This is a genomic window from Alkalihalobacterium sp. APHAB7, from assembly GCF_048323755.1.
Classification (GTDB): domain Bacteria; phylum Bacillota; class Bacilli; order Bacillales; family Bacillaceae_F; genus Alkalihalobacterium.
Genome location: NZ_JBLWFS010000001.1, coordinates 173,015 through 230,685, shown reverse-complemented (window position 1 = coordinate 230,685; position 57,671 = coordinate 173,015). Strand labels below are relative to the sequence as shown.

General features: G+C 39.3%; 55 protein-coding genes (2 of these 55 running past the window's edge). 1 reads left to right on the top strand and 54 read right to left on the bottom strand.

Annotated elements, in window-relative coordinates; all coding sequences use genetic code 11:
- From ACNSTQ_RS01055 to ACNSTQ_RS00850, 42 genes are all read right to left on the bottom strand, one after another.
- On the bottom strand, positions 1-103 hold the 5' end (the start) of the coding sequence (locus ACNSTQ_RS01055) for a heparinase II/III domain-containing protein (protein WP_418197999.1). It extends 1,889 nt beyond the left edge of the window; 103 of the gene's 1,992 nt are visible here — the first part of the coding sequence; it begins with the start codon at positions 101-103; the stop codon falls past the left edge of the window.
- Positions 93-2,936, bottom strand: a complete 2,844-nt coding sequence (locus ACNSTQ_RS01050) for a glycosyltransferase family 4 protein (RefSeq protein ID WP_418197998.1) — start codon at positions 2,934-2,936, stop codon at positions 93-95. Before ACNSTQ_RS01050 ends, ACNSTQ_RS01055 begins: the two co-directional genes overlap by 11 nt.
- Positions 2,937-2,969: 33 nt before the next feature.
- The gene (locus ACNSTQ_RS01045; RefSeq protein WP_418197997.1) at positions 2,970-4,232 is read right to left on the bottom strand and encodes a nucleotide sugar dehydrogenase; all 1,263 of its coding nucleotides are present in this window, start codon (positions 4,230-4,232) and stop codon (positions 2,970-2,972) included.
- A gap of 21 nt (positions 4,233-4,253) precedes the next feature.
- Positions 4,254-5,540: a glycosyltransferase family 4 protein gene (locus tag ACNSTQ_RS01040; protein ID WP_418197996.1), complete on the bottom strand. Its 1,287-nt coding sequence runs from the start codon at positions 5,538-5,540 to the stop codon at positions 4,254-4,256.
- A 14-nt stretch (positions 5,541-5,554) separates the two neighbouring features.
- Positions 5,555-6,772, bottom strand: coding sequence for a glycosyltransferase (locus ACNSTQ_RS01035; RefSeq protein ID WP_418197995.1), 1,218 nt, complete (start codon positions 6,770-6,772; stop codon positions 5,555-5,557).
- Entirely contained in the window at positions 6,769-7,497 is a 729-nt protein-coding gene (locus ACNSTQ_RS01030) for an ABC transporter ATP-binding protein (protein WP_418197994.1), read from the bottom strand. Before ACNSTQ_RS01030 ends, ACNSTQ_RS01035 begins: the two co-directional genes overlap by 4 nt.
- A complete protein-coding gene (locus tag ACNSTQ_RS01025) occupies positions 7,498-8,286 on the bottom strand; it encodes an ABC transporter permease (RefSeq protein ID WP_418197993.1) in 789 nt (262 codons plus the stop codon).
- Between the two features lie 311 nt (positions 8,287-8,597).
- Positions 8,598-10,076: a peptidoglycan-binding protein gene (locus ACNSTQ_RS01020; RefSeq protein ID WP_418197992.1), complete on the bottom strand. Its 1,479-nt coding sequence runs from the start codon at positions 10,074-10,076 to the stop codon at positions 8,598-8,600.
- A gap of 627 nt (positions 10,077-10,703) precedes the next feature.
- Positions 10,704-11,231: a hypothetical protein gene (locus tag ACNSTQ_RS01015; RefSeq protein WP_418197991.1), complete on the bottom strand. Its 528-nt coding sequence runs from the start codon at positions 11,229-11,231 to the stop codon at positions 10,704-10,706.
- 225 nt (positions 11,232-11,456) lie between these two features.
- Complete coding sequence (locus ACNSTQ_RS01010; RefSeq protein WP_418197990.1) at positions 11,457-11,702, bottom strand: hypothetical protein; 246 nt, start codon at positions 11,700-11,702, stop codon at positions 11,457-11,459.
- Between the two features lie 333 nt (positions 11,703-12,035).
- The gene (locus tag ACNSTQ_RS01005; protein ID WP_418197989.1) at positions 12,036-13,751 is read right to left on the bottom strand and encodes an EAL domain-containing protein; all 1,716 of its coding nucleotides are present in this window, start codon (positions 13,749-13,751) and stop codon (positions 12,036-12,038) included.
- Positions 13,752-14,024: 273 nt separating this feature from the next.
- On the bottom strand, positions 14,025-14,447 hold the full coding sequence (gene fabZ / locus ACNSTQ_RS01000; protein WP_418197988.1) for a 3-hydroxyacyl-ACP dehydratase FabZ: 423 nt from the start codon (positions 14,445-14,447) through the stop codon (positions 14,025-14,027).
- Positions 14,448-14,551: 104 nt separating this feature from the next.
- Positions 14,552-15,151, bottom strand: coding sequence for a transposase (locus ACNSTQ_RS00995; RefSeq protein WP_418197987.1), 600 nt, complete (start codon positions 15,149-15,151; stop codon positions 14,552-14,554).
- Between the two features lie 182 nt (positions 15,152-15,333).
- Positions 15,334-16,080, bottom strand: coding sequence for a DNA-directed RNA polymerase subunit beta (locus ACNSTQ_RS00990; protein ID WP_418197986.1), 747 nt, complete (start codon positions 16,078-16,080; stop codon positions 15,334-15,336).
- 145 nt (positions 16,081-16,225) lie between these two features.
- Positions 16,226-17,071 carry a flagellar hook-basal body protein gene (locus tag ACNSTQ_RS00985; protein WP_418197985.1) on the bottom strand — a complete coding sequence of 282 codons (846 nt, stop codon included), beginning with the start codon at positions 17,069-17,071 and terminating at the stop codon, positions 16,226-16,228.
- A gap of 13 nt (positions 17,072-17,084) precedes the next feature.
- A complete protein-coding gene (locus tag ACNSTQ_RS00980) occupies positions 17,085-17,903 on the bottom strand; it encodes a flagellar hook-basal body protein (RefSeq protein ID WP_418197984.1) in 819 nt (272 codons plus the stop codon).
- Between the two features lie 333 nt (positions 17,904-18,236).
- Positions 18,237-19,238, bottom strand: a complete 1,002-nt coding sequence (locus ACNSTQ_RS00975) for a rod shape-determining protein (protein ID WP_418197983.1) — start codon at positions 19,236-19,238, stop codon at positions 18,237-18,239.
- 107 nt (positions 19,239-19,345) lie between these two features.
- The gene (spoIIID, locus tag ACNSTQ_RS00970; RefSeq protein WP_209121801.1) at positions 19,346-19,630 is read right to left on the bottom strand and encodes a sporulation transcriptional regulator SpoIIID; all 285 of its coding nucleotides are present in this window, start codon (positions 19,628-19,630) and stop codon (positions 19,346-19,348) included.
- Positions 19,631-20,293: 663 nt separating this feature from the next.
- Positions 20,294-20,959 (bottom strand): PolC-type DNA polymerase III, encoded by a 666-nt coding sequence (locus tag ACNSTQ_RS00965; protein WP_418197982.1) that lies wholly within the window; start codon positions 20,957-20,959, stop codon positions 20,294-20,296.
- A gap of 499 nt (positions 20,960-21,458) precedes the next feature.
- Complete coding sequence (locus tag ACNSTQ_RS00960; RefSeq protein WP_418197981.1) at positions 21,459-22,124, bottom strand: class D sortase; 666 nt, start codon at positions 22,122-22,124, stop codon at positions 21,459-21,461.
- Between the two features lie 4 nt (positions 22,125-22,128).
- On the bottom strand, positions 22,129-23,139 hold the full coding sequence (locus ACNSTQ_RS00955; RefSeq protein ID WP_418197980.1) for a processed acidic surface protein: 1,011 nt from the start codon (positions 23,137-23,139) through the stop codon (positions 22,129-22,131).
- Between the two features lie 362 nt (positions 23,140-23,501).
- A complete protein-coding gene (locus tag ACNSTQ_RS00950; protein ID WP_418197979.1) occupies positions 23,502-25,433 on the bottom strand; it encodes a DUF294 nucleotidyltransferase-like domain-containing protein in 1,932 nt (643 codons plus the stop codon).
- Entirely contained in the window at positions 25,414-27,075 is a 1,662-nt protein-coding gene (locus ACNSTQ_RS00945) for a sodium:solute symporter family protein (protein ID WP_418197978.1), read from the bottom strand. Before ACNSTQ_RS00945 ends, ACNSTQ_RS00950 begins: the two co-directional genes overlap by 20 nt.
- Before the next feature lie 225 nt (positions 27,076-27,300).
- Positions 27,301-27,603 (bottom strand): DUF4212 domain-containing protein, encoded by a 303-nt coding sequence (locus tag ACNSTQ_RS00940; protein ID WP_418197977.1) that lies wholly within the window; start codon positions 27,601-27,603, stop codon positions 27,301-27,303.
- Positions 27,604-27,731: 128 nt separating this feature from the next.
- A complete protein-coding gene (locus ACNSTQ_RS00935; protein ID WP_418197976.1) occupies positions 27,732-27,992 on the bottom strand; it encodes a hypothetical protein in 261 nt (86 codons plus the stop codon).
- A 4-nt stretch (positions 27,993-27,996) separates the two neighbouring features.
- Entirely contained in the window at positions 27,997-28,173 is a 177-nt protein-coding gene (locus ACNSTQ_RS00930) for a hypothetical protein (protein WP_418197975.1), read from the bottom strand.
- A 570-nt stretch (positions 28,174-28,743) separates the two neighbouring features.
- Entirely contained in the window at positions 28,744-29,592 is an 849-nt protein-coding gene (locus tag ACNSTQ_RS00925; RefSeq protein ID WP_418197974.1) for a peptidoglycan DD-metalloendopeptidase family protein, read from the bottom strand.
- 767 nt (positions 29,593-30,359) lie between these two features.
- Positions 30,360-31,403 (bottom strand): stage II sporulation protein D, encoded by a 1,044-nt coding sequence (spoIID, locus tag ACNSTQ_RS00920; RefSeq protein WP_418197973.1) that lies wholly within the window; start codon positions 31,401-31,403, stop codon positions 30,360-30,362.
- A 534-nt stretch (positions 31,404-31,937) separates the two neighbouring features.
- On the bottom strand, positions 31,938-33,263 hold the full coding sequence (gene murA / locus ACNSTQ_RS00915; RefSeq protein WP_418198235.1) for a UDP-N-acetylglucosamine 1-carboxyvinyltransferase: 1,326 nt from the start codon (positions 33,261-33,263) through the stop codon (positions 31,938-31,940).
- A 41-nt stretch (positions 33,264-33,304) separates the two neighbouring features.
- A complete protein-coding gene (locus ACNSTQ_RS00910; RefSeq protein ID WP_418197972.1) occupies positions 33,305-34,030 on the bottom strand; it encodes a YwmB family TATA-box binding protein in 726 nt (241 codons plus the stop codon).
- Between the two features lie 123 nt (positions 34,031-34,153).
- On the bottom strand, positions 34,154-34,384 hold the full coding sequence (locus ACNSTQ_RS00905; RefSeq protein WP_308447228.1) for a DUF1146 family protein: 231 nt from the start codon (positions 34,382-34,384) through the stop codon (positions 34,154-34,156).
- 532 nt (positions 34,385-34,916) lie between these two features.
- Positions 34,917-36,419, bottom strand: coding sequence for an NADH-quinone oxidoreductase subunit NuoN (gene nuoN / locus ACNSTQ_RS00900; protein ID WP_418197971.1), 1,503 nt, complete (start codon positions 36,417-36,419; stop codon positions 34,917-34,919).
- A gap of 5 nt (positions 36,420-36,424) precedes the next feature.
- Positions 36,425-37,936, bottom strand: a complete 1,512-nt coding sequence (locus tag ACNSTQ_RS00895) for a complex I subunit 4 family protein (protein WP_418197970.1) — start codon at positions 37,934-37,936, stop codon at positions 36,425-36,427.
- The gene (gene nuoL, locus ACNSTQ_RS00890; protein ID WP_418197969.1) at positions 37,933-39,804 is read right to left on the bottom strand and encodes an NADH-quinone oxidoreductase subunit L; all 1,872 of its coding nucleotides are present in this window, start codon (positions 39,802-39,804) and stop codon (positions 37,933-37,935) included. Before nuoL ends, ACNSTQ_RS00895 begins: the two co-directional genes overlap by 4 nt.
- Positions 39,805-39,823: 19 nt before the next feature.
- Positions 39,824-40,138, bottom strand: a complete 315-nt coding sequence (gene nuoK / locus ACNSTQ_RS00885) for an NADH-quinone oxidoreductase subunit NuoK (protein WP_275119318.1) — start codon at positions 40,136-40,138, stop codon at positions 39,824-39,826.
- Entirely contained in the window at positions 40,135-40,647 is a 513-nt protein-coding gene (locus ACNSTQ_RS00880; RefSeq protein WP_418197968.1) for an NADH-quinone oxidoreductase subunit J, read from the bottom strand. Before ACNSTQ_RS00880 ends, nuoK begins: the two co-directional genes overlap by 4 nt.
- Positions 40,644-41,069, bottom strand: coding sequence for an NADH-quinone oxidoreductase subunit NuoI (nuoI, locus tag ACNSTQ_RS00875; protein ID WP_209123351.1), 426 nt, complete (start codon positions 41,067-41,069; stop codon positions 40,644-40,646). The genes ACNSTQ_RS00880 and nuoI overlap by 4 nt, the downstream gene beginning before the upstream one ends.
- A 344-nt stretch (positions 41,070-41,413) precedes the next feature.
- On the bottom strand, positions 41,414-42,415 hold the full coding sequence (nuoH, locus tag ACNSTQ_RS00870) for an NADH-quinone oxidoreductase subunit NuoH (RefSeq protein ID WP_418197967.1): 1,002 nt from the start codon (positions 42,413-42,415) through the stop codon (positions 41,414-41,416).
- Entirely contained in the window at positions 42,415-43,515 is a 1,101-nt protein-coding gene (locus tag ACNSTQ_RS00865) for an NADH-quinone oxidoreductase subunit D (protein ID WP_418197966.1), read from the bottom strand. Before ACNSTQ_RS00865 ends, nuoH begins: the two co-directional genes overlap by 1 nt.
- A 2-nt stretch (positions 43,516-43,517) precedes the next feature.
- A complete protein-coding gene (locus tag ACNSTQ_RS00860; RefSeq protein ID WP_418197965.1) occupies positions 43,518-44,819 on the bottom strand; it encodes an NADH-quinone oxidoreductase subunit C in 1,302 nt (433 codons plus the stop codon).
- Positions 44,816-45,334 (bottom strand): NuoB/complex I 20 kDa subunit family protein, encoded by a 519-nt coding sequence (locus ACNSTQ_RS00855; protein WP_418197964.1) that lies wholly within the window; start codon positions 45,332-45,334, stop codon positions 44,816-44,818. Before ACNSTQ_RS00855 ends, ACNSTQ_RS00860 begins: the two co-directional genes overlap by 4 nt.
- On the bottom strand, positions 45,325-45,702 hold the full coding sequence (locus tag ACNSTQ_RS00850; protein ID WP_418197963.1) for an NADH-quinone oxidoreductase subunit A: 378 nt from the start codon (positions 45,700-45,702) through the stop codon (positions 45,325-45,327). Before ACNSTQ_RS00850 ends, ACNSTQ_RS00855 begins: the two co-directional genes overlap by 10 nt.
- A gap of 523 nt (positions 45,703-46,225) precedes the next feature.
- On the opposite strand from ACNSTQ_RS00850, the gene ACNSTQ_RS00845 reads away from it, so the two are divergent.
- Complete coding sequence (locus ACNSTQ_RS00845) at positions 46,226-46,732, top strand: DUF1722 domain-containing protein (protein ID WP_418197962.1); 507 nt, start codon at positions 46,226-46,228, stop codon at positions 46,730-46,732.
- A 364-nt stretch (positions 46,733-47,096) separates the two neighbouring features.
- On the opposite strand, the gene ACNSTQ_RS00840 is transcribed toward ACNSTQ_RS00845, so the two are convergent.
- The 12 genes from ACNSTQ_RS00840 to wecB all read right to left on the bottom strand — a co-directional run.
- Positions 47,097-47,498 (bottom strand): F0F1 ATP synthase subunit epsilon, encoded by a 402-nt coding sequence (locus ACNSTQ_RS00840; protein WP_418197961.1) that lies wholly within the window; start codon positions 47,496-47,498, stop codon positions 47,097-47,099.
- Positions 47,499-47,595: 97 nt separating this feature from the next.
- On the bottom strand, positions 47,596-49,008 hold the full coding sequence (gene atpD, locus ACNSTQ_RS00835) for a F0F1 ATP synthase subunit beta (protein ID WP_418197960.1): 1,413 nt from the start codon (positions 49,006-49,008) through the stop codon (positions 47,596-47,598).
- Positions 49,009-49,190: 182 nt separating this feature from the next.
- Complete coding sequence (locus ACNSTQ_RS00830) at positions 49,191-50,048, bottom strand: F0F1 ATP synthase subunit gamma (protein ID WP_418197959.1); 858 nt, start codon at positions 50,046-50,048, stop codon at positions 49,191-49,193.
- Between the two features lie 59 nt (positions 50,049-50,107).
- Positions 50,108-51,619, bottom strand: coding sequence for a F0F1 ATP synthase subunit alpha (atpA, locus tag ACNSTQ_RS00825; RefSeq protein ID WP_216829947.1), 1,512 nt, complete (start codon positions 51,617-51,619; stop codon positions 50,108-50,110).
- A gap of 21 nt (positions 51,620-51,640) precedes the next feature.
- Positions 51,641-52,189, bottom strand: coding sequence for a F0F1 ATP synthase subunit delta (locus tag ACNSTQ_RS00820; RefSeq protein ID WP_418197958.1), 549 nt, complete (start codon positions 52,187-52,189; stop codon positions 51,641-51,643).
- A complete protein-coding gene (atpF, locus tag ACNSTQ_RS00815; RefSeq protein ID WP_418197957.1) occupies positions 52,171-52,677 on the bottom strand; it encodes a F0F1 ATP synthase subunit B in 507 nt (168 codons plus the stop codon). Before atpF ends, ACNSTQ_RS00820 begins: the two co-directional genes overlap by 19 nt.
- Positions 52,678-52,769: 92 nt before the next feature.
- Entirely contained in the window at positions 52,770-52,982 is a 213-nt protein-coding gene (gene atpE / locus ACNSTQ_RS00810; protein WP_075385277.1) for a F0F1 ATP synthase subunit C, read from the bottom strand.
- A 95-nt stretch (positions 52,983-53,077) separates the two neighbouring features.
- Positions 53,078-53,809 carry a F0F1 ATP synthase subunit A gene (atpB, locus tag ACNSTQ_RS00805; protein ID WP_275119306.1) on the bottom strand — a complete coding sequence of 244 codons (732 nt, stop codon included), beginning with the start codon at positions 53,807-53,809 and terminating at the stop codon, positions 53,078-53,080.
- A 6-nt stretch (positions 53,810-53,815) separates the two neighbouring features.
- Positions 53,816-54,202 carry an ATP synthase subunit I gene (locus tag ACNSTQ_RS00800; RefSeq protein WP_418197956.1) on the bottom strand — a complete coding sequence of 129 codons (387 nt, stop codon included), beginning with the start codon at positions 54,200-54,202 and terminating at the stop codon, positions 53,816-53,818.
- Positions 54,199-54,429 carry an AtpZ/AtpI family protein gene (locus tag ACNSTQ_RS00795; protein WP_216829952.1) on the bottom strand — a complete coding sequence of 77 codons (231 nt, stop codon included), beginning with the start codon at positions 54,427-54,429 and terminating at the stop codon, positions 54,199-54,201. The genes ACNSTQ_RS00800 and ACNSTQ_RS00795 overlap by 4 nt, the downstream gene beginning before the upstream one ends.
- A 383-nt stretch (positions 54,430-54,812) precedes the next feature.
- On the bottom strand, positions 54,813-57,092 hold the full coding sequence (locus ACNSTQ_RS00790; RefSeq protein WP_418197955.1) for a S8 family serine peptidase: 2,280 nt from the start codon (positions 57,090-57,092) through the stop codon (positions 54,813-54,815).
- Between the two features lie 208 nt (positions 57,093-57,300).
- On the bottom strand, positions 57,301-57,671 hold the end of the coding sequence (wecB, locus tag ACNSTQ_RS00785) for a non-hydrolyzing UDP-N-acetylglucosamine 2-epimerase (protein WP_418197954.1). 775 nt of this gene lie beyond the right edge of the window; 371 of the gene's 1,146 nt are visible here — the last part of the coding sequence; its start codon lies beyond the right edge, outside the window; its stop codon occupies positions 57,301-57,303.

The window sequence follows — 57,671 nt, the reverse complement described above, 5'->3', positions numbered from 1 at the left end:
CATTTGCTAATTCTTCACAAATACGCTCTATTTCTTCATCGTTTTCAAAGTTTGTAATGGTGAAGACCTCTAAATACTCACGCTTGTCTGTACTATTCAACAACTTTTACTCCTCCCGCTTCAGAGTATACACCTTTATAACGATAAGAGAGGTCACCCCAGTCTCTATTCTTAACAACCCACTGTCTACCGTTTTCTGCTAGATGACTGTCCTCTTCTACTTGTTCTAAACTTGTTAAAAGAGAATCAACAGACTCAGCTTCAAATATCATTCCGGTTTCCTTTTCCGTTACCATCTCTTTTAAGGCAGGAATATCGCTGACTAATACAAGTTTCCCCATGGCCATTGCTTCGTATGGCTTCAACGGGGTTACTAGTTCACATACTTTTGCTTTTGTTCGAGGGAATGGAAATACATCAACTACTGAGTAATAGTCATTGACTTTTTCATGCGGAACTCTTCCTGTAAAAATGACCGAATTTGTCAACTTTAACTCTTTCGTTAAGGCCTTTAAATCATTTAAGGCCGGACCGTCTCCAACTAAGAGAAATTTGACGTCTGATCTCTTCTCTCTTAATTTCGCAAATGCTCTTAGGAGAAAATCTAACCCCTCATATTCGGTTACAGATCCAATAAACCCAAATACAAGCTGATCTTTTAAATTATATTGTTTTTGAATTTCTTCATTGACAGGGATCGGTACAAAGTGTTTTGTATCGACACCATTAGGAACAATTGAAATTTTACTCTCAGGGACACCTAATTCAATTAAATGTTCTTTAAGACTAATACCGATCGCCACTACATGGGTTGCGATCTCGCAGCATCTCAATTCGTACTTTTCATGAAGCTTAAATCGCTCAGAGTTCTCAAACCCTTCTGTTTTCGAGCTTTGAGTGTAATGCCAGAGTCCTCTTACTTCATAAACGGAAGGAATTTCATAGGCTTTAGCTACCTCTAATGCTGGTAACGCATTTTGAAAGTTCGATGCTGCATGAATCAACCTTGGCTTTACTTGTTGCACAAGTTCAGAAAAATAATGTGCATATTGGTCAAAGTAGTCACTCATCGGTACTTTATTTAACTGCAAACCAGGGTCTTTCCCATTTAACCGATAGTAAGAAACATCGTCGATGGTTTCCATTTCAATTTCCTTAGGGTTCTCCTTACCTAATGGCCAACCTAGTTTAGTTACAACAACAGGTTGAAGTCCGATGTTTTTCTGGTGGTTTACAATCTCTTTACTTCGGATCGTATATCCGTTGACGGTAGGCAGTGATTTGTTTAGGACATGAAGGATTTTATCCTCTTGCCTAACCTCTGTTTTTTCTCCATTCCAACTCCAGAATTCTTCAAACAAATTCTTCTCATCTAACGCTAAATCATATTCTCTACCGAACAACTTTCCTGAGAGCCCACGAAGCTCTTCTAGAAATTGATAGCGCTTTGAAATGTTCCCCATACGATGATGAACAGCTATAAGCCTTCTTAGAACCATAACGTTTTTAGGGGCTAAGGCATGTGCTTTTTCGGTTAATTCAAGAGAGTCTTTTAACTTCTGCTCTTCATAGCAAGACCTTGAAAGAAACAATAATAATTTCACTTGTTTGTCCTCAGGAAAATGAGATAGCGACTCAAAGATCTCATCCATTTGGCCTTGTTCTGCACACCAACGTAAATGGGCAAACTCCCATTTATTGTGGCCTTTAAAATATGTAGAGAATGTATCAACAAGCTCTTCATCTAGTTTTAGATCTTTCGATTGATCTACAATGTATTCTAATAGGTAACTTAAAGCTTCCTTATTTTTTGGTTCAGGTAGTTTCTTCATCGCTCTTACGATTCTTTTTAATATGTTGACGGTTTTAATGTCAAGATCTGCTCCATTATATAAATGATAAAACCCTTCAACTTCTAACATTAATTTACAGGCTTCTTGACTAACTAAACTAATAAATCCATCATCCACAAGCCGCTGGATCATAACGACTTCTCTTTGTTTGATTTTTGTATTTGGAATAATACTCATCAGTACTTGTTTAATATAAGGTGATCTTTCGCCTTCTTTATATGCTTTAATAATTAAATTAAGTGCCAGTCTGTATTTTTTTCTTTTAAGTGCATAGTCACTTAAAGCAATTAGTTTCCACGTATGTTGGGATAGTTCTAGCTGAATTTCGCCTTTTTGATACTCGTTATATAACTCTTCAATAATCATGGAATAAATATCTGGCTGCGCTTCGTATTCTTGCATCAACAATATAATACCTAGCTCTCGTTGATCCGGTGAAAGGCTTCGTAACCATTGAATAGCCTTTTCCATATCCTGTCTACTTTTTAAGCGGATATCATTGAAAAGATGCTTTTCGGTGAACTCTTCCCAGTTCAGCGGCTCTCCCTCAAGCTTTTTATACCTGTCTATACATTCAATAAAAAATTCCTCGAAATTTCCTTGTGCAAAGAGTTCACTTAACTGCCTTGCCATTCTAGGACCTTGTTTTAGAAAGGTGAACTTCACTAATATTTTCTTTTGATGGTAGTTATAAAGTTCATTTAAATTTAATGTTTCGGATAACTTTAGAACCCCATCAATATCACGAAGGTTATAAAGAATGCTCCCCTTCAATTTATCCGTAACATTATCATCCCCAATTGGTACATCCTTAATGGCATCCCAAGCTTTCTCATAAATCTTTAAATTACTATAAGCCATTGCTATTAAGAAGTTCTTTTGATTTTCATGTAGAAGATTCGTTTTTTCTACTTGTTTAATAAATACTTTTTGTTTTTTTAAATGACACACGATTCGTAATAGCAGGAGCGCTCTATGATATGAATCTTTATTAAGGTAGCGACGAAAAAAAGCATCCTTAAATCTTTGTGTCATAAAAAAAAGTGAGAAGATATAACCCAATAAATATATAACGCTTTTCATGTTGAATAGCCCGAGGGCCTACACCACCTTAACTTATCTTTTCAGTTCACAACCAATTTGAAGTACATTAAACCCTAAATTGGTTAACTTTTGTTCGTTTAACATATTTCTTGTATCATAAATCGTCTTATCCTTCATAAGACTTTCTAACGCTTCAAAATCTAACTCTTTAAATACATTATGATCTGTAAGTATCACCAGTAAACTTGAGTCCGTGACAGCTTCTTCGACTGTATCCACTTTCCCCTCAACGTTATTCGTTACATATGGATCATATATTTTTAGATTTAGACCTTTATTTTGTAAATAGTTGACGATTTCAGCAGCCGGACTTTCCCTCATGTCATCGATGTTTCCTTTAAAGGCAAGACCGAAAATCGATATAACTGGATTTTCTTTATCCTTTACTAAGTCTTCTATCGAATGAGCGACATGGAAAGGAGTAGTATCATTAATATCTCGTGAAAGTGACACTAATTTTGCTTCTTCTGGGGCTTGTTCAATAATGAACCAAGGATCTACCGCTATGCAATGACCGCCAACTCCAGGTCCAGGCTTATGAATGTTAACGCGCGGGTGACAATTGGCTAATTCAATAGCCTCCCAAACATTAAATCCTACTTTTTCTGCGATTCTTGCTAATTCATTGGCAAAAGCAATATTCACATCACGATATGTATTTTCCATTAATTTAACCATTTCTGCCGTTGTAGAATCGGTCACGTGAATCGTACCTTTTACAAAGCGCTTGTAAAGATCAACTGTCAACTGTGAAGATTTCTCATTAATTCCGCCGACTATTCGGTCGTTTGATACTAGTTCTTCAAATAACTTCCCAGGAAGTACCCTTTCAGGTGAATGAGAAATATATAAATCTTCTCCTATCGTTAAATTACTTTTTTCTAAGATCGGAATCATAACATTTTCTACGGTTTTAGGTGGTACTGTTGATTCTAAGACGACTAGGTTGCCACTTTTTACAAATGGCAAGATCATTTCGGTTGCACCTGCAACATAATCTGTATTTGCCGTTTTGTCAGGTTTTATTGGAGTAGGTACTGCGATAATGAAAGCATCTGCATAATCAGGTTGTGTCGAAAATGTCAGGTTTCCATCATCAATCACCTCAGACATCATTTCAATTAGTCCTGGCTCTTCTATGTGTAATTCTTTGTTTTGTAACATATGGACTACTTTTTCATTAACGTCTACTCCATGAACCGTTACTCCATGCCTAGCAAACATCACTGCCGTTGGTAAACCTATATATCCTAAGCCCATTACACAAAGTTTCATTATAACAGTCTCCTTTATCTTTTATTGGTATAGTTTTTGAAGTTTTTCTTCTTCCAGGCCCCAATGATGACCTAAAGCTGCATTCACTGTATTGCTTTTAAACATGTTATAAAGATCTTTATCTTCTATTAATTGATTAATGGCACCTGCAATCATCTGTATATTTTCAGGATCAACTAAAATTCCAATATTTCCCGAAGAAACGACTTTCCTTAATTCAGGTAAGTCGCTAGATACAACTGGGATACCAGCCATTAAATATTCATGAATTTTATTCGAACAAGCAGAATAATGATTAAAACAAGTATTCTGCAGCAGTTGAAGTCCCAAATCCGCAGACGCTGTATACGACAACAATTCTTCATTTGGTACAGCTCCATGAAATATCGTGCGATGTTCCACACCTAGTTCTTTTGCTTTAGCCATAATTTTAGGCTTTAACGCACCATTTCCAATAAAAACAAATACCCCTTTACGGACTAGAGGGATACACTCAATGATATTTTCTAGGCCTCTTTCTCTTTGAATGCCCCCTTGATATATGATGATAGGCTCATTTCCAATCATACCATATTCTTCACGAAGTTTGTCGGAACTTACAATTTTTTGATAGGGAGGTACATTACGTATGACCACTGGCTTTTCAATACCATACTCTTCAGCAAAATAATCAGCTCTTGTGTCGTTTGTGGTAATAACCCCGTCTGCACGTCTAATGATATACTTTTCAATCCTTGTCCAGAAACGCTTATTCTTCCAACCCGCACGGTCAGTAGAAACCTCGTGTGCATCATAAATTAATTTTGCACCTCGGATTCTAGAAACTAAATAAGTAGGAACTAGTGTATTTAAGTCATGTGAATGATAAATACCTGCCTTTTCGTTAAAAGCTCTTATAAAGAACCTTGTATTAATCATTGTTTTTGGAATGATGGCGTAGAGGGGCTTTAACAGTTTTTTCACAGAGTTTTTGAGGGAATGATTTGCTTTTGTAGTGGTGGAATTAACGTTTGTATTGTTAGAGGATCGAGTTACGTTTGCTCGTTCCTTTTTCTTGATTATCGTCCGATCCACACGAATAATGTTAATCCCGTCCTTTACTTCCCTCTTCTTGGTACGTGTCGGTTCAAAAACTGCTATAACCGTTACCTCTTTATCCATTTTTTGTACACTAACTGCTTCTTTCGTAACTCGTGCATCCGTTTCAAATGTATTCCAAACAACCATACATACTTTATTGTTTTCTTTTGCAAACCGATTTAATTCATTTTTTTCCCTTAAAAAAATTCTTTTTAGTGTTTTTATCATATCGAGTACTCCTATTATGCTTTAAAAAGCGATTCGTATAACGTGACTAATTTATTCCCTTCATCCGTCCAGCTAATGGATTTACGATTAATTAAACAATTTTCTGCATACATGTCGTATTCCTTTTCTAGTTGCAATATACCTTTTCTAATCGACTCGACATCTTCTTCTATACATAAGCCAATTTTATATTTATTTATAATAAAATTTTTTCCTGGATGATCAGAAGCGACCATTGGAATTCCAGCCAAAAGGTATTCATAAATTTTATTCGGTGTGGAGAAATAATTATTTTTACTATTGCTCTTATACATAACTAAACCGATATCGGCTTGTTTTGTATACCATAATATATCTGCAGAAGGGACTTGCTCATGAAAAAAGACTCGTGAGCTCAAGTTTAACTTCACAGCCAATTCCTTGAGTTCGTTTGTTAAGGTGCCAAATCCTAAAATGACAAATTTAAATCGTTCTGGTAGTTGGGCAACCGCTTCAACACATTCCTCAATGCCGCGATTTGGGTTTATTCCGCCTTGGTATAGAAGGATTATATCTTCTTCTGCTAGTTTGAATTTTTCACGGAAATAATTTTTGTTCTCCGCTTCTGTTGTTAAACCCCCATTGGTTTCAGGTATATTTTCGATAATCGTCGTAGGCTTTTTGCCATACCTATTTTCAAATTCTTCTTGCACAAAAGGGTTCACGACAATTAAGTGGTCGATGTGTTTCAGCATTTTGCCCTCCACCATATACCCTATTCTTTTCTCAAAGTTGTTTCTTCCGGCCATCTCATTATATAGTTCATGGGAATCGTAGATCAGTTTTGCGCGGAACTGCTTAGATAAATAGTACCCGATAGAGAGCGTATTGAGATCATGAGCGTGAATTACAGTAACATCTTTCTCTTTTAACATCGCTACAGTTTTTGTATAAAACAGTCGGTAGGCCGCTATATCTTTACTTAGCTTTAGAAGTGGTGTCCTCACCATTCGCTTAATCACATTGGTATAGGCTTTATCGTTATGTTTTTGATTTAAAGTCATCTTAATCTGTTTATTAAACATATCATGCCTGACAATTTCGATGTTTTCATGTAGGTCCGGTGTTTCTAGGTCAAACTCTTTGACACAAAAGATCGTAAGCTTGTATCCACCTTTAGCCAGCGCAATCGCTTCTCTCTTGACTCTTGCGTCATAAATTATATCCTTAAAAAGCAGCATAATTGTACTCATTTTTGTTTGGCGCCTCTCATGAAAGTTTCATATTTATCCACAATTTCTTCAGTATCTCCAACATCCCGTTGTTCACCTAAATGAATCCAGACCACTCGATCGCATAAACTCTTTACTAAGCTTGCAGAATGAGAGATTAGAATGACAGTTCGTTTCTCTTTAATTTTTTCCATAATGACTTTTTTACATTTTTCTCTAAAAGAGCTATCGCCAACCCCTAAAACTTCATCGATTAGTAAAATTTCAGGGTCAAGTGTTATCGCCGTTGAGAAAGCTAGCCTCGATTTCATACCAGCTGAATACGTTCTTACTGGTTTATTGACAAAATGATCGAGTTCTGAGAATTCGATGATTTCGGGGAGGAGTTTATCGATTTCAGCTTTAGACCGTCCAAGAAGCAGCCCGTTTAGATATATATTTTCAACTCCAGAAAGTTCTGGTTGAAATCCAGCACCTAACGATAAAAGGACAGGTTTCGGTCCATCTACTTTATACTCACCCTGATCAGGTAGTAAGATTCCACTAAGTACTTTTAATAATGTACTTTTTCCTGAACCATTTCTTCCTACGATACCTAATACTTCACCCTTTTTAACATCGAAATTAATTCCTTTTAGTGCCCAAAACTTCTTTTTTTCTTTTTTAAACAATGACTTTAAGGGCTTCTCTTGACTATCCGGATAGGAAACCCAAATATCTTTTAATTCTATGATTGAATTTTCCAATTAGATCACCTTAGAATAATGATTTTCATACTTATTTAATACTCTTAACGCATACAGTAATAGGGCTACTGAAACCCCTAGCAAGATGAGTAACGCTCCCCACTCTGGAGGTTGCTGATACAAAAGTACATTCCGATAGGACGTGATTAGAGAAGTTAGCGGATTGATATATAAAAATGGAGCTAGTGTATCAGGAACTCTTGAAATGTCATACATGACGGGTGATAAATAAAATAATGTTCTTGCTATATATTGCATCATGTTCTTTACATCCCGAATAAATACACCGAGATGAGCAAGAATGATCATGCTTCCTAATAGAAAGATACTATGAATAAAAATGATGAGAAGGACAAATAGAACATTTACCGAAAAGTCTACGCCGTACACCAATAAAAAAATAAACATCGCTATTAAACCGATGAAGAATTTAATGGAATTTACAGCTAGTCGTATAATAATAAAAACGATTTTCGGTACAAATACGCGTTCGATGATGCCCTTTTTCGAGGTGATAGCACCAGCGCCATCAACTAAACACGAAGTTGTCCATTTTAATGGAATTAAGGCCGTAAATAAAAAAACGGCATAACCTTCGCCACCCCGTTGAAGAATCACTTGTACTAATAAATAAAATAATGCCATATACAAAATTGGATCAATAATCCACCATAAAAACCCTAAGTATGTACGAGCATTGGTTGCTTTCAAGTCTGCTAGTACAAAGTATTTAATTAAATCTTTATGATCTTTTATGTCATTATAAAAGTTAGAAATTAGCCTTATCATACTTAAACCCCTATCATTACAGTTATAAAACCATAAATAATATTAACATAGTTAGACATCAGTGAGAATAGAGATTGCTTAGTTTCGGTACTTTTACAAATTAACGACAGAGAATGTTCATGTTTTTTCCTGCAGCATTTCTTGTAGCTGCTATCCATTTAAGCATGACAGGGTCACTAAAGTAAAAATAACTATTGAGGATATTGTCTATCTGTATATATTTTTACCCCCTAATGTCATTCGTATAAGGTTAACATTTTAACAAAAGTAAAAAGTTACGCATCTTTTGAACGATACGTAACTTTTTTGAATTAATGAACTCTTTTAGCTCCTAAATACCGTGGCGCCCAATAACTATTGTTCAAACTCGCAACGATTACCCCTGTTGATGAGCCACTATGAATAAATTGGTTATTCCCTATGTAAATCCCATTATGAGAAGGACCGCTTGATATCGTTTCAAAAAATACAAGGTCCCCTACACTCGGCTTTGAGACAGATGTTCCTGCTGCCCACTGTTGAGCAACGGTACGCGGGATGTTTACCCCCTGATTTTTAAAGACGTATTGTACGAAGCCACTACAGTCAAACCCTTTTGGCGTTGTACCTCCCCATACATAAGGTGTACCTACTAATCCAGCAGCATCAGCAATGACATTCATAACCTGGAAGTCTTGCGACACGTGTGGTGCAGGCTGAGCTTGTTGCTGTGGTACTGGCTGAGCCACTGTTTGAGCTGGCGTTGTCTGCGCTGTGTTTGCTTCGTTAGTAGATGTTGTTTGATTTGATGTTGGCTGAGTTGTTGTCGTATTTGTACTTGAATTAGTTGTCGTGTTGGTCGTTGTATTATTATTTGTTGCATTATTTGTTGAGCCTGACTGCCCATTCACTACTTGTGTTAACGCCCTGAAGGTTTGCGACCCTGCAATCCCATCTACCGTCAGACGCTGACTTTGTTGGAACGAACGAACGGCTGTAGCGGTAATATTACCATAGTACCCTGTTACTTCATGATTGAAGTGACCTAGTTCCTTAAGTGATTGCTGAAGCTGCCTTACTTGGCTGCCGCTTGAACCTATTCTGAGTACAGATGCAGTGAACTGCACGGAGTCTATTTGCGCAGTCGGATTTACTGTTTGTGATTGTGTTGGTGTTGGCGTTGTTTGAGTTGACGATGCAGAGTTTGCCTGGCCCCCAGTTTTGCTTAGTAAGTGTGAAATAGTTTGCGGCCCCACAATCCCATCAACAGTAAGGCGATTTTTTCTTTGATATTCTCTAACAGCATTTTGAGTAACTCGACCATAATAACCTGTTACATGATGATTAAAATGCCCGTGCTCTTTTAAAATTTGTTGAAGTTCTGTAACCGCTTGTCCTTGAGAACCCGAGCGAAGGAGACCTCTTGTTTGGGCAAGTGTCGTATATGTATTAGAAGTAGTTGCCGATGCGATTTGAGTATCCGGGCCACTTCTATGTTGAGCCGTTGTATTGAGCAAGAGATTGATCGTAGTTAAATTAGCCACCCCGGTCGTTTGAATTCCATGCGTTTGTTGAAATTGTCTTACTGCCTCTTCTGTAATTGTTCCGTAAAAGCCTGTTGCTGTATGGAAATTAAAATATCCTTTAGCTTTAAGTACCTCTTGTAGCTCTTTTACATCAGAGTGATTCATCCCCTTTTTTAAAGGTTGGTCACCTAGTGCCGCGTCTACAACTAACGGTGCAGTCAACACAATTCCTGTAGCAAACGTTGAAGAAATTACCGCTTTTTTCACAACGGACTTTGTACTCATTGTTTTTCCTCCCTAGCATAGAATAATGTTTAATAGATTTTTAGGACTACTATTTTTTTATATGTAGATTTTATCGTCAGTTTACTAGTCTACCTCTATTATAATGTGAAAAATATGGCTGTAGGTTACAAAAATATTACAAAAGTCAGAGGTATTAGGAATTAGTAATAGTGTATCTTTCTTTCATTTTCGATACTATAGTCTATTTTTCCTTCTTATTAGATTATTTTCCTGCCTACCATTAGACATTGCTTTTTAAGTATTTTTTTGAGTTTTTGTCTAATTTGTAGGGAATTTGTCGTTTTGTGTAGTAGTTAATGAGAACTATTTTAGTACCTTTACGTATACCAACTGGAAAAATTTTTGTCTATAGACTAGGTTTCATAGCTAGGCAACGTATTTGACTGTTTGTGATTAAGGATATGAGGAAGTAGATTAGAGATCTAAATATTGTTTCGCTTATTGATTCGGGAGATATAGACGTTATAAAGATATGGTGTATTTGGGTTGGTTGTTTGTAAAAAGTTATAAGAAAAAGAAAAAGACAGTGTTAACGAACTATGTCGTTTAACACTGTCTTTTTCTGTCATATAAGGATTTCCACTCTATGCTACCTGCAAGTCTCTCTTAAAACATCGACTCTATTTCTCCTGTTTTCCGGTCAACGTAGTACCATCCGCGAGTAGCCGTATGTCCAACACCACCATTTCCTGGAACAATGTCGAACACGTGAACTAAATAACGCCCATTATCTTCATGATCTACAACTATATTAACATCAGGATCATATTGTAAGTCCAAATAACTTCTTACTTTTTCAATCGCCTCTTCTTCGGTTAATAGACCATTTTGATCTTTCTTGCCTTGTTCATCTTTACCGTTTTCTTCCTGTCGAGTTTCTTTTTTAGAGTCTTCCTGTTTGGTGTCTTGATCCTTACTTGAATCTTTTTCTTCTACTTTGTCTTGCTCTGTACCTGCGTTGAACTTCTCTTCTGTTTTACCATTACTACTTTCATGATTAGTAGGAGGATCTTCTTCAAGTCCTTCTTCTATTTGATCTATGTTTTCGTCGCCAATTTCTTCATTATCGACTGTCTTCGAGCATGCGGTAAACAATAAAGTACCTGCTACTAACATTACTAAAACGTATTTCATTTCGTTCCCTCCCTTGGTGGTCTTCAAACCTACACCTATTCTACCATAGAATACGAATGAGGTGCCAGGCACCCTCAGTGCGTTAAAGCGCTAAGGGTGCCTGGCACCTTTAGCATTATGAAGCAGTATCAGTTTAAAGCATTAAAGGTCCCTAGCACTAAAAATGAAAAATAGGATTGCCTTCATGTGGCAATCCTATTTATTAATAGTATGTTATTTTTAATCTTAAGCTTCTTCTTCTTCCTCTTCTTCTTCAAGGTCAGCGTCGTCTTCAGCTGGCTCTTCAAGCTCTAACTCAGCATCTTCTTCTAGTTCAGCATCTTCAGCAGGTGCTTCTTCTAATTCTGCTTCTTCAGCTGGAGCTTCTTCCATGATATCGTCTTCTACTGGTGTTTCCTCTGCTTCACCACATGCAGTTAATACGCCTAACGCTAATACAGCTGTACCTAATGTTAATACGAATTTTTTCATGTTCATCGAACCCCCGTAATGGTTTTATTATGACTAACGAATTATTTGTTTCTGTTAGCCTGACGTTATCTTAGCAAACCCATAAACCGCCGTCTACCTAATTCAGGGATTTTTGGTAATGTTACGTTATTCTTACATACTGCAATAGATTTTTACATATTTCATATTGCTGTGTGATTGATTATAGTTTTGCTTGAAAGAGTTAAGTTTTATAGCAATGTTAGTCTCTTGGAACATGTGATATTTAGACATAAAATAAATAGGATCTCGAAGATCTTCGTAGGCATTATTGGCAAGTATTGAAAGTGTTTAGATCTATTTCTCTAGAACCACCTATACAATTTTTACAGTTTCATTCATACGCTTCATGATCGAACTGCATTTTTCGTAATTAAGAGGTTTACTGAACAGGTAGCCTTGTGCGTGATGGCATCCTTCTGTTTGGATCAGTCGAAGCTGGTCTTCTGTTTCTACTCCTTCACATATAACTGAGAAGTTTAAGCTCTTCGCCATCGCTATGATTAATTTAACGAGGGCGAGGTTCTCTTGGTTTTGACTATTCGAGTCTTGAATAAACGATTTATCGATTTTCAATGTATCGATCGGAATGTTTTTTAATTGGCTTAGTGATGAGTAACCCGTTCCAAAGTCATCGAGCGAAAGCTGAACACCGATTTTTTTTAGTTGAATTAGCTTTTCTACCGCTTCCTTGATTTGAGTAATCGCCATATTTTCCGTAATTTCCAAACAAAGCAGGTGAGGGTTAATTCCCGTTTCTTCGATGATGTGCTTTACTCTTTCCACAAAGTCTGCTCGATCAAATTGCTTTTTTGAAATATTAACCGAGATGACGAGATCTTTGAAGCCTTCATCATGCCATTTTTTCGTTTGCAGGCACGCTGTTCGAAGCACCCAATTATCAATATTTACAATGAGACCCGTTTCTTCGGCTGCCGGTAGAAATGCAAACGGTGATAGTATTCCTTTTTTAGGATGATTCCAGCGGACGAGTGCTTCAATTCCGTAAGGCTTATTATTTTCTACGTTGACTTGAAGCTGGTAATAGACTTCAAATTGTTGCTCATGTATTGCGGTTCTCAGCTCTCTTTCAAGTTGTAACCGTCCTCTTGTTTCCTCGTCCATTGCGTTCGTATATTCACGGAATTGCCCTCTTCCCTCTTCTTTGGCCCTATACATCGCGCTATCTGCATTTTTTAATAGTGCATGAAAATCAAGACCGTGTTCGGGGTAAAAACTTAAGCCAATACTTGTATTCGTGTAAATTCTTTCACCGGAACACTCCACAGGGGTTTGGAACGACTGTACAATCCGCTTCACTTTCCGGTACGCATCTAGTTTATCTTTTAAAGGGTGGAGTAATATCGTAAATTCATCCCCTCCAAAACGGCTAACCATCCCGTCGTTTCCAACAACTTGTTGGAGACGCGTTGAGATATGCTGAAGCAGCTGATCGCCGATGTGGTGACCGAGAGAATCATTAACTTTCTTAAAGTGATCTAAATCTAAGAATAGCACTGCAAACTTTTCACAATTATATTTGGCATGAAGCAAGGCTTCCTTTAACTGTTTTTTAAACAGGGTTCGGTTCGGTAGCTGTGTTAAGGCATCGTGGTATGCAAGATGTGTAATTTGTTTTTCAACTTGCTTTCGCTCTGTAATATCTCGCATCATTCCTATAAAAAAAGAATCTTCTTCTCGTTCCTTTTTGATATGGGTGATTGTAATAAATGACCAAAATTTTTCGCCGTTTTTACGTTTGTTAATAAGTTCGCCCGTCCATGTTCCATCCGTTTTAATCTTTTCCCACATTTCTTTAAAGACTACCCGTGACGTTTGCCCCGATTGTAAGAACCTTGGATTTTTATGAGCTACTTCCTCAAATGTATATCCTGTAATTTTTTCAAAGGATGGATTTACAGCGACGATGCTCTGGTTATGATCCGTAATCATTAGCCCGTCATTCATGTGATTTAATAGATGCCATACATTTTCATGGTCTTTACAAAACTTTTGCAGTATTGGTTCCATTACTGTTGGCTTCCAGTTTGTATAATGCCCCCCATAAAGCCTCCCCCACTTTCTTTAAAAGTGTTTTCTTTCTATAAATAGTAATTTATGTCCAGTCCTTATAGATTATTTTATTATAATTCTATAAATTCCGTCAAAATCCTACTAAAAAATTTATTTTTCTGGAATATAAATCAGTGTAATAGCAAATGCGGGGGAAAAAGGTAAAAAAATGGTGCCAGGCACCTTTAACACAATGAAGCGTTAAAGGTGCCTGGTACCGGTTTTTGTTTTTTATTTGAGGGCGAACATTAACTCGGTTTCGCAGACGATTTTTCCATCAACCGTTGCTGTTGCTTTTCCTTTACCGATTGGTCCGCGCAGGCGAACGATTTCTACTTCTAAGCGTAGCTGATCGCCAGGTTTGACTTGTTCTTTGAAACGGCAATTATCAATACCTGCAAAGAATGCTAGCTTCCCACGGTTCTCTTCTTTTTTGAGTATAGCCACTGCACCAACTTGTGCTAGTGCTTCAATAATTAGTACTCCAGGCATTACCGGATAATCCGGGAAATGTCCGTTAAAGAACTCCTCATTGGCTGTGACGTTTTTCAAACCAACCGCACGCTGGCCTTCTTCCACTTCTAAAATCCTATCAATAAGTAGAAATGGATAACGATGGGGAATAATCTCTTTAATTTCTTCAATTGTCAACAAACGCTTTACCTCCCTAAAGTACTAAAGGTGCCTGGCACCGAAATTGCAGCGTAGCATCGAAGTTGGGCTGCAGTAGTGCCAATGAGGTGCAGATGGGCACCGATTTAGATATTTGTGCTTTTATTGCTATATTGTACCACAGGGAAGACTAAGTCTTGAAATTTTGATGGGCGGTCGCTCTGAAGAAACTTTTGATAATGATAGGAAGATGGTTTGGGAAAATAGGAAAGTACCGTTGATGTTGTAATGTGAGGATTTTCGGTGTGAAAGATATACGCTGCACAGCTGCTCCACCGATAGTCTGCAGGGTTTCTTGTTATACCTGCCTCTACTGGATTGAGGTGGATGTATTTACTTGCATCGAGGATGTAGTCAATCGCTGGGGCTAGCTTTGAATAATAACGACCTTGAAACACGTGGCCGCTTTGCAGGTACCGGTCATTGTAGTATTTGGCATAGCTTACATTCAAGAAATGCATCGCTAGAGCCGGGGATTCGTCAATTGCTTCTAAAAGAAGATGGTAGTGGTTGCTCATGATGCAATAAGCATGAAGATAAAATGGATGGCGCTGCCGTGCCGTCTCCATCAATTGAAGAAATTGCATGTAGTCTTTTTCGTCATGAAAGATTGGGAGCTTTCGGTTTCCACGGTTCGCAATATGCAGAACAGCACCGGGATACCAAACCCTTTGTTTACGAGGCATGAGGAGGATCACTTCCTTTTATGGAATAGGGGATAAAACAAGAGAGCGTGAAAAGAGGTGTATTTATCAAGAGCATCCTTCTACCACCTATTATAGTAGGCATCGCACTAAAGAGAAATTTCTACTAACAAATTTTACATTTTTAACAAAAATAAAAAAAATCACCAACGAGACCTAGTAAACTACTCGGCACCGCTGATGATATTTACAATATGCTCCCATGTTTCGCGTTGCAAGATTTCTGTTGGTGTACCATTTCCTATCACACCGTAACCAAACATCAAGCCCGTCACTAAGCTTATCCCGCATAACAAAATGACGATGACTAAACGCAGCCAAATCGGGATTATACGAATTCGTTCTTTTTTACGCTTCTTTTTCTTTTTTCTTGTTTCTCGTGTATCCTTTTCTTCTTCGTCTGCATTTGGATCAGCCTTCTCTTCCTCGTTTGCATCCGCCTGCACAGCAGCTTCGTCTGAGCGAGACTGTACTTCTGCACGAATTAAAGGTATTTGGGATATCAACGTCTCTTGACTTAAGTCGACTGCACCTTCAGCTTCATTGGATGGACCAGAAGTTTCTGCTGCCGAGTATACCTTCGTATCACTCGCTTCCTCTGTTTCCTCTTTGTCGTCTCCAGCCACAGTATCTGCACTAGATTTTTCCTTCGATGGTTGATCTGCTTCAGAGAACACCTTCGTTTCTTCCGCTTCATCATTCGATCTTCCCGGTGCGGCTAAAGCCTCGGATTCAAAGACCTTTGTTTCTCCCTCAACTTCATCCTTGATTTCCGTCTCAGGTGCAGGGCGCTGTACCGCACCACCATCACCATCTCCACGAATCGTCGTTTCAGGTTTTGAAGTTGCTTCGTTTCTGTCTTGATCTTTATCTGTATTCAGTTTGTCTTTTTCTAGATCACGATTTTCCATAACTACTCCCTGTCCTGTCATACATAGTATCGTAGGGTTAACGAGCTTGCTAGGTGATTGCCGTTTCTAAAAGCTAAGGCTAGCGCTTGTCCAATCATTTGGGAGCGTTAGCCTGGTTCATCTATATTATACAATCATAAAGAAACTAACGGATCGAGTTCACTAAGCCCATCATCTGGTCTGCCATTGAAATCGAACGAGCATTAAATTGATAAGATCGTTGGCTTAAGATCATTTCTGACATCTCTCTACCCATATCAACGTTAGACATTTCTAATGCACCTTGTCTAAGACTGACCTGTCCTGCTCCAATTACACCTAAAATATCTGCAGGCACGTAGCCTTGTTCAATTAAATTTTCTGGAAGTCCAAACAAATTCTCACCTAGTTGCTCAAGAATTTGCGGTCTTTGTACTCTTACCATTTCTAACTGTCCTGCTGGAACGGTTGTCGTTCCATCTCTTAGTATAACAGAGATTATCCCATTTTCATCTATTTGCACTTCTGAGTGGTCAGCTGGAACAGTGATTGGACCGTTTGGACCGAGAAGAAAATGCCCTTGACCGGTAACAATATTCAGTTCATTTGGATTGTTAGGGCTTTGAGAAAAATAAAAAGTTCCGTCTCTCGTATAACGCACTTCTCGTGCGCCATTATTATTGCTTACTTCGATCTGGAAAAAGTGGTTTGGATTTTGAATGGCAAGGTCTAGCTGTCGATCCGTCTGCTGAATCGAACCTTGCTCAGTTCTTAAGGCTGTTTGTCCAATTTTAGCACCGGCTCCGACACGCAGGCCATTCGGTGTAAGACGTCCTGTTTCCATAGATGGAACGATTTGATTGTTAACTTGTTGGAATAATAGATCAGAAAACGATGCTTCACGGCGCTTAAATCCTGTTGTGTTGCTGTTGGCCATATTGTTAGCGATTGTGTCCATCTTTTTCTGTAATTGTCCCATTGTAACCGATGCTGCCATCATTGATGTATTCATGTCTTACACCTCCTTAACCAATTCGTCCGACTTCATTAACAGCTTTTTCTAAGCTGCGGTCGTATGCTTGTAAAACTTTTTGATTTGCCTCAAAACTTCGGTAAGCACTCATCATCTCAGTCATTGTCTGAGCTGAGTCTACGTTTGAGCGCTCAATAAAGCCCTGTTGGATTTGGTATGCTACTTGTCCATTTCCAATCGCTGTTGGAAGGACACCTTCTTCAGTTAAACGAAGTAATCCGTCTCCTTCTTTTACAAGAAGCATCGGATCTTGGGCGAGTGCTACTTGAATTTGTCCTAATGGAACTTCATCTTCAGTAAAAACAAATCCTTCTCGGTCGACACGAAACTCTTCATTGTCAACTTCAATCGGTTGTCCCGCCGTATTTAGGACATAGAAACCTTGGCTGTTGACTAAGAAGCCTTGACCGTTCACTGCTAGATTTCCGTTCCGTGTATAGCGAACTTCGCCATCACCATTTTGTACAGTAAAAAATAACGCACCTTGTCTGCCATCCTCATTTACAGGTACCGTTCCTTGAAGAAGCGCAAGGTCTAAATTATTGCCTGTTTGTTGCAGGTCACCTTGTAGAAAATTTGGAGTTCTTTCTTGTAAGTATGAACCTGTTGCTAGAGAACCGACAACATGAGAATTTGGCTTCATATTGGACGTGTTCATCGCTTGGATGAGCATATTCGGGAACGAACGTAACGACGCTTGGTCTGCTTTAAATCCAGGCGTGTTAACATTCGCTAAGTTATTTGTCAGCATTTCTTGTCGCTGTTGTTGGGCAATCATCGCCGCAGCTGAACCGTAAATACCGCGAAGCATGACATACCTCCTTATAGGTGTTATATTGTCTTATCTGGCGGTGCCGTTTGTGCGGTACCAGGTACCTTTAATGGATTAACGTACTAACGGACCCGTTAAATTTTTAGGTGCACCAATTTATATTTTTGTTTCCAAGTTTCAAATTAGCTTTTAATCTATTCTTCTATTATATCGTCTACATACCATGGAATGGATAGAGGTAATTTTTTCTGTTGCTGTTTATCCAGCCCAATATAGTCTTTCCTATAGCTAATCACTGTTGAGAATAATATTGTTCTCCAACATCAATAAACCACACTTTAACCTAACCAAGAATAAAAACCGCTTTTATGTTTACAAGCGAACTTTTCTACTCATTTTATCTAGGTTTTCTAAAAGAATGCCTGTACCCTTAGCTACGCAGTGCATCGGCTCATCTGCAACAAATACAGGAACCTTCAGTTCTTCCGCTAAAAGTTGATCAATTCCATGAAGAAGCGCTCCTCCACCCGTTAAGATGACACCACGGTCAATGATGTCAGCCGATAGTTCAGGCGGTGTTCTTTCTAGCACTGATTTAGCAGCTTGTACAATATAGGAAACTGATTCAGTAAGCGCATCTTGAATTTCTTCTGATCTAACTGTTATCGTTCGTGGCAGTCCACTAACCAAATCACGTCCGCGGATCTCCAATTCTTCTTGACGAGCACCTGGAAATACCGTTGCTACTTGCTTTTTAATTTCTTCAGCCGTTCGTTCTCCAATCAGGAGCTTGTACTGTTTTTTAATATAGTTGAGGATGTCATGGTCAAACTTATCCCCAGCTATTTTAATAGAAGAGGCGGTGACGATATCACCCATTGAAAGAACAGCAACATCTGTTGTCCCACCGCCTATGTCTACGACCATGTTACCGCTCGGTTGAAAAATATCCATTCCAGCACCAATCGCAGCTACTTTCGGTTCCTCCTCTAAGTAAACGTTTTTTCCACCACTTTTCTCTGCAGCTTCTCGGATCGCTTTTTGCTCTACAGACGTAATTTCTGTAGGACAACAAATTAAGATCCTCGGCTTTGAGAAAATTCCTTTGACATTAATTTTACCTAAGAAGTGTTTGAGCATTGATTCTGTTAGTTCAAAGTTTGCGATAACCCCATCTTTCATGGGACGTAAAGCAACGATATTTCCTGGTGTTCGTCCGACCATTCGAAACGCTTCTTCCCCTACAGCAAGTACTTTTCCATTCGTTGTATCTAACGCTACAACAGATGGCTCATTTAAAACAATCCCACTTCCTTTTACATAAACAAGAACATTTGCTGTACCTAAATCAATCCCTATATCCCGTCCGAACATTAGTATTATCCTCCCTGTTTTGGCTAATCAATCGACAGCTGTTTGCTGTATCCTACTAATGTTTTATTTTATCATATTTTGTCAATACAGGGATTGATTTTTTGTTTTCAATTTTGGGTTTTTACAACTTTTTCGTTCGGTTGGTCTGATTTTTTGTACTTCACCTTCGTTGCCTCACCACCGCGTAAATGGCGTATCGACTTATGATATTCGAGGATTTCCTTTACTTCATTTGCCAACTCTTGATTGATTTCAGGTAATCGTTCGGTTAAGTCTTTGTGTACAGTGCTCTTGGATACGCCAAACTCTTTTGCAATCGTTCGGACCGTTTTCCTCGTCTCGACGATGTACCTGCCTATCTTGATAGTACGTTCTTTGATGTAATCGTGCACACCACTCGCCTCCTAATCAATGTTGGTGATTGATACATTTTATTAAGGAGGAAGGGTATATATACCAAAAAGTCAAGCAGGACAAGGCAATTTTTCATGCGGTGAAGGAATTATGTGTTGAAAAATTATATTATTGTGAACATTTTCGGTCATTAATAATAGCGCTCAATCGTTCGTATAATGCGGTTTTCGTAAATTCTTGAGATTATATGGCAGCTTCGGAAACTTTATTAGTATTTCTTTAAGTAAATAGGAAAAAAGAATGGAAGTTTGGTGACGGTAGTGTGGTTTTTGACAGTAGTTTACTGTGAGAAATGCCACATAGTTTGTGAGTCTGGGTTATTTTTTAACAATTATATGGATTTGACTTAGAACTTTTATTTGCGGACTGAGAGGCCTTTATTTCGGTAGAAAGGCTACTATACTAGTACGTTACGGACTGAGAGGTCGTTATTTACTTCTATTTGGGATTCTTTTTTATGCATTTAGGCAAATAGGGTCTTCCCAGTCCGGGAAATAAATCAAATAGTCGTTTTTCCTTAATATAAGGGCCTTTGAGTCCGCTTCTATTGGTGGTGTAAGCATTAAATTAATCTACATAAAAAACCGGTGCCAGGTACCTTTAATGCTGCGTTGCATTAAAGGTACCTGGCACCGGTTGGTTTAGAATTGGAGAACGCGGTTGCGGTTATTGGCGTCTGTTACTTGAACGAGGTCAGCGAGTGTGGTCTTTCCTCGATCTTCAAGTAAGCGAAGCAGCTCAACAAAAAGGTGAGCTGTCGTTAGGGCGTCACCGATCGCACTGTGGCGCTCATAAATATTTGTACCGAATGACCGAGCATATTGTTCTAAATCACGCATATCCCAGGAAGGACAGAGATACCCAAGCATGTCGAGTGTATCAATATAGAGTGGCTGTTCAAAGGTGAATTTCGCTCGTTGAAGTTCTTTTCGAAGGACCATAACATCGAAGCTCAAATAATGACCGACCCAACCACCACTTCTCGTCTTTTCAATAAATTGAAACAACGACTCAATGGCTTCTACAGAGTTGGGGGCATTTTCTACATGGTGCTGAGCAATGCCCGTCAGTTTGGTAATTTCTGGCGGAATGTTTCGTTCTGGGTTGACGTACGTTTGAAACCGGTTGTCTGTTACCAGTAACCCTTCGACTTGTACAGCCCCTATTTCAATGACACGGTCTTTGCCACCGACAGCAAAGCCTGTCGTTTCTGTATCAAATACGGTAAAAGATAAATCGCGTAACGGTGTATCAAGCGAGGGCTGTTGGTCTAGTTGGTAATGCAGTAATTTCTTTTTCCAGAACATAACAATCTCCCCTTGTTTATATTCTATATCCCTAATATTCTTAGCACTCTAAATACCTTGTTTTTTTCTACCGAATGCTCAGTCTCTGATCTCTCATCTAGGTATCTAATACAATTAAGAAGCTATCAACTTTTTGTTAACCGCTTACAAAAGAGAGTGAACGCTTATTTGATTTATGACTTGATTTATCCTTGTTGTAAGTAAATAACTGTTCATTATTTCCAAAGGAATAATCTACTGTTATATGACAATGGTTTTATTTTACCGAATTTTCAAACTTTTTTCTACACTTAACCATTAAATTTTCTAGTTTTTATTTGAATTGTTCTAAAAAAGGGCTCATGCCCATAAAGAAAAGCGTTAGCTCTTACCCTCTGAACACCATAAGGGTTAAAACTAACGCCTTCCTAATTTACTATTGTGATAATATCATTAGTTCTTATATATACTTGTCCCACCTAATGATTTGAAGACACTTATGATAAACTCATATCGCGTCCTAATTTGTATCAAATTTTACATCTAGATCCGTTTTCACTAAATGCGCAACTAACACATAACGTTCTGGTGCATCACCAATGAACTGGAAAGGATAACAAGTCGTTACAGTAAGCGTGGCTCGCGGCTTAGGGACAATGACCGTTCGATCGTCCTCGTCGACGATACGCACCTTGTTAACCCTGTAGGTAAATTGTCCAGCTGTAGTTGTTACAATCAGTTCATCTCGTTCTCCGACCTCTCCTAACTTACGAAAGACTGTATCGCGATGCCCTGATAACACACTATTATCCACTTCTCCAGGTAATACGCTTCCAAGAAAGTGCCCTACCCCGCGTTCTAACTCATCTTCATCCGTTCCGTGATAGATGGGAAGTGTGGCGTCAAGTTTTGGAATGTAAAGTTCACCTATTAGATCACCTTGTTCGGGTCGAACCGGATAAAGAGGTCCTCCCTTTTCTTTTTCCTCAGCACTAATGGTCTTCTCGAGAGGAGGGGTTATTTCCTTTGTAGCTTCATTCACTTTATATAGCCCGTACCCCTTTAAAAGGGTATACGCATTAGTTGTTGTAAACCATAGGCCTCCAATAAAAAGAACAATGCAAAAAGACAGAAGAAGAAGACGCTGCTTCTTCCGCCTTCTTCTCTTAAATTCTTCATGTCTCATTGTATTAAGCCTCTTTAACTTTGAGACGACGGTAAATGATACCTGCTGTTAACATCATGCCTAGCCCGATGAGAGCGTTCTGCATTGAGTTAGAAGCAGTCTTTGGCATCTTAGCTCCTTTCTCTGTCTTCACTTGATCTTTTGGAGGAGCTTTCTTTACTATTTCTTTTACTTCCTTTAAGTCTTGAGCTGGTTGTTTTATTAATTCATCACCAAACATATCAGCAGTTATGATAATGTCAGCCAAGAAAGCACCTTCTAAATTATAAAGTTCTATTAATAAGTTATAGCCCTCTAAACTATCCAGCGTCACTAACGTTTGCAAAGAAATTGGCTGTTTACTGTCCTTATCTCTTCCTTCAATAAGATAATACTCTGCATGTAACTTAAATAGGTTCATTAAATCTGAGTAAATCGATAATATTTCCGCAATCTCTTCAGCAGTTAAATCTGATGCACTATCAAAGTCAGGAAGTGCAAGGGCACGTTCTGCGATCTGATTTAAACGCTCTTCAAAAGCTGGATTGTCTAAATCAAGAGTCAATAAGTGGTCCATTAATCTCTCAATCTCTTCATCAGTTAGGTCAAACTCTGCGAAAAGGGCATCGATTTCAGCAAAAAGCTCGTCCCAGTCGAAATCATCAAAGTCCTGATAGAAGATTATAGCAAGTTCTAGACCTTCTAAAAATTTGTAGTCATCTAAAGTCTCACCATATTCAGCAAGAATTTCTTCTAATTCACCTAACGTTAACTCGTATAAATCTAGTAACTCTTGTAAATTTTCATCAGTAATCACAGGTCCAAGGAAATCCCTTAATTCGTCAACCGATTCAAAATCACTCAGTTCCATACCCCAATGATATTCAAGTTGATCTTCTAGTTCCTCTTGTGTCAAACCAATTTCATTTAAATACTCGTTTAGTTCATTCTGGTTGATTGCTGCGCTACTCAATGTTGGAAAAGCCAAAGATAGTAATAATAAGATTGAGACCATTACCATGACAATTCGCTTCACTAGATTTCCCCCTAAAATAAATTAGTTTCTTCATATTTAATATAGTCCGAAAAAAAATATAAAAAAAGAATTGTAAAAAAATAGATTCCATATATAATTAAATGTCATCTTTTAGGAGAGTTCAATCATTAGCTCCACTCGATTAAGAGCTTACTACGAAGGAATGTTAACACTATATCTTTCTGAAAAATATCAAAATAAGTTATTAAAATAGAAACAACGCAGCTCCCCTACACTAACTTACCTCTAGTAAATAAAAAAAGAACCAACATAAGTGCTGGTTCAATGTGATCATCTATTTTTCGGAAAATCCAAAAGTGTCATCCATTTTTGGCAATATCCCAAAAGTGTTGTCATCTTTTTTACAACATCCCAAAAGCCCCAAGCGTCTGATTTTGCAAGGAACGGATTGCCTTGAGTGCAATCATGAGTTCTTCTTTATCGCGCGAGCGGAGATGTGTGAATTTGACTTCGCTCGTGCCCTCTTCTTTGCGGAGGTATCTGCCCCAGGCTTGTTCTACTCTCACTTTTAGTACGATTTCATAAGCAAACCGGATGTCGTCGGCCACTTCAGGTGAGAACACGTTTAATTTGACGAGTGCATCGAGTCGCTGTAATGGCGTCCCCACCACAATCCCGTGATGCGCCGATAAAACTTGCAAGCAATGGTGAAGCGGGAACAATGCATGCTTTTTAATGTCAATCGAATCTCGCCTTAAACCGAACAGTGCTCGGATCGGGTGGTCGAGGGTTGGAACCGGGTGTTCTCTTTCTTGTTCAGCCATTCGATACAGATAAATGCGCGATCGCGATACTTGTTCTTTCACCATTTTTACAAATTCATCGTGCAGGTTGTCGTCCCCATATAAAAAACGGAATGACATAAAATTATGACCCAACAACACATTATCATTCGTTGCTCTAAGTGCCCATCCACGAAGGCGTTCCTGCCACGTCTTGAGTGTGCCACGCCAGTTTTCTTCATTAGCCATCATCTTCCCGATACAAAGCTTATAACCGGCCTTATGGAGATGATCGACGATTTCTTGACCGAGAAGCGCAAAGTATTCTTCCACGCGTTCACTGTCGCCGCTATCTGGATTATCGTAGACAAGAAAATGATCTTGGTCGGTAAGTAAAAACTGTTCACCACGGCCGCTGCTCCCCATCGTAAACCAACAAAACGGCACAGGAGGTTTTCCTTTTCCTTTCGCTGCTAAAGAGGCCACCGCTAAATCTAAACAATGGTTGACGAGACGATCGTACAGTTTCGTTATAATCTCTAACGTATGCACAGTTGGAATTTCATCGTTAATTAACTGCCCAAGGACATCATAGATCGCACTCTTCACCGTTGGTAGATTAGAAAAAGCTGATTGCTCGATTTTTTGTAAAATCTCCATCGATCCACGGTTTTTCTTGCGTAAAAGGTCAGACAAAGTGACCATTCCGACGACTTTTCCATCTTCTTCAACCGGCAAATGTTTGATTCCATTTAATAGAAAACTAGACATAGCTTCATAATAATAGCCATAACGCGAAATCGTGATTGGATTGGTCGTCATGATGTCTTTTGCTAGTAACGGCCCTTTACTTAAATTCGCAACGACGCGTTGAACGATATCTTTTTCCGTAATAATCCCGATTAATGTTCCATCAAAATCATTGACAACAACTGAGCTTGCTCTTTGTTCGACCATTTTTTTGGCAACGATTTGAATCGATTCATCTTTTACAACAGAAACAACGGGTTCATTCATTAAGTCTTGAATTCGGCGAATAAACGGATCACTCTCGCCCCATTGGTTCGCTAACTTCACTTGTTCCGCTAACGACCCGTAAATATCCCGCAGGCGAACCGCTACCTGGCGAAGAACAAAGTCTCGAACCGTTTCGTCATCCCACCTGGCTTCAACGACAGAATAAGGGATTTTCAAACAGTACGAGTCTTCGACAGCACGAACTTCAACCGTATATTTGGCCACATGAGGATTCGGCTCACCGAGAAAATCAGCTAAGCTAGAAAATCCAATCATATCACCGGTTTGGAGCACTTCGAGTACTTCCTGCTGAAAAAGACCGTCATCTCCTTGAACATAGACTTCGGCCATTCCAGTTAAAATGAGAAGAAGCCCTTCTCGTGGTGTTTTCGAATAAAGGACTTTTTCTGACTTGTTATAATGCTTTAATGTACATTTTTCCATTAGACTCGTAAATTCAGAATCAAGCACCCCTTGAAAAAGGGGGTGCTTGTGAATTTGTTCAAATAAATCTTTATTTTCCAGCTGATTCATCCATCCATACCTCGCCATCTTTATAAGTCATTTGTTCCGGGTAACGTAGGTCAATGACTTCGTCTTGGATGCGTTGAGATGGTGCAGCTGTAGCTTTAGACACTAGATACGTTACGATTAAGTTCACCGGAACACCGATAATACCTGCACCTGTGTCAAGTATACCAAACATTGTAATTCCTTGACGAGCTAAAAGAATGTACGTAATTGTGACAAATAATCCTGAAAGCATTCCGGCGATTGCTCCCTTAGCGTTACAACGCTTCCACCATACTCCTAGTAAAAGAACTGGGAAGAATGTTCCGCCGGCAATAGCAAAGGCCCAAGCAACAATCTGTGTAATGACCCCAGGAGGATTTAACGCGACAATCCCAGCAACGATCGTCGATAGTACGATCGCCCAACGTCCGGCTGCTAGACGTCTCTTATCACTTGCTTGCGGGTTCATTAAACGATAGTAAATATCATGTGCAAATGAAGATGAAATCGTAATTAATAGTCCACCGGCTGTTGATAATGCAGCTGCCATCGCACCCGCGGCAACGAGACCGATAACAAACATCCCTAGATTTGCAATTTCTGGTGTTGCCATGACGACGATGTCATTACTGATGACAATCTCTTCCCATTGAAGAATTCCGTCACCGTTTTGGTCAGCTACTTGAAGACGACCCGTATCTACCCAACTTTGTGTCCAAGCTGGTAAGCTATCAATTGGGCTGTTTGCCACTTGAGTCATAAGAATGAAACGAGAGAATGCCGCATAAGCAGGAGCTGATAAGTATAGTAATGCAATAAATAAAAGCGCCCACGCACCACTCCAACGAGCAGCCTTCATCGTTGAAACTGTATAGAAACGAACGATAACGTGTGGTAATGCTGCTGTACCTACCATTAATGTAAATAATAAGGCAATAAATTGTGATTTGTCACTTTGCGCAAATGGCGCGAAATATTCACTGATCCCGAGTTCCTTATCGAGTTCTCCAAGCTGTGAGACAATGTTTCCGTATGTTAACCACGGCATTGGATTTCCTGTTACTTGTAAAGACATGAAAACGATCGGAATAATATAGGCAATAATTAAGATAATGTACTGAGCAACCTGCGTCCACGTAATCCCTTTCATACCACCTAATGTCGCATAGACTGCGATGATGACAACCCCAATCATCGTTCCATACATTGCTTCAATGTTCAGGATACGTCCGATAACTACCCCTGAACCAGAAAGCTGACCGATAATATATACGAAGGAGATAATAATCGTTGCGATCGCAGCGATTAAGCGCGCAGCATTACTATCAAAACGGTCACCAATAAACTCAGGTACGGTATAGCGACCGTATTTACGTAGTTGCGGTGCTAATAAGAATGTTAAGAATAAATAACCACCAGTCCAACCCATAATGTAAGCTAGACCGTCATAGCCTAAGATCATGAGTGTCCCGGCCATACCAATAAATGAAGCCGCACTCATCCAGTCTCCACCAATCGCCATACCGTTCCAGAATGGCGGTACCCCACGACTTGCTACGTAAAAGTCCGATGTTACTTTTGCACGATTATAAATAGAAATACCGATATAAAGGCCAAATGTTGCCATAATCATTAATATCGATACGATAGATTGATTATCCATAGTATTCCCCCCTCAACGGAATAAGGTTTCTCTTTCGTTACTTTTTTGATAAAATAATAGTGTTCTTTTTTCATTTCATTCATTAAGGTTTCTTATCTTAATGATGAATGTCGCTTAATTGGGCTCAGCACTGTTCATACAGTCTGAGCCGCTTTTTTTGTCTGTTTTTTTTTAAGAGATGGTTCGACTGAACACGAGGTCAGTGTCTGAATCAGATGCAATAGATTAATGATCGAGTGCTTTTCCTGCCCCGATACGGGTATTTTGTTCCTCATCAATGCCAAACTTCTTGTCAATTCTGTCACTTATGACTGCATTTACAAATAACAAGATTACAAAAGTTGCGACTGCTCCTTGAGCCCCCATATAGTAGTGGAAAGGCATTCCCATAAATGTTACGTCTACTAGAGACTCTGCAAAAGCAACCACTCCAAATGACGCTAAGCCACCTATGATTAAACAAATAATGACAACTGTATTTCTCGCTTTGAAATATGCATCTGCTACAGACTTATCGATTTTTTTCATATTCTCACCTCCTTTAAATAATCAATGAGTCTTTGTTCCTCAGACTTTTGTAACCGCTTCCAAAAAATTTGTGTTATTAAAGTTTTTCTCTAAAACTTCTATAGACACTATTTCCTTTTGCATGAGGTTTAAGAGCGCATCGTCTTATTCCCAGCTCCTTGCTGGACTTGCTTACAATTCCGGCAAATGACGTAGGGCGTTTTCTTTTTGGCAATTCTCATGTTGACAACAAATACAAACAAAATGAAAGTTAGTAGAATGGGATGAAAAATATAACTAAAGATGAGAGAGACAATGATGGGTAAGGTTGATAAGAAAAAGAAGTATTGCCATTTGTTCATCACTACTGTTTCGCTGCTGTTACATTTCGTACAATTCGGATTTTCCATTCAATCACCTTAAACTGAAAATAAATTTAACAGTATCCCAAAAGGGTAGCGGTACCATGACAACTTGAACAAGCAAATAGACAAAGATGGAAGCGAACGGAACAGATAGGAACAACGGCTTCTTTTTACGGAAGGCGAATATAAAGCTGAACAGTGTGATAAGTAAAAAAACATAAATCATATACTTTCCCTCCTTAATGGATTACTTCACTAAAAACTGACTGCATATTCAGTTTTCGAAAAAACATCACAAATCAATATATCGTGTTAGACTGAACGCTAGAACAAATCAGATAAAAGTTTAACCGCACATAAATGCCGGTCCCGATCAAGTTTTCTTTTTTATGTATGCTCCTTCAATGGATCTAGTATTTTGAAAACGCTACCATTTTTGAGTTTTAAAACTCTAGCATTTATTTGTCTTGTAATATTTATTTTCTTTTTCTCACTTCTATGCCAAGTTAGATGAGATTAGCGAACCAATAATTATTACATAACAGAATTTCATTGTTGGGTTAACAAGATTTCGTTTTTGCTCAGTCTTAATTTATTGTTTTATAGTACACATTATTCCAAATTTTCAGATACTTAGTCAACTATTTTTTTGAGATTTTTTGTAAAATTTTTATTACAAATCTCGCAACCATTGGTAGATTAACTTTCCACTGTGAACATCTAAGAAAAGAAAAAAAGAGGTGCCAGGCACCTTTAACACATTACTTGGTTAAAGGTGCCTGGCACCATAGGTTATTTATTCTTGTTTGTTTTTGTCTTCGTCAACGGCTTTGTCTTCGTCTTCGTTCTTTTCTTCGTCATCTTTTACGTCTTCTTCATCCGCAGTATCTTCTTCAGCACTTGCGATGTCTTCATCCATACGATGGCTTTCATCAACAAGTGTTTCAAGATTTTGGTTGAAGTAGTCTAACGGATTGACTGCATTTCCGTTATGACGAATTTCGAAATGAACATGAACCGCTGCTTCCGCGTTATATAGATTTCGCCCAGCACGTCCAATAATGTCACCTTGTTTTACTGAAGAACCTTCTTCGACTTCAAGACCTTCTAAACTGTGATAATGTGTAATCACACCATCTTCATGGTTAATTTCTACCACATGTCCTAGTAAAGGATCTTTTTCAGCTTTTACGACAGTTCCACTAAGGGCTGCTGTTACTTCAAAGCTTTCGCCGTCTTCTTTAGCGATATCAATTCCTCTGTTTTGGTAGTACATGTTATTGTAATACACTAATGCAGCTTCTTGCTCTTCAGCTGAAGAGTTGAAGTCATAAAAGTATCCTACAATATCAACTTCACTTTCATTTGCTACTGGCATCTTAATAACTTCGTTAGCACTTGTTACTGGTACAGCCTCGCCTTCGATTACTTCAATCCCATCTTCCATTGGTTGAGTGACCCCTGATGGATCTTCTAAAGCTGTATTATCTTGATTTTGCATGAGGAAAAAAGCACTAAGTACGATTGCAGCAGCTCCTAAGTAAACAGCAGGTAACATCCATTTCTTACGTAAGAAACGTTGAACATTAAATTTTTTCACTTCATCTGATTGTTTTGAAGATTGTTGTTTTTCTTCATCTCTCATTTGATCATCACCTCAGCAACCATTCTGATCAAATTGAAGAAATTATATACATTTTCTAAAAAAACTTTTTCTGATTATTTTTCGACAAAGTGATTATTATTATGCATACTATTTAAAAATATTTTTTTCTCCTTGCAATAGCTGGCCTAAAAGGACTCAGGATCGGCTATTTCTGGCAAAGACGATGATCTGGTCTAATGGAATGGCGACAGCAAACTGTAAAGCTGTAATTTGAATTATTTCTATTAGTTACTAGGTAGTTTCTATTGAGTGAATAACATCGGCTTAACCCTCTAAAAAGCTTATAGAGTCGTTTTTCAAACAATAGGGTCCTCAGTCCTCTATTTCCTCTCCCTAGTCGTAGCACAACCAAAGCGTGCATCAATAAAAAAATCGCATGGGCTGTTTATCACAAATCCCCACGCGACCTTTTTTATCTATTATCTGTTTTATTGACACGTCTCTAGTTATTGTCTTAAGTAGACTTAAGATTACCACATTACCAATTTTAATAATTTATTGTTCTATACTTTGATTTAGTATAGGTTATTCCCAGTTAAGGGATAATTTTTACCCTAAACTTATTTTAGTTCTCTTCATTTCCATTTTCAGGTTAATATTTGAACTAAACCATGCTTTAGCTCATTTTACTTCCAGCTACAGCATAGCTCCTACCCTAACCTTTAGTTAATTTTTTTTATTTTCTTGAATATATAATTACTTTAGACCTACTCAAATAAATAAATGTCTATATCATCTGTATTCCCTTAATCTTTCTTCACGACAAGCTGACCGATATACGGGTCTACGGGTGAAACCGCTACGCCTTGATAATAATGCTCGATAATGTCTCGATAGGTTTTTCCTTCTTTTGCCATTCCATTTGCACCGTATTGGCTCATACCAACACCGTGTCCCCAGCCTCTCGTTTCAATGACAACCTGGTCTCCTTGTCTGGACCATTTAAAATCACTAGAATCCAAGCCTAGCTTTTCTCTTACAAAACGTCCTGTTAATTCGTCTCCATTTTTGTTCACTTCTTTACCATTTATGTTCACTTTCGCTACACGTTTTCCGTCGGTTCGCTTGATGATTTCACCGACAGAACCATCAGATGGCAGTTGCACTCCTAATTTCTGTTGGAATTCACCTATAGAAAGAGTAGTTGTCGCCGTGAACCTTGGTGAGTGGGTATCCCAAGGACTTTCGACACTTCGTAAGTATGGAATTTCATTGGGCCAATAGTCCTCCGAGTTCTCTGTAAAACCGTTACTTGTTGAAAAGAAAGCAGCTGTAATCGGTTCACCGTTATACGTTAACACTTGCCCTTGCGTTTGTAAGACTGCTTCACGAATTCGATTGATGCGCCATTCAAAATCTTTATCCCATTCTTGTTTCAATTGTTCTAGATTTTTATAGACTTGGTGATGGACGGTATCCGTTACCATCGCTCCATCAGGCATAGCAATATCACTTGGTTCTAGCATTTGTTTTAAAATATAGGTTCTCGCCGTCAATGCTTGTGCTTTTAACGCTTCGATTTCAAAACTTGCTGGCATTTCAGAAGCTACCACTCCAACGACGTATTCTTCTAGAGGGACTTCTTCTATTCGGCTTTCTTGTGACCGGTACACGGCAATTGAAATCGGCGAGGCACTCTCTACCAGTTCTTGTTCGGTACCAGTCGACGCGGCGGTTTGGACGGGTTGAGTTGCTTGAAGATCATCTGAAGAAAACATGATGACGAGCATAGCAGGTAATCCTACAATAATAGAGCATAAAATAGTTCCGATAATTAATATTCGTTTCATGCCAAGCCTCCAGTACTTAAACTAAAAGTTCCACCAGTGTAACCCCCACACTGATGGTGAAAATAAATGATTGCAAGTTGAGAAAGATAGTATAAGTGCGCTACCCACCCATTTTTGGGATATGTTTTTTCTCTCTAAATCAGTTTATGCGGGCTTGTCATTATATAGAACTTATTTTTCAATTTGTTTACAAATTTAATTTTTTTACATAATGTTTCGTTTTTTTAATATATTTTTATAAAATTCTGTCAATAATTAGTGTAAGCCCCAATGGATTAAGTGTAGATCATATAAGTGCTGGTAATATTAACTGTTGATCTTTGTTCAACCTTTTATCATACCGAAAAAAATCATGAAGAACTTGCATTCGGATTATACGGTGAACTTAAATTCAAAAGCCTCACGCTAAAGCGTGAAGCATCAAGCTTTCGCTTGGTTACGGTCCAATAGCTAAAAAGCAACATTCTTTTAGAAAAGAGTAAAGCACAAAAAAAGATGCCTTACACTGGATAGCGTAAGACACCTTAACTGGATTTATACAAGGTTTGAATTCATTTTTAATGGTGATGGTGCTTCTTGGTTTTCAAGTTCTTCTTCAACAATCTCTTCGATGCGTTCTACATTGGCACCTAATTGTTTTAGCTTACCAGCTAGATCGACATACCCACGGTCGATATGCTTTAACTCAACGACACGCGTTACCCCTTCAGCCACTAGACCAGCTAGAATAAGGGCCGCACCTGCACGTAAATCAGTAGCTGACACTTCAGCTCCTTGAAGTGAACTTGGGCCACTAATAATCGCAGAACGTCCTTCGATTTTGATATTTCCATTCATGCGGCGGAATTCTTCTACGTGCATGAAGCGATTTTCAAAAACCGTTTCTGTAATTACGCTCGTTCCGCTCGACTTAAGAAGCAATGCCATCATTTGTGCTTGCATATCTGTTGGGAAACCAGGATGTGGCATCGTTTTAATATCAATTGGCTTTAACTCTTTCGGACCGATGACACGAAGTCCTGTTTCTTCTTCAGTAATTTGAACGCCCATTTCTTCCATCTTTGCAATAAGTGGACGTAAATGTTCTGAAACAGCACCTTCTACAAGAACATCTCCGCCAGTAATAGCGGCAGCTACCATAAATGTTCCTGCTTCAATACGGTCTGGAATTACAGTATGATCCGCAGCGACTAACTCATCCACACCTTCAATGCGAATCGTTCCCGTTCCGGCTCCACGCACCTTAGCTCCCATCGCATTCAAGTAGTTCGCAAGGCATACAATTTCAGGCTCTTCAGCTGCATTCTCTAAGATTGTCGTACCTTCTGCCATCGCAGCTGCCATCATAATGTTTTCAGTTGCGCCTACACTTGGGAAGTCTAAATAAATTTTTGCACCTTTTAGACGACCGGCGATCTTCGCTTCGATAAAACCATTACCAATTTCAACTGCCGCTCCCATTGCTTCGAACCCTTTTAAGTGTTGATCAATCGGTCTTGAACCAATCGCACAACCACCAGGTAAAGCAATTCTTGCATGACCGACACGAGCCAGTAACGGTCCCATGACTAGGAAAGAGGCACGCATTTTTCTTACATATTCAAACGGTGCTTCAATCTTTAATGGTTGATCTGCTTTTACAGAGAATGTTCCGTTTTTATACGTCACATCAATATTTAAATTTCTTAAAACTTCTTCCATCGTGTATACATCAGCCAAAGATGGCACATCATATATGTTGCTAGTGCCACGGCTAGCGAGAATAGATGCAGCGATAACGGGTAAAACAGCATTCTTAGCTCCTTCAACTTTGACAGAGCCAGAGAGCTGGTTACCACCTTGGACGATAATTTTTTCCAACATATTCCCCTCCGCGTCTTTTTTTCAGCGTCTCTTATATATCAATATTCAGTCGTTATTATAGGCGTTCCTATTGTTATGGTTGTTTTAGCGCCCAACCTTGGATCTTGTCTTAACGCAACTTGTAAGTTCATGTTGTTACCGTTCGTATCGAGAGAGTCTTCCCATTGTTTATTATATGCAGAGATTGAGATAAAAGTTTCCTCTTTTAATTCTTCAACTTTCTCAGCCGAGAAACTTTTTACGAGTTCAGATCCGAAGTCATACATCGAACTTGGTTTGATTTCTTCGTGGTTTCCTGATACCGTTGTAAATACAGTAGGTGTTTCTACATACAACTGGTCCAAGCGTTTTAGAAAAAATGAGGTTATTGCCTCTACATCTTGCGGGTAACCTGTTCCCATCCATTCATAAATGAGGTACATGGAGTATTGTTCTTCTAGAGGGTAAGCTAGAACAGTTAGTTGTTCAACACCGTTTGTTCCGGTCACTTTCCAATGTTCGTGTTGTTTCCAGTCTTTCAAATCCCATTGAAAGTTTTGTTCAGAAGCCATCATTTGCTGAAGTTCTTCTTCATACTCATGAATGTCTTTGACTTCTTTTCCCGTCCCTCTCGTGTACAGTCTCCAATTTTCAATTTGAACTTCTTGCTCTTCCATCAAGTGAACAATGTAAACTAGTTGTGTTTGTTCTTTCAATTCCCCGTGAGTTAATACACTCATTGCGAATAAAAAAACCAATCCTAAAATCGGCACTATTTTTTTCATCTCTCTTTGTAAGCCCCTCTCCGTTACAAAACAATTAATTAGTAACATTTTTTCCATTGAGAGGCTTTACATACATGGAAGTTACAGTCAACTTTCGACAATGTATGATTTGACAACACTTGATTAAAATAGGTACTTAAGCATTGTTGACCAGTTAAGATAATCCAAAAAGAAGCTGCTAACTAGATGTGCAATTGCAATCGTAAGTAAGATCATCAATGTTTTCGCTTTTGGTCCTTTAGGATCTCTAAAAAACAGATCAAACTTAAAAGACTGAAGCGCCCACCAAGTGACCACTACGAACATAAGATTAACTGTAATATGTAGTAACCCTTGCATTCCAAAGCCATCCATTGCATTTACTCCTTTTTTGATCTGAAAAGATCACTGCATTGTTAACTATACTTCAACTCTCTTTTCCATGAAAAGGGACGTTTGACCCAAAGTGATCAAAGCAATGCAAAATACATCATAACCGATTTTTCGATAAAAATCTACATTTCCTTGGAAATATACACAAAAGTACAAAATTAACCAAAAAATCTTTAACAAGGCTGTTACCGCGAAACCAATACCTTCTTCAAACACTTTTTATTACATTCCACCATTTCAGTATTTTCAAACCTATTTTGATACACATACTTTATCTACGGCTCTTCAAGCTCTTGGTTACAATCTCACAAGACATAATATAAAAAAATCATTCTCTAAAATTAGATATATTTTGATTAGTAAAGTCCCATTCCAGAAATTTGCCTCCAAAGGAAAATCATTTTCAAAGCTCTCGTTTCACAAAGAATGAAGAGTACCATTTTCCCTTCACTGTTTTCCAGTACAAAAAAAAGAGCCTCCGAAAAGAAGGCTCTTTCTCTGTATTTCACTTCACTTATACACGCATGAAGATTTGTGAGAAGTCAAAGTTCGTATTGAAAAAGTCGATCGCTATCTGTGGAGCAATACCTAAGCCGATCGTTGCAATAACGGCAACGACAATGACAATAAAGGCGCCAATTGGCACTCGCATTGCTTCAGTTGTTGGCGCTTTTCTAAAGAACATTTGTGTCATAATTCCAAAGTAGTAGAAGTAAGAAATTACAGATGTCGCAATCATCACTGAAGCTAGGATGAAGTGACCCGTACTTAACGCTCCAATAAAGATATAGAATTTACCCATAAATCCTGCGGTTACAGGAATACCAGCTAATGAAACGAGAAATACTCCCATTCCAACCGCCATTAACGGTGAACGCTGTCCTAATCCGGAAAATCCTTTCAGATCTTCTGTACCCGACTGCGTCGTTACGAGTTGTAAAACAGCAAACGCCCCTAAGTTCATAAAGAGGTAGGCTACTAAGTAGAACCAAACATTCTCAAACATGACGATCGATAATGTTGCAAACGGTACTAATAAGTAACCGGCTTGGGCAACACTCGAATATGCAAATAGTCGTTTGACATTGGTTTGACGAAGGGCCATCACGTTACCGATAATCATCGTTAAACCAGCAACTACAGCTATGTAGATTTGCGTATCTAATAGTAATGGTTGAAGCATTTGTATACCGTGTGCTCCACCAAAGACAACGAGTAAAAATCTTAAAATAAGAGCAAATCCAGCTGTTTTGGAAACGACACTCAAAAACGCAGTAACTGGTGTTGGTGCACCTTGATAAACGTCTGGTGACCACATATGGAACGGCACTGCTGCCACTTTGAATGCGAGTCCGACAAATACTAAGAAGAACGCAAAGGCTAACAGAAAGCCGTTTTCTAGTACAGCAGGATTTTGCAGCGCGTCACTAATATCGAATAAATTCGTGTAGCCTGTTAGACCATACACATAACTCATACCGAATAACGTAATCGCTGTAGCGACTCCACCGTTGACGACATATTTAAATGCCGCTTCATTCGATTGGAGATTATTTTTTCTAAGTCCTGCCATGACGTATGACGATAAAGATAATAATTCTAAACCGACGAATAATGTAATCATATCGGCACTTGATGCCATGATCATTCCACCAAGTAATGCCGTTAACAATAGGTAGAAAAATTCGCCGCGATATTTGATTTCTTTTTTACCATAATCTAACCCAAGTAATAATACGAACAATGTCCCGATTAATAATATGAGCTTAAATGCGACTGAAAACGAATCTAAGCGATACGTATCATATAAAATCATTTGGACAGGTGCCCCGAATTGACCAATTAAAAAGATCAACGCGAGTACAACCCCACCGATCGCAAACCATCCTAGAACATTTCGATCTACTTTATCTTTCATGAATAGATCCATGATCGATAGGAGAGTTGCAACGATTAAAATGGTAAACTCAGGTGCCATTATCCCCCACGGGTAGCTAAAAAGTGTTTCTAAATCCATAATCGTTACCCCCCTATCCCTGCTAAGATGAATTGTAGTGATGCTTGCAACGGTTCAGCTAATATACTTGGATATACACCAATTAGAACGATAAATGCCAGCAAAACAAGTACTGGAACCATTTCCACTGGTCGGATATCTTGAAGCTCTTTCAACTTCTCAGGTGTCGGACCGAATGTCACATTTAAGACGGCTCTTAATAAGTACACTGCCGTTAAGATAATCCCTAACGTACCGACAGCTGAAATGATCGGCATTTCCCTAAATAAACCTAAAAACGCTAAAAACTCACTGATAAACCCAGACATTCCTGGCAGTCCGAGTGAAGCCATAGCTCCAACTAATAAAAATCCTGAAGCAACCGGCATCGAACGTGCTAACCCGCTTAAATTTGGAATAAGCGATGTATTCGTACGCTCATAATAAACACCAATTAAGAAGAATAGTAACGCGGAAATTAATCCGTGTGATACGACTTGGAAGACAGCACCTTGCATTCCGACATCATTTAATGCCGCAACCCCAATTAGAACGATCCCCATGTGCGATATACTGGAGTATGCTAACACCATCTTCAAGTCGGTTTGAATGAGTGCCAGGTACGCACCATATAAAAGGTTGATAACCCCTAAGATTGCAAGGATAGCTGCCATTTGACTTACCTGCTCTGGGAAAAAGCCTACGCCAAAACGAATTAATCCGTAAGCACCAATTTTTAATAAGACCCCTGAGTGAAGCATAACAATGGCTGGCGGCGCTTGAACGTGCACGCGAAGCATCCAGCTATGTAACGGAAAGATTGGAAGTTTCACACCAAACGCTACGAGTAATGCAATGAGTAATCCCCACTTCAGGTTATCCCCTTCTGGACCGACCATTTGCATCATATTTGAAATTTGATCAATATTGGTTGTACTTGTAACGACAAACAATGTAACGATCACGATTAATAACACCGCAGACCCTAGTCCGTTATAAATCAGGAAACTATTGGCTGCTTTTTCTCGATCTAAGAAGCCCCATCTGCCGATTAAGAAATACATTGGGATGAGTGTTAATTCAAAGAATAAGAAAAACAAGAATAAGTTTTGTGAAGCAAATACCCCAAGCATTCCAATCTCTAACAAAAGAAATAACATGAAGTACGCTTTAAAACCTGACTTAATTTGTATAACAGATGCTAGTGCAGCAAGGGTAGATACAATAGCTGTTAATAACACAAGCACCATTGCAAATCCATTCAACCCTAATTCATAAGGAATGGCAAGATCAATACCATATGCTAACAAACCACTGTTACTAAAACTAATCCAGTCTCTTGTTTCCGCAAACTGATTGCCTGAACCAGCATGATCAAAATTCACATAAACCATAAGCGCCAAAACAAGTGGTAATAATGTTGTTAAAAATCCAATCGCTTTCAATAGCTGATGTTGCCCTTTAGGTACAAAAGCTAAAATGATAATCCCTACAAGCGGGGAGAAGATGAGTAAGGAAAGTAAATATGAATCGATCATCTAAAGTACCCCCCTGTCAAGGTCAAGACGGCAAGGATAATAACTAATCCTAGAAACGCCACAGCTCCATACGTTTGGACTTGACCGTTTTGTAATCGAGCGTTCAATCGTCCAAGCGTATCCGTCGCACTTACAACAGCTTGAACCGTAAACTCAATAATATATTTCTCAATATATAACATTGTGTAACTTACAATCGTCGTTCCTCTAACAAACGTTTTGTTATAAAGCTCATCAATGTAATACTTGTTGTAAAGCACCATATATAAGCTGCTGTCCTCGGCTAATTTTTCTCGGGAAATAATACCTTTTCCATAAATTAACCAAGCAATGAAAATACCGAGTAATGAAACCAGGATTGCTACTGGCATAATCCAGCCTGGATCGTGAAGGTACGTATGTCCTCGCGTCCATGGACTATCACTAAGCCAATCCCCTAAAAATGTTCCAAACCAATGCGTATGAACGAAACCAGAAACAACAGCTAGAACACCGAGAACCATCATTGGAATGGTCATAATCGCTGGTGACTCATGAACTTTGCTTTGATCTCCGCGCGGTTTCCCTGTAAAGACCATAAAGAATAATCTAAACATATAAATCGCTGTTAATAAAGCGGTAATTAGCGCAAGAGCAAACAATACGTAACGTCCATCTGCAAACGTTGTGAGTAAAATTTCCTCTTTACTGAAGAAACCTGAGAAAAGCGGGAAGCCGGCAATGGCTAAACAACCGATTAAAAATAACACACCCGTCGTTTTCATCTTGTTCCAAAGTCCGCCCATTTCTTCAATGCTTTGCGTATGAACCGCATGGATAACACTACCTGCAGCTAAGAACAATAATGCTTTAAAGAAAGCATGTGTCATTAAGTGGAAGACTGCCGCAACATACCCTGCAGAACCTAAGGCAAGCATCATATACCCTAATTGACTTACGGTTGAGTACGCAAGCACACGCTTAATATCTTTTTGCGTTAACGCAATCGTCGCTGCGAAAATTGCAGTAAATCCACCAATGACGGCTACTGTTGTTAAGGCAACTGGTGAAGCTGCAAATAACGGGAACATTGTAGCCACTAAGTAAACCCCTGCTGCTACCATCGTTGCGGCATGGATCAGCGCCGAAACCGGTGTCGGACCTTCCATCGCATCTGGTAACCACGTGTGGAGCGGGAACTGACCTGATTTACCGATCGCACCTACAAATATAAGGATCGCAATGAGTGTAATCATTCCTTCCGTTAATCCATTCGCATTAACGGTCTCAAAGATCACGGCATATTCGAAACTTCCAACTTGCCAGAATAAAAGGATTATCCCGATGAATAACCCGACATCCCCAATTCTCGTAACGATGAACGCCTTTTTCGCAGCCGCTCTCGCTTCGGTCTTGAAGAAGTAGAACCCGACGAGTAAGAAGGAACATACACCAACAAGCTCCCAAAAAATATAAAGTTGTAATAGGTTAGGAGAAAGAACTAACCCTAACATTGAGAATGTAAAAAGGCCTAAATAAGAATAGAATACCGGTACACGATAGCTATCTGTTGCTGTCATGTAACCTTTAGAATACGTATGTACTAAGAAACTAACAAGCGTCACGATAACGAGCATTAAGGCATTCAGCTGATTGACTTCAAATCCCATCGTGATTGTTCTGTCCCCAATCGCTAGCCAGTCAAATTGTACTAATACATTTTCACCTGTCATTCGCCCGAATAACACGAGGATTGACATGATCAATGCGATGAAAGAAAGTACCATACCAACGTATGCACCGCTTTCCTTCAACCTGCGACCAAAGAGGACGAGGATGACGAAGGATAACAACGGTAACAGTGGTATTAACCATGCATTTTCCATCATATCTATCACCTGCCCCTTTCTATCGCTTCATTAAGTCCATCTCATCGACATTTACCGTTTTTCGGTTTCGGTAAAGGGCAATCAAGATGGCTAAACCTACAGCTGCCTCTGCTGCGGCAACCGTTATTGTAAATAGTGCAAACACTTGACCTGTAATCCCAGGGTTCACACCGTGTATTGCAAATGCTACTAAGTTAATATTGACCGCATTTAACATCAATTCAATACAGATCAGAACGATAACTGCATTTCGTTTCGTTAACACTCCGAACATACCGATACAGAAAAGGAGAAGAGCTACAACGAGATAGACCGATAAAGGTATACTACTCATTTCTCACCAGCCTCCTCTTCGTCATCACTTTTTGCTAGAGCTACTGCACCAACGAGGGCAACTAAAAGAATCACCCCAACGGTTTCAAACGGTATGACAAACTTCGAATAAATTTCTATACCAATTTGTCGTACGTTGTTTTCATGAAGGTTTGTTGCTTGCTCACCAAATGACAAATCGTTAATTCCGACAAACATAATAACAAAGAACACAGCTACACCAACTAATGCAGCTAAACTACGCCAAATACTTACCGATCCTACCTTATCATCATGTCTTGTTAACATGATCCCAAATAGCATGACAATCGTTATAGCTCCACCGTAAATGAGCACTTGAACGAATGCAAGGAATTCAGCTGATAAAAGGACGTATAGCCCTGCGATACTTATGAACGTAAAAGCTAAGGCAATAATGATATGAACCACTTTTTGCAAATTAATCATTAAGACGCCGCCACTAATCGCGATAAGGGCAAGGACAAAGAAAGCGAGAAATTCTCCACTCATGCTTTATTTTCCTCCCTCACGTTCGTATCGTTTTCATCTAGCCACTCTAGGTTTTTAAATAAATCATCTCGGCTGTATTCAGCTAGTTCGAAGTTATTTGTCATGACAATCGCTTCTGTCGGACAAACTTCTGTACATAAATCACACAAGATACAAATCTCAAAGTTAATATCATATGTGTCAATAATCTTTCCTTTTTTATTCGGGTCTGGATGAGGTTTCCCAGTTAATTGAATACAATCGGTCGGACAAATATTGGCACACTGATTACAGACGATACACTTTTCCGGATAAAACTTCTGTATGCCACGAAAGCGATCCGGCATATCTATCGGTTCGTCCGGATAACTTGTCGTCACATTTTTTTTCGTCAAGTTACTAAGTGTGTATTTCAACCCTTTGACTAATCCTTGACCTAACAATGTGATCACTCCTTAGTCGTGATTAAGGAAGCAGTTTTTTAAAAGAATAAAAGGGCTCTATGCTCACTACGATCATCCGTTCAAAATGAACTGCTTCTTCAACTTGCTTCAATAATGTATGAACTTCCAAAATATTGTTCAAAAAGGAGGACAAAAAGATCCAAGAAGTTCGAGGCGGTGCAGTTGCGAGTACCACAGCGTATGCTAGTAATACGTGAGGAACGCAGCAGCAAACCAACAAGCTTCCACAGGATGTGGTGACTTCGATGTTCCCACAGGACGTGGGGGGCTTAGTCGAAGGTCATTTATCCCAGAGATTTTTCCCGGACTTTTTGAACTTCCTCTTATAAGAAAAATTCTTTAACTAACGCCGTAAGAATAATGTTTACTAGCGCAATTGGTAATAAAATTTTCCAAGCAAACTCCATCAATTGGTCGCCTCGAAGACGTGGGAACGTTCCGCGGATCCAAATCATGAAGAAGACAACAGCTGAGAATTTTAAAGCAAACCAAATGACACCTGGAATAAAGTCTAAGAACGGCAATGAATGCCATCCACCTAAGAACAAGACGGTCGTTAATGAAGCCATTGCGAATAAATAAACGTACTCAGCCAGCATGAAAAATGCCCAGCGGAACCCTGAATATTCAACGTGGAAACCTGCAATAAGCTCTGACTCCGCTTCCGGTAAGTCAAAAGGGGTTCGGTTTAATTCTGCTGTTGCAGCAATGATAAAAACCAAAAACCCTAAAATTTGTGGAATAAAGAACCATAAGTTTGCTTGAGCATTAACAATCTCGATTAAGTTCAAACTACCAGTCAAAAGGACGACCCCTACAACTGATAAAACTAGTGGCACTTCATAAGAGATCATCTGAGCTGCCGCTCGCATTCCACCCATTAAAGCGTACTTATTATTCGATGCCCAACCACCAGCAACTACTCCAATGGTCGTAATTCCTGAAACTGCGATGTAATACAAAAGCCCAACTCCTATATCTGTAAAATAAAGATTTTCAGAAAAAGGAATAACGGCTAATACGGCAAATGCAGGAACAAAGGCAATAATTGGTGCTAAAATGAATAACGGTTTATCCGCCTTTTTAGGGATTGTATCTTCTTTTAGTAAAAGCTTTAATACATCGGCAACCGTTTGTAGTAACCCAAGTGATCCACCTGTACGGTTAGGTCCGACACGAAGCTGGATAAATCCTAACACTTTACGTTCTGCTAAAATTGCATACGTAACAAAACCTAGTACTGCCCCTAAAAGAGCAGCTCCTAAAGCAAAATAAATTAAAAAGTTTGTCCAACTCGGCGCTGATGTCAGGAGATCATTAATCATTAGCCGTCAACCTCCCCAAGGACAATATCGATACCACCTAAAATAGCAATTAAGTTTGCTATCGGTTGCCCTACTAATAATTTTGGTAAGATCTGAAGGTTATAGAAAGATGGTCTTCTAAACTTTAGTCGGTAAGGTTCTTTCTTACCTTGGCTTGCAATATAACAGCCGATTTCACCTCGTGGCGACTCGATACGAACAAACGTCTCACCTGCTGGTGGTTTAATAATGCGAGGAGTTTTCGCTATAATTGGCCCCTCACTCGGAAATTGTTCAACGGCTTGCTCGATAATTTTTATCGACTCTTCAATTTCCTTCATACGGCACATGTAACGTGCCCAGCAATCTCCCTTTTCTTCCACTGGGATATCAAAGTCAAAGCGGTCATAGATGGAATACGGCTCATCTTTACGTAAGTCCCAATTGACACCTGTGGAACGGATATTTGCACCACTTAATGAATATTTAATCGCATCTTCTTTCGTATATGTTCCTACATCTTTAATACGTCTCATGAAGATCTCATTACCTGTAACTAAGTTATGATAGCCCTCTAGTTCTTTTCGTAAATATGGAACTAAATCTCTCACCTTTTCAATCCAACCTGGAGGTGCATCCCATTTTACTCCACCGACTCGCATATAGTTAAATGTTAGTCTCGCACCAGAGATTTCATTCAGTAAGTTAATGATCATCTCACGCTCACGGAACGCATATAAGAATGGACTCATCGCTCCAATATCAAGTAAATATGTACCGAACCATACAAGGTGACTAGCCACACGGCCTAGTTCCATTACGAGGACCCTTAAATACTCTGCACGTTCAGGAATGTCTAATTCCATCATCGTTTCTACCGCATGACAGATCACATAGTTATTCGTCATGGCGGATAAATAATCCATACGGTCTGTGTAAGGAATGATTTGCGTATATTGGAGGTTTTCCGCCAGCTTCTCTGTACCGCGATGTAAGTAACCTATGACTGGGGTCGCTTCTTTAATGATTTCCCCATCAATTTTTACAACTAGACGGAATACACCGTGTGTACTTGGATGCTGTGGACCTACGTTTAATAACATTTCTTCCGTACGTAACATTCTTACACCTCCTCGTCGTGCTGCTCGTAATCTTTTCGAAGGGGATGCCCTACCCAATCATCAGTAAGCATAATTCGCGTTAAGTTCGGATGACCTGTATAAATGATCCCTAGTAAATCATACGATTCACGTTCTGGCCAATTCGCGCCTTCCCAAACCGGAGTAATCGATTCAATCTTAGGTTCATCGCGATCAATTTTTACTTTTAATGCGATATTTTCCTTCGTTTTAAAAGAGTACATGTGATTGTAAATTTCCATATGTGTTTCAAAATCTGAACCATGGTGCTCAGATAAATAGTCAAAGGCAAGCTGTTCGTTATGTTTTAAAAATTGAGCAATCTTAAAGTACGTTTCCTTTTTTGCTACTAATGTAGGAACGTCTTTGCCTAGTCTATTAATATAGGCATCTTCTAGCATATCCTCGCCTAAATTTTCTTTAATGACTTTTACATACTTATCAAGGAACTGTTGGTTTGGCGATGGCTGTTCTGCTTCCACATCAGCGGGTGCTTCACCGCCTGCCGCTTTAGCCTTCGCTGCTGCGGCTGCTTTTGCTTTCGCAATTGCGGCTGCTTTCGCTTTGGCCTTTTCATCATCAGTATCGCCTGCTTCTCCACCAGCTGCTTTTCTCTTTGCTGCAGCTGCCGCCGCGGCTTTCGCTTTTGCTGCTGCGATTGCTTTTGCTTTGGCAGCGGCTTTCGCTTTCTCATCGTCTCCAACTGGTTCGTCTGCTGAACCTTGCTTTGCTAAAGCTGCGGCTTTCGCTTTTGCGGCAGCGGCAGCTTTTGCTTTAGCAGCTGCTGCTGCCTTTGCCTTTTCGTCTGCTCCTGCTGGCTCTTCTTCTTTTCCTTGCTTTGCCAATGCTGCCGCCTTCGCTTTGGCTGCGGCTGCGGCTTTTGCCTTCGCTGCTGCTGCTGCCTTTGCCTTTTCGTCTGCTCCTGCCGGCTCTTCTTCTTTTCCTTGCTTTGCCAATGCTGCCGCCTTCGCTTTGGCTGCGGCTGCGGCTTTTGCCTTCGCTGCTGCTGCTGCCTTTGCCTTTTCGTCTGCTCCTGCCGGCTCTTCGGCTTGGCTTGCTTCCGCTTCTTTTTCTTTCATTTTCTTTATGGCCTCTGCCTTCGCTTTAGCAGCTGCTGCTGCCTTTGCTTTAGCATCTGCACTAGCTTTTTCTTCCGATACTTCCTTATTTTCACTTGAAACCGCTTCCGAGTGTTCAGCCTTTTCGAGTTCTTTTTCTTTTAATTTCTTCATCGCTGCAGCTTTCGCTTTAGCGGCTGCGGCGGCTTTTGCTTTTTCATCACTCATTGGCTAATCACCCGCTTCCCAGTCTTAGCTTCATAGCGGATTTTTTCTTGCAATTTATTAATTCCATAAATTAATGCTGCCGGATTCGGTGGGCAACCAGGGATATACACATCAACTGGTACGATTTGGTCAACCCCTTTAACGACAGCGTAGGATTTTACATATGGTCCACCCGCAGTTGCACAGGATCCCATAGCAATTACCCATTTCGGTTCTGGCATTTGATCATATAGACGCTTAAGGATTGGTGCCATTTTCTTTGTCACCGTTCCAGAAACGATCATACAGTCTGATTGTCTTGGAGACGTTCTAAAAATAACACCAAAACGGTCTTGGTCATAGTGAGACGCACCCGTTCCCATCATTTCGATGGCACAACAAGCTAACCCGAAGGTCAATGGCCACAACGAGTTACTTCTAGCCCAAGCTTTCACTTGTTCTAATGTGGTAAAAAAGACGTTACGTTCTAGCTCTTCTCGTTCTGCCTTAGTGATGCTGTCCAAATTTAGATCCATGTTAACACCTTCTTCTTCCACGCATAAATTAATCCGATTAATAACATAAACATAAAGATAACCATTTCAATTAAAGCAAATATTCCTAAATAATCGTAAGCAACTGCCCAAGGATATAGAAACACCGTTTCTACATCAAACAATACGAATAATAATGCAAACATATAGTAACGAACATTAAATTGAACCCAACTGCTTCCGGTTGGTTCGATACCACTTTCATACGTTGTTTGCTTTTCTTTGGTTGGATTATGTGGTCTTAGAAAACGTCCTGCTGTAAGCGCAACCAAAGGTAATATTATTCCTAGTAAAATAAAGACGGCTACAACTAAGTAGTTGTTTTGATACAAGTGATAAAGCGGATCCATCTTCCCTCACCTCACCCTCCATGCCTTATTCCAAAGTCATATTTCTAGTGCAACTCCCGTGACCATGCTATTTTATGTATCTATTTAGTTGATAACGGATGTTACACGTCAAATTGTAAAACATCCAACAGTAATTTCAAAAACAGTTCTTTTTCCAATGCTGGAAGTTTCACTTATGTAATCGTAACCATTATAGCAAATCCTATATATGGTGTCGACTGTCACAAAATTGTAAAAAACTTTATAAGGAAATGATTTATTGGTAAATTAAAATAGCAGAAATTCTCTACCACATTATGTAAAAGCCTTAATATATATGCTTCTGCAGTTTATACGATATAGTTTTCTTCTTATATACAATACCATTTATTTTACTTATATAATAATTTAAGAAAAAATTATTTTAAAGTATTTTTTTTATTACAAATCTGGCGTTGGTGTCTTAGGATTTATTAGATTTGAGTGAATTTCATTACAGAATATTTAGATAATAACCATGTGGGATTATAGATCGGGGGTACGTATGGAAAACGTAGTGCAATTGAAAGTAGCTCGTCGCGTTGCTGAGCGAATTTGGGCTATCAATAAATATGAGATCATGGCGAAAGGTTATGATCAGTATAAAGAAGTTTCTAAGTCTTTTCATTCACTGGACTCTTTTACTAGAATGGAGGCGATTTACTTTCAAATCAATGAGATTTTATGCCTTCCTTATAAAAAAGGGGCAGTCATTACAACACTTGAACACATCTGGGGTTACTTTAAGAAAATAGCAACAGCTGAAGAAAAAGAAGCGTTTTTCCAAGCTTTAGAGTCATGTAAATTACTAGACTGTCTATCATTTGATAATTTTCCACGGGAATTTAGCCAATGCAGAAGCGTACTTCTTTCCTTATTAGATAAATACCCAAATTCATATTTACAAATGTCTCGCTTTTTACATTCTGATCGACCTTGGAATGAAGTCATAGTAAGAAGTAGAAACTTCGTTTGGAAAGATGGCGTTGTTTATATCGGTGAGAATAATTAAATTGATTTTTTTAATGCAATTAGGATAGATCAAGTAGCGTAATCATGTGACTTTGTTTCGGAGTAGCAGTTTTGAGTTACTACACGATAAGTTTGAGGCTGGTAATCTAACTTATTGTCGGAAGCGTCTACTTTATTGTCCGATTTCTTGATTTATTGGCGGATATGAGAGATTTATTGTCCGTTTTTTAAATATATTGTCCGATTTCACTAGTTTATTTGCGAAAATCTGAACGAACATACATAGTACATATCAGCACAGCTCAAATATAATATTGAAAAGCAAAGATTAATGCTAGAACACTGCAATGCCAAGCACAAACGAAAAGAGCACGAAGGCTTCACTCGCCTTCGTGCTTTTTCTATTACTTTTCAGTAACTCCTAAACGGTTTACAGCACGGCGTAGAGCCAGCTGTGCACGCTTAAAGTCAATTTCATCTTGTTTTGCTTCGTTAATGCGGCGCTCTGCACGTTCCTTTGCAGCACGAGCACGAGCAACATCGATATCTGATGGCAGTTCAGCAGCTTCCGCTAAGATCGTTACTTGGTCAGGACGTACTTCAATGAAGCCGCCAGATACAGCAACGAGTTTAACATCAGAACCGTTCTTAAGGCGAACAGCTCCTATGTCTAGTGGAGCAACTAAAGGAATGTGTCGAGGAAGAATACCTAGCTCTCCGCTTTGTGCACGAGCGCTAACCATTTCTACTTCGCCTTCATAAACCGTGCCATCAGGAGTTACGACACTGACAGTCATTGTCTGCATGTAAAACCCTCCTCAATAGCAATACGGGTTTGATCTATTTTTATTCTCAAAAGTAGTGGTGAGTGCTTCACACCCACCGCTACGACTTAGTTGATGATTATGCAAATTGCTTTGCTTTTTCAACCACTTCTTCAATACGTCCAACTAGACGGAATGCATCCTCTGGAAGATCATCGTATTTACCTTCTAAGATCTCTTTAAATCCTTGTACTGTTTCTTTTACTGGTACATAAGAACCTTTTTGACCAGTAAACTGCTCAGCTACGTGGAAGTTTTGAGATAAGAAGAATTGGATACGACGTGCACGGTGTACAATAAGCTTATCTTCTTCAGAAAGCTCGTCCATACCAAGGATTGCGATAATATCTTGTAACTCTTTATATTTTTGAAGAGTTTGCTGTACTTGACGTGCAATTGCATAGTGCTCTTCTCCAACGATTTCAGGAGATAATGCACGTGAAGTTGATGCAAGTGGATCTACCGCAGGGTAAATACCCATCTCAGAAAGCTTACGCTCAAGGTTCGTTGTTGCATCTAAGTGAGCGAAAGTTGTTGCTGGAGCTGGATCCGTATAGTCATCGGCTGGTACGTAAATCGCTTGGATCGATGTTACTGAACCAACTTTTGTTGATGTGATACGCTCTTGTAGTTTACCCATTTCTGTTGCTAGCGTAGGCTGGTAACCTACCGCTGAAGGCATACGTCCTAATAGTGCTGATACCTCTGAACCGGCTTGTGTAAAGCGGAAGATGTTATCAACGAAAAGAAGTACGTCTGCACCTTGCTGATCACGGAAGTGTTCTGCCATTGTTAATCCAGTAAGAGCAACACGCATACGTGCTCCTGGTGGCTCATTCATCTGACCGAATACCATTGCCGTTTTCTTGATAACACCAGAATCCGTCATTTCGTGGTAAAGGTCATTTCCTTCACGTGTACGCTCACCAACACCAGCGAATACCGAGATACCACCGTGCTCTTGAGCGATGTTATTAATTAATTCTTGGATTAATACCGTTTTACCTACACCGGCACCACCAAATAGTCCGATCTTACCACCCTTGATGTAAGGAGCTAGTAAGTCTACTACTTTAATACCCGTTTCAAGAATTTCTGTTTGTGTAGAAAGTTCTTCAAACTTAGGTGCCTCACGGTGAATTGGTGATTTTTGTACATCTTCAGCAAGTGCCTCATCAAGGTCAATTGCTTCTCCTAATACGTTAAATACACGTCCTAGTGTAGCTTCCCCAACTGGTACTGAAATTGGAGCACCAGTGTCAAGTACATCTACGCCACGTACGAGACCGTCCGTAGATCCCATCGCAACTGTACGAACTGTATCGTCACCAAGATGTAAAGCAACTTCAAGTGTTACTTTTACATCAACCGCATTTTTCGTTGAACCTACTTGTTCAACTTTAAGTGCATTATAGATTTCAGGAAGTTGACCACTTGGGAACTTTACGTCAACAACTGGACCCATAACTTGAGTAATGCGACCTTTATTCATCAGTTTCCCTCCTATTACTTGCTTTTGAAACGCTCATGATTGTACGCTCAGGAAAGGTACCGTCTATTAAGTTCTCACGCCCACATGAAGCATGCATTTGTGAGAACTTAATGACGTTAACAACCCAGCGTTACATTTCTATCCATCTTCTTATAGACCTGATAGAAAACTAAATATATTCTTTATTCGAGTGCTGCTGCACCGCCGACGATCTCTGTAATTTCTTGAGTAATGGCAGCCTGACGTGCACGGTTATACACTAGAGTTAAGCTGTCAATTAATGCTGAAGCATTATCTGTCGCTGCACTCATCGCTGTCATACGAGCACCGAACTCACTTGCTTTCGCATCGAGAAGTGCACCGTAGATTAAGCTTTCTGCATATTGTGGAAGAAGATGCTCTAAAATGGCTTCTTCTGAAGGCTCATACTCATAAGATGCTTTCGCATTACCTGTAGAGATGTCCGTTAGTGGCAGAACTTTTTGTTCGGTTACTTCTTGTGTGATAGGGCTGACGAAATGGTTATACCAAATATACAGCTCATCAAAGATTTCATCCGAGAACATTTCTACCGTTGTACGAGCTAGGTTTTTAATGTCATTGAAAGTTGGTTGGTCACCTAGACCAGTCACCTCCTGAATAATCGGAAGGTTACGGCGCTTTAGTAGGTCACGACCAATTTTTCCAATTGCAATAATTCCATACTCATCTGGAGAACTATGACGCTCTTGGATTGTATTTAAAACACCACGAATAATACTAGAGTTATATGCACCTGCTAAACCACGGTCAGACGTAATAACGATATAACCAGTCTTCTTAACAGGACGCTCTTGAAGCATTGGATGATCAACATCCGTGCTCCCTGAAGCAATACTCGCTACAACATCGCGAATTTTTTCAGTATAAGGAAGGAAAGACCTTGCCTTTTCTTGAGAACGATTCAGCTTTGCAGCCGATACCATTTCCATCGCTTTTGTGATCTGTCTCGTTTTCTTTGTCGAGTTGATCCGCGTTTTTATATCTCGAAGTGAAGCCACTTAATTTCACCACCTTTTCGCTAACTGGTTTTCCTAGAAGTTGTTCACGTATTCAACGATTACTTGCTGCTTGTATTGAACCCTTTTTTGAACTCTTCAATCGCAGCGTTAAATGCACTTTCTTCTGGAAGTTTACCAGTTGTACGAATCGTATCTAAAAGATCTTTCTTGTTATGGTCTAAGAAAGTAAACATTTCAGCTTCGAAACGACGAATGTCTTCAACTGGAATATCATCAAGGAATCCTTTAGTTAATGCATAAAGAATTGCTACTTGCTTCTCAACCGCTAACGGCTCGTGAAGACCTTGTTTTAATACTTCAACTGTACGTTGACCACGGTTTAACTTCGCTTGAGTTGCTTTATCTAAGTCAGATCCGAACTGAGCGAATGCTTCAAGCTCACGGTAAGACGCTAAATCAAGACGTAATGTACCTGATACTTGTTTCATTGCTTTAATCTGTGCTGATCCCCCTACACGAGATACGGAAAGACCTGCGTTAATCGCTGGGCGTACCCCTGAGTGGAATAAGTCAGATTGTAAGAAGATCTGTCCATCTGTAATAGAGATTACGTTTGTTGGAATGTATGCTGATACATCCCCTGCTTGAGTTTCGATGAAAGGAAGAGCAGTAATTGAACCGCCACCTTTAGCATCACTTAACTTCGCTGCACGCTCTAATAAACGTGAGTGAAGGTAGAATACATCCCCTGGGAATGCTTCACGACCTGGAGGACGACGAAGTAATAATGAAAGCTCACGGTATGCTGATGCTTGTTTTGTTAAGTCATCATACACAACTAGTACGTGCTTACCATTGTACATGAACTCTTCACCCATTGTTACCCCAGCATAAGGAGCTAAGAATAATAATGGAGCTGGTTCAGAAGCACTTGCTGTAACTACGATTGTGTAGTCTAAAGCACCTTTTTGACGAAGTGTTTCTACAACACCTGCAACTGTTGATTCTTTTTGACCAATTGCAACGTAGATACAAATCATGTTTTGGTCAGCTTGGTTTAAGATTGTATCGATCGCAACAGATGTTTTACCTGTTTGACGGTCACCGATAATTAACTCACGTTGTCCACGGCCAATTGGTACAAGAGCATCAATTGACTTGATACCTGTTTGTAATGGCTCGTGTACTGATTTACGATCCATTACACCAGGTGCTGGACTTTCAATCGGACGAGTTTTGTTTGTTTCAATTGGTCCTTGACCATCAAGAGGTTGACCTAGCGGGTTTACTACACGACCTAGTAACGCCTCACCTACAGGTACCTCCATGATACGACCTGTACGTTTAACTTCATCGCCTTCACGGATATCCGTAAATGGACCTAAGATAACGATACCTACACTGTTTTCTTCAAGGTTTTGGGCCATACCCATTACACCATTTGAAAACTCAAGTAACTCACCGGCCATAACGTTTTCTAATCCATGAGCAAGGGCGATACCGTCACCGACACGAATTACTGTACCTACATCAGATACTTCGATATCAGATTGGAAGTTTTCAATTTGCTGCTTTATAAGAGAGCTAATTTCTTCAGCTTTGATGCTCATATCGTTCACCCCTATCTTCTTCTAACGGTTTCCAGCGACTAATGTGCGCTGTAATCGATCTAACTGGCGCTTGATGCTACCGTCATAAATACGATCACCAATACGAATTTTCATTCCACCAATAAGTTCAGGATCAATAATGTTTTCAATGTGAAGTGTTTCTACTCCAACCTTCTTAGCGAAAGTTGTAGAAACTTGCTGTTTGTCATCTTCAGACAACGGCTTAATTGTATATACCTTTGCTACTGCCACACCTTGTGCTTCGTAAGCAAGCTCTTGGTATTTATTAATGAATGGAATAACTAAGTTTCCTTTTTTTTGTTTCACCATAATTAAAAGTGTATTAAGAACGTAAGCACTTACTGCATCTACAAAACTGTCCTTAATCAACTTTACTTTTTGCTCTTCTAGAACTTTTGGATGTTCAAGTACATTACTTAAACGCTCTGTTTGTTCGAAAACCGCTTTTACAAGCTGGAGCTCATCACCAATTTGCTTCAGAATATCCTTTTCCTGTGCCAATTGAAAAAGAGCAACAGCATAACGATTAGCTACCGCTTTGTTGCCCATAGCTCTTCGCCTACCTCTTTTAGATATTCTTGAATCAACTGATCTTGTTGTTTCTCATCTAATTCTTTTTCGATTACTTTAGTAGCAATTAAAACTGATAATGATGTAACTTGTTCACGTAAAGCAGAAACAGCTTGTTCTTTTTCACGTTGGATTTCAGCTAGAGCACTATCTTTCATACGTTCTGCTTCAGCTTTTGCTGTAGCAACGATTTCTTCACCTTGCTTCGCACTAAGTTTTTTCGCATTTTCAACGATTTCTTGTGCTTCTTGACGAGCTTGCTTGATTGCCTCGCGTTGCTCTTCTAAATATTTCACAGCATCTTTACGGTTCTTTTCAGCTGTGTCGATTTCATTTGCAATATGTTCTTCACGTTGTTTCATCATGTTCATAATCGGTCCCCAAGCCCACTTACGAAGTAACGCCATGAGGATGAAGAACATGATTAACTGATAGATTGCGTCGAACCAGTTAATACTACCAAACATACAATTCACTCCTTTCAATGGTTATACAAAAGGAATGGCGAAGCTTCTATTACATAGAACGGACTCCGCCATTTATAAACTTCAAAGGTCTATTAGTTACCCATTACTAAGAATGCAATAACGACCGCGATGATCGGTAATGCCTCTACTAGTGCAACCCCGATGAACATAACTGTTTGTAAAGTACCTTTTAATTCTGGTTGACGAGCGATCCCCTCAACTGTACTTTTTACGATCATTGCGTTACCAATTGCCGCACCAAGTGCCGCTAAACCTACTGCGATTGCAGCTGCTAAACTTCCCATGAATAATTCCTCCCTTAAAATGTATAAAATAAAATTTTTATTAATTTAAGCTCTTAACAATAAAATTTGTAGAGCAAAATGAATGAATTAATTGATTAATGGTCGTCTGCCACTTTATGTGCCATATATACCATTGTTAGCATTAAGAAGATGAAAGCTTGAATTGCCCCAATGAAAAGACTGAATGCTTGCCACGCGATTGTCGGTAACGCTGCTGCGAAGAACCCGAAAAATCCACTTACACCTAATGAAACGAGTAGCGCCATTAAAATTCCTTTAGCGTAAATATTACCGAATAGACGCATTCCAAGTGTTAGTGTGTTTGCAAACTCCTCAATTACTTTTAACGGGAATAAGAACGGAACAGGTTTAAAGTAATCTTTTCCATAACCACCAAAACCTTTAATCTTAATTCCGTAAAAGTGTGTAAGAACAATGATGATTGCCGCTAGCGTTAATGTGATTAGCGGATCATCTGTTGGTGCTTTCCACCAAACTACGTGACCTGGTTCTGTGGTAATAACAAACGGAAGCTTTGATAAGTTGGCTATTAGGATGTAAAGGAATATTGTTAAACCTAAACCTAAAAAGCGTTCCCCAGTCTTCCAATCCATCGTATTATTAATAATTCCTTTTACGAAATCGATTAACCATTCGAAGACATTTTGCATACCTGTAGGTTTCATTTGAATTGCTCTTGCACTAAGAACTCCAATAAGAAGAACGATAGCTGAACATACAGTAATCATTAAAATGTTAGCCAGGTTAGCGTTAAGCCCTGAAATACCAAAAATATTCTCTACGACAGGATAACTTTTGTAATCCAAATGTTTTCACCTCTCTTCTTGCTTAGAACGTATTTTTTGAATAGTAAAATCTAAAAATATGATAATATAGGTTGACATTAAACCTATTACCACCCCATAAAGTTGGATCGCATCTGGATATCTAGTTGCGATAATTACTCCAATAATGGCTAATGCAAATCTTGTCAGCATTCCTAAAGAATACATTTTCCTACCCTCTGTTACAGCTTGTCCAAAACGTTTCACTCGGCTGTACAAGCTCCAAAGGATGAGCAAACTTAGAACTGCTCCTACTATAAATCCTAGAAAGAAAGATTCATACGGAGTAAAACCCCAACCTAAGACGAGTAACGCCAATAAGTAAAACGTGTATTGGACATATCGCCTCATGTTTTCACTATAACTAGTAGTCATGAATCATCTTCTCCTAAGTAACTCCCGAGCAGTCGGATTAAACCGTAAATACCAGATCCTAAACCTAAAAATAAGCCGATGATCATAAACAATGGACTTTTGTCAAAGTAACCATCTAACCATCTACCTGCTAATACTCCTACTAGAACTGGTCCTACTAAATACGATGTGATTGCTGTCATTAAGGCCATTGCACGATAAGGTTTTTGAGGCTTTTTATCTGCCATTCCCTGACCCCCATGGACTAAGCACGTATTTTTCGTTTCATGATGAGGTTTACGTGTTGTCTTTTTATTTCAATTCAATATGTAACAAAATTCTTAATCCTTGATCTAAATATGTAAACCCTCTCATAACATCCTTTGTAATCGTACAATAGGGAAAACCCGATGTCAACGTGTTTTGACAATAAAAACACAGGTGAATTATGCTAATTATTTCTGTTCACATATTTGTCATAATTCACACCTTTGTAATATTATGTTTCCAAAGTTTTACTATGATATTCATTACGTATACCTTTAATTCTCAATTTGTAAACAATGTACTAAAATTCCTGTCTTTTTTTATTTTAATATAACATATAAAAAATAATCGTGATGAGTGTATACTACTCATCACGATTATTACGATCTGAATTAGAATGGATTTCATCACCTATTAAAATCATCGTTTCTAATGTATCCTCTTTTCCATCTTGCTCAGCAAAAACTAGTGCTTTATAAACGCCATTCGGTAAATCGATACCATCAAGTTCGACTTCTAACAACCCTCTGCCAATATCTTCTTTAGCATCGAGGTACTTGATAAACTCAAAGGTATCTGGGTCATATAAAGCTATACCTACTTCTGATGCGCCCCCTGGCAGGTACATCTCGTAGCGGTACGAGCTTACAGAATCGCCTCTTTCAAAGCTGAAAGCCATCACGCGTGGATAATCTGGTTCTTCTATGAAAAACAGATAGGGAACTCGAATATCTTCACTGCCACCTTTTATGATAATATCTCCATGGTGGATTCCTTTCTTCAGTACGGCCGGAAAGATGTCCATTACGACTTCGACTTCTTTTTTCTCACCAGCTGCGACTTCAAAAGAAAATGGCACTTTCCATTGTACACCATCTGGAGCATTAAGCGGCGGCGAGACATAATACGTTTTTACTCTATCGCTATGGTTTTCAACTGTGAGTCTCACACGTTTAACTTCGCGACGGTCATCTGCTGCCCATTTTCCAAACGTTACAGCCCCTGGGTAAACGAGTGTATCTGTTCGTACAGCTTTATCGACTTGAATTCGTCCTGCACCTTGTTCGTGAGGCAAGTATGGTTTACCTTCTGGGTCAAAGAGTTGCTTTCCTGTATTCATAAGCGCTGCTTTTATTTGTACTGGATTCCAACTCGGATGGGCTTGCTTAATTAATGCCGCTGCACCCGCAACGTGTGGCGCTGACATACTTGTTCCGTTTAACCCTAAGTAACCCTTTGGAATCGTACTATCAATCGATACACCCGGTGCGACAACATCCGGCTTCACTTCCCATGTGTGAGTGACAGGACCTCTTGATGAAAAAGGGGCAAGCAAATCTTCTTCATGACGGAAGATCGTTCTTACTTGACGTTTTTGTTTTTCTTCAAGCTGTTCCCTCATCCATTCGCCATCTTCTTTTGAAATCGTTGCTATAGGGAATTGAATTGGATCACCATCAATAGCACCCATAAATGGGCCTGACGTATTATTATAGATGATCACACCTTTCGCACCGCTTTCCATCGCATTTCTTGCCTTTTCTGCAAAAGGAATAATTCCTCTGCGAACTAAGACAATTTTTCCTGCAGCGTCTTCCATATCCTCTTTCCTGCCTAATCCAGCAAACACAAGCGGATGGTCACGCCGTAAGTTCCACGGTAAGGCCCCTGACATCGAGTTGACAGAGATTTCGCGGTCTTCTCCAAATATAGTGATGTAAGGTGTTTTTAATGGCGGTGAAGACGCTCCTACGGATATCGCTTTTGTTGATGTTCCCGGCGAGCCGACAGTCCACATATTCGGCCCGCTGTTACCGTTAGATGTTACTGCAACAACCCCAAGTTCGACTGCACGGTCCAATGCAACACTTGTCGGCCAGTCTGGTCCATTTACCGAATTACCAAGCGATAAGTTGATAATATCGACTTCATCTTCTACAGCTCTTTCAATCGACTCAATGACTTGCTCTGTCGTTCCTTGTCCTCCAGGTCCTAATGCACGATAAGCGTAAATTTCAGCTTCTGGAGCCACGCCTTTTATTTTTCCATTGGCCGCTATAATTCCCGCAACATGCGTACCATGAATAGTAATTCCACCTTGACGCGGCATCGTCTCCATTGGATCTTTATCGTTATCGACGACATCGTATCCGCCTTTATAATTTGGTTTTAAATCTGGATGACTATAATCAATACCAGTATCTATCACTGCTATTTTTACACCTTTACCTGTCAGCTTTTCACCATCTCGATCTAGTTGATTTCTAATATTTTCCGTTCCAATAAAAGGGACGCTGTCATCGATTGTCGTCTGATAGGTCATGACGTGATCAACTCGTGTGACCCCTGTCATCTTTTCTAATTGAGCCACGTCTTTTTCTTTTACTTCTAGCGAAAATCCTGAGTAAACGAGTTTAAACCGTTTTCTTACTTTACTTTCAGGGATCGCTTTTTGGATTTTTTTGATCACTCGGTCAATGTTTTTTTGACTGACTTCTACCATGACAATTTGTTTTTCTTCGCCTTTTGTTTCGGCCAAAGGTGGTCGCTCTGGAAATTGGCTCGCCCCTGCAGTATGGCTTGTTAATGCTAATATGACAAGTTGTACAATTACGATTACAGCAACTAGCCTCCGTTGTTTCATTAGGAGCTTCCCCTTTCTTTGAGAAGAATTGTTTAGTTAGTATGTAACAATTGGGCGGTTTTCATGAGTAAGAAAATAGAAAAAGAGGCCACAACTTGAAGTACATGCAACTCATTTAGCTAAAACGACAATTTTGGGGAATTTCACCTTCTGTCATTTCGCTCTTTGAGAGTGCGGCACTTCGGTGGCCTCTTTTGTTTATGTTATTTTATGGTTTAAACGGCGCTGGTCGTTCTTCTAATTTCTCGAAATGATAAAGGATCGCATCAACAATACGTTTCGATGCATTCCCGTCACCATATGGGTTAGAAGCTCTTGACATTTGCTCGTATACCGCTTGATCTGTCATCAATTCTTTTCCTAGTTTATAGATTTGTTCTTCATTTGTACCAGCTAGTTTTAAAGTACCTGCTTCAATTCCTTCTGGACGTTCTGTCGTATCACGAAGCACTAAAACGGGTACACCAAGAGATGGCGCTTCTTCTTGAACCCCGCCCGAATCTGTTAGGATAAAGTGGGCACGTGATGCAAAATTATGGAAATCTAAAACACCAAGCGGTTCAATTAAATGAATTCTCG

Excerpts from the sequence above, each read along its gene's own strand:
- ACNSTQ_RS01050 (WP_418197998.1), bottom strand. The coding sequence starts at position 2,936 with ATGAAAAGCGTTATATATTTATTGGGTTATATCTTCTCACTTTTTTTT.
- ACNSTQ_RS01045 (WP_418197997.1), bottom strand. The coding sequence starts at position 4,232 with ATGAAACTTTGTGTAATGGGCTTAGGATATATAGGTTTACCAACGGCA.
- ACNSTQ_RS01040 (WP_418197996.1), bottom strand. The coding sequence starts at position 5,540 with ATGATAAAAACACTAAAAAGAATTTTTTTAAGGGAAAAAAATGAATTA.
- ACNSTQ_RS01035 (WP_418197995.1), bottom strand. The coding sequence starts at position 6,772 with ATGAGTACAATTATGCTGCTTTTTAAGGATATAATTTATGACGCAAGA.
- ACNSTQ_RS01025 (WP_418197993.1), bottom strand. The coding sequence starts at position 8,286 with ATGATAAGGCTAATTTCTAACTTTTATAATGACATAAAAGATCATAAA.
- ACNSTQ_RS01020 (WP_418197992.1), bottom strand. The coding sequence starts at position 10,076 with ATGAGTACAAAGTCCGTTGTGAAAAAAGCGGTAATTTCTTCAACGTTT.
- ACNSTQ_RS01015 (WP_418197991.1), bottom strand. The coding sequence starts at position 11,231 with ATGAAATACGTTTTAGTAATGTTAGTAGCAGGTACTTTATTGTTTACC.
- ACNSTQ_RS01010 (WP_418197990.1), bottom strand. The coding sequence starts at position 11,702 with ATGAAAAAATTCGTATTAACATTAGGTACAGCTGTATTAGCGTTAGGC.
- ACNSTQ_RS01005 (WP_418197989.1), bottom strand. The coding sequence starts at position 13,751 with ATGGAACCAATACTGCAAAAGTTTTGTAAAGACCATGAAAATGTATGG.
- ACNSTQ_RS00995 (WP_418197987.1), bottom strand. The coding sequence starts at position 15,151 with ATGCCTCGTAAACAAAGGGTTTGGTATCCCGGTGCTGTTCTGCATATT.
- ACNSTQ_RS00990 (WP_418197986.1), bottom strand. The coding sequence starts at position 16,080 with ATGGAAAATCGTGATCTAGAAAAAGACAAACTGAATACAGATAAAGAT.
- ACNSTQ_RS00985 (WP_418197985.1), bottom strand. The coding sequence starts at position 17,071 with ATGAATACATCAATGATGGCAGCATCGGTTACAATGGGACAATTACAG.
- ACNSTQ_RS00980 (WP_418197984.1), bottom strand. The coding sequence starts at position 17,903 with ATGCTTCGCGGTATTTACGGTTCAGCTGCGGCGATGATTGCCCAACAA.
- ACNSTQ_RS00975 (WP_418197983.1), bottom strand. The coding sequence starts at position 19,238 with ATGTTCGGACGGGATATAGGGATTGATTTAGGTACAGCAAATGTTCTT.
- ACNSTQ_RS00965 (WP_418197982.1), bottom strand. The coding sequence starts at position 20,959 with ATGTTCTGGAAAAAGAAATTACTGCATTACCAACTAGACCAACAGCCC.
- ACNSTQ_RS00960 (WP_418197981.1), bottom strand. The coding sequence starts at position 22,124 with ATGAGACATGAAGAATTTAAGAGAAGAAGGCGGAAGAAGCAGCGTCTT.
- ACNSTQ_RS00950 (WP_418197979.1), bottom strand. The coding sequence starts at position 25,433 with ATGAATCAGCTGGAAAATAAAGATTTATTTGAACAAATTCACAAGCAC.
- ACNSTQ_RS00945 (WP_418197978.1), bottom strand. The coding sequence starts at position 27,075 with ATGGATAATCAATCTATCGTATCGATATTAATGATTATGGCAACATTT.
- ACNSTQ_RS00940 (WP_418197977.1), bottom strand. The coding sequence starts at position 27,603 with ATGAAAAAAATCGATAAGTCTGTAGCAGATGCATATTTCAAAGCGAGA.
- ACNSTQ_RS00935 (WP_418197976.1), bottom strand. The coding sequence starts at position 27,992 with ATGGAAAATCCGAATTGTACGAAATGTAACAGCAGCGAAACAGTAGTG.
- ACNSTQ_RS00930 (WP_418197975.1), bottom strand. The coding sequence starts at position 28,173 with ATGATTTATGTTTTTTTACTTATCACACTGTTCAGCTTTATATTCGCC.
- ACNSTQ_RS00925 (WP_418197974.1), bottom strand. The coding sequence starts at position 29,592 with ATGAGAGATGAAGAAAAACAACAATCTTCAAAACAATCAGATGAAGTG.
- spoIID (WP_418197973.1), bottom strand. The coding sequence starts at position 31,403 with ATGAAACGAATATTAATTATCGGAACTATTTTATGCTCTATTATTGTA.
- ACNSTQ_RS00910 (WP_418197972.1), bottom strand. The coding sequence starts at position 34,030 with ATGAAAAAAATAGTGCCGATTTTAGGATTGGTTTTTTTATTCGCAATG.
- ACNSTQ_RS00905 (WP_308447228.1), bottom strand. The coding sequence starts at position 34,384 with ATGGATGGCTTTGGAATGCAAGGGTTACTACATATTACAGTTAATCTT.
- nuoN (WP_418197971.1), bottom strand. The coding sequence starts at position 36,419 with ATGGATTTAGAAACACTTTTTAGCTACCCGTGGGGGATAATGGCACCT.
- ACNSTQ_RS00895 (WP_418197970.1), bottom strand. The coding sequence starts at position 37,936 with ATGATCGATTCATATTTACTTTCCTTACTCATCTTCTCCCCGCTTGTA.
- nuoL (WP_418197969.1), bottom strand. The coding sequence starts at position 39,804 with ATGATGGAAAATGCATGGTTAATACCACTGTTACCGTTGTTATCCTTC.
- nuoK (WP_275119318.1), bottom strand. The coding sequence starts at position 40,138 with ATGAGTAGTATACCTTTATCGGTCTATCTCGTTGTAGCTCTTCTCCTT.
- ACNSTQ_RS00880 (WP_418197968.1), bottom strand. The coding sequence starts at position 40,647 with ATGAGTGGAGAATTTCTCGCTTTCTTTGTCCTTGCCCTTATCGCGATT.
- nuoH (WP_418197967.1), bottom strand. The coding sequence starts at position 42,415 with ATGATTAATGATCTCCTGACATCAGCGCCGAGTTGGACAAACTTTTTA.
- ACNSTQ_RS00865 (WP_418197966.1), bottom strand. The coding sequence starts at position 43,515 with ATGTTACGTACGGAAGAAATGTTATTAAACGTAGGTCCACAGCATCCA.
- ACNSTQ_RS00860 (WP_418197965.1), bottom strand. The coding sequence starts at position 44,819 with ATGAGTGATGAAAAAGCAAAAGCCGCCGCAGCCGCTAAAGCGAAAGCT.
- ACNSTQ_RS00855 (WP_418197964.1), bottom strand. The coding sequence starts at position 45,334 with ATGGATCTAAATTTGGACAGCATCACTAAGGCAGAACGAGAAGAGCTA.
- ACNSTQ_RS00850 (WP_418197963.1), bottom strand. The coding sequence starts at position 45,702 with ATGGATCCGCTTTATCACTTGTATCAAAACAACTACTTAGTTGTAGCC.
- ACNSTQ_RS00845 (WP_418197962.1), top strand. The coding sequence starts at position 46,226 with ATGGAAAACGTAGTGCAATTGAAAGTAGCTCGTCGCGTTGCTGAGCGA.
- ACNSTQ_RS00840 (WP_418197961.1), bottom strand. The coding sequence starts at position 47,498 with ATGCAGACAATGACTGTCAGTGTCGTAACTCCTGATGGCACGGTTTAT.
- atpD (WP_418197960.1), bottom strand. The coding sequence starts at position 49,008 with ATGAATAAAGGTCGCATTACTCAAGTTATGGGTCCAGTTGTTGACGTA.
- atpA (WP_216829947.1), bottom strand. The coding sequence starts at position 51,619 with ATGAGCATCAAAGCTGAAGAAATTAGCTCTCTTATAAAGCAGCAAATT.
- ACNSTQ_RS00820 (WP_418197958.1), bottom strand. The coding sequence starts at position 52,189 with ATGGGCAACAAAGCGGTAGCTAATCGTTATGCTGTTGCTCTTTTTCAA.
- atpF (WP_418197957.1), bottom strand. The coding sequence starts at position 52,677 with ATGTTTGGTAGTATTAACTGGTTCGACGCAATCTATCAGTTAATCATG.
- atpE (WP_075385277.1), bottom strand. The coding sequence starts at position 52,982 with ATGGGAAGTTTAGCAGCTGCAATCGCAGTAGGTTTAGCGGCACTTGGT.
- ACNSTQ_RS00800 (WP_418197956.1), bottom strand. The coding sequence starts at position 54,202 with ATGACTACTAGTTATAGTGAAAACATGAGGCGATATGTCCAATACACG.
- ACNSTQ_RS00795 (WP_216829952.1), bottom strand. The coding sequence starts at position 54,429 with ATGGCAGATAAAAAGCCTCAAAAACCTTATCGTGCAATGGCCTTAATG.
- ACNSTQ_RS00790 (WP_418197955.1), bottom strand. The coding sequence starts at position 57,092 with ATGAAACAACGGAGGCTAGTTGCTGTAATCGTAATTGTACAACTTGTC.